The organism is Caulobacter sp. GW821-FHT09B08, assembly GCF_059418225.1.
In genome coordinates, this window is sequence record NZ_JBWKPL010000003.1 from 1 (window position 1) to 53593 (window position 53593).

Here is a 53593-nt window from a genome sequence, read left to right on the forward strand (position 1 = left end):
GTCGCCGCCCAGGGCCGCCACGCCGCCCGCGCCGCCGGCCGCGCCGCCGCCGCCGCCCACGCTCTGGGCCAGGATCCCGTACGACAGGTCGCCATGGGTGACGATCCGGCCGTGGTTGTCGGCGTGCACGTCGCCGCCGATACCCGCCGCGTTCGAACCGCCCGCGAAGGCGCCGATGCCGCCCGCCGAGCCGCCCGAACCTGACAGACCGCCGATGCTCTGGGCCAGAATGCCGTTGGAGCTTTCGCCGAAGGTCTCCAGCAGGCCCTCGTTGACCACGCCCACGTGGCCGCCGGGGCCGCTGCCGCTGCCGCTGCCGCCCGAGCCGACCAGGCCCGCGCCGTAGCCGCCGTCGCCGCCCGCGCCGCCGGCGCTCTGGGCGAACAGGGCCGAGGACTGGTTGCCCTGGGTGGTCACCGTGCCGGTGCTGGTCAGGTCGACGCTGCCGCCGGCGCCGCCGTGGTCGCCGGACCCGCCCTCGCCATAGGCGCCATAGCCGTCGCCGCCGTCGCCGCCCGCGCCGGCCTTGCTCAGCGCCTGCACGCCCACGGCGTTGTTGCCGGTGGTCGAGATGTCGCCGTGCAGGGTCAGGTCCAGCGTGCCGCCGTCGCCGCCCGCGCCGCCGTCGCCGCCGAAGCCGACGGGAATAAAGGGCGGGATCAGGAAGCCGTCGCCGCCGTTGCCGCCGTTGCCGCCGTTGGCGGTGACGTTCACCGCCGGCCCGCCGGCCTTGTCGTAGTTGCTACCGAGCGTGAGGGTCAGCGAGCCGCCGCCGTTGCCGTTGTCGCCGTCGCCGCCCTGGGCGGGATAGGTGCCGCCGCCGCTGCCGCCGGAGCCGTCCTTGGTGTGGTTCACATAGTCGCCGGCCGCCGCGGGCATGGCGCCCAGCACGGCCGCGCCGATAGCGCCGGCGGCCAGGACCTTGCCCAGGCCCTTCAGCAGCTTGCGTGCCGAGGTCTCCAGGCGCGCGGCCTGGGCGCGGCTGCGCGTGTCGATGATCGGGACGACGTTCAGAGCGGTCGGTTCGGGCTTGTGGGCCGCCAGCACGGCCAGGGCCGCCAGGGCGTCGTGCAGGCGCAGCAGCAGCTTGGGCGGCAGGGCGCCGGGCGTTCCGAACGAGGTCGCCAGCAGATGGGCCACGGCGTCCTGGGTGGCCAGCAGTTCGGGCGCGGACGGACCGAAGCGTTCGCTCAGGGCGGCGGCGACGCGCGGATCCCGCGCCTCGCGGCTCCAGCGGTCGGCCAGTTGCTCCAGCCCCTCGGCGAACCGCGCCAGGCGATCAACGCGCGAGGTCCCCGCACCAGCGGCCGCAGCCGTGTTCGCCAACTTGCCCATAATCGTCTTCCCCCTCGGCGTGCCGCGGCCTTCGGCCCGTCACGCGCCCACAGCTTAGCTGCTTCCTAGGCTGAATCGGACGCTTTTCGCGCTCTGGGAGAACAAAGTTATATGTCCCATCGCGAGACATCCGACGACGCCTGTCGCCAGCGTTGCAATTTTCGGGAGATCGGCGGGATTGGAGCGGGCGATGGGAATCGAACCCACGACATTCTGCTTGGGAAGCAGACGCTCTACCTCTGAGCTACGCCCGCGAACGAAGGCGCGGCCCGCGTTGCGTGGGTGACTTAGCCGGTCTTCCCGGCGCGCTCAAGCCGCCGCGTCGGCAAATGTCAGGGTTTGGCGCCGACCGGCAGGCTCATCAGGAACGGCAGGCTGGCCGAGGCGATGGTCGAGCGCTTGCCGCCCTCGTGGATCACGGTGACCCGGCCCAGGCCCGGCGAGACCACGACCCCGACCATCTGGTCCACCCACGCGTGCAGGATGGCCCGGGCATGGGTCAGGGAGTCGCCCTCGACCGCAGCCACGCCCGAGGCCTCGACCTCCTCCTCCAGTCCGATCACGCGGTCGACGGCCTCGTCTCGTTCCTGGCTCATGGGAGTCTCCTGAAGTCTTCCGGCCGTCCGGTCCGATCTACTAACGGCCGCGCGTCGATGGCGTCCACGGATGGGCGCGCCGTAGCGCCGACATCGCCAAGGCGATCCCTCAGGCGCCGGCGGCCTGCTCCAGGGCCGTCGCCAGCTCGGCCAGGTCCTGATCCGAGAAACCCTTGCCGGCCTGGGCGTCGTCGTCGATGCGGCCCGCCAGGGCGCCCAGCGCGCCGTAGCCGAACATGCCGGCCGCCCCGGCGATGCGGTGGATCACTCGCGCCAGGTCCGGCGCGTCGGGATCCGCGCGGACCACGGCCAGGTCCTCGGCGCAGCGCGCGACGAACTTGGCCCGCAGCGCGGCGAGAGGATCGCTCATGCGCCCGCCATGATCGAGCGGACGTCGCTGGCCAGGGTCATGGGGTCGAACGGCTTGGTGATCACCCCCACCGCGCCCCGGGCCAGGAACGCCTCGCGCTCCTGCGGCAGGGCGCGGGCGGTGATGAAGATCGCCGGCGTGGCCTCCAGCCCCGCGATCTGCCGGATGCGGTCCAGGGTGGTGGGACCGTCCATGTCGGGCATCATCACGTCCAGCAGTATGACCTCCGGTCGCCACGGATCGGCGGCCAGGGCGGCCAGTGCGGCGGCGCCCGACGCGTGCGCCCGCAGCTCGATGCCCGGATCCAGCTCGAAGGCGAACGAGGCGACCTCGCGGATGTCGGGCTCGTCGTCGACATACATCAGCTTCAGCGGCGTCATGCGTCCTTCTCCACCGTTCCCAGGCCCGCCAGCCGCTGCACGCGGTCGCTGAGCTCGTCCAGCGTGGTGCGGGACTTGGTCAGGATCGCGTCCACCGAGGTCACCACCTGCTCGTCGTCGATGCTCTGGGCCGAGAACACGATGACGGGCACCGGCGCGCGGCCGCGCGGCTTGAGGTCGGGCAGCAGGTCCAGCCCCGATCCGTCGCCCAGGGCCACGTCCAGGATCGCCAGCTGGGGCGAGATGTCCTTCAGCAGGCGGCGGGCGGCTTTCAGGCTGTCGGCGGCCACCACCTCGCAATGGGCCTCCAGGGTGTCGGCCACCAGCTGGCGCACGTCGGGATCGTCTTCGACGTGCAGCACCAGCAGCCGCGTGTCGTCGCCCCGCCGGGCATTGGCCAGGGCGGCGTTGAGGCGGGCCACGTCCACGGGCTTCTGCAGCCAGTCCAGCACGTCCAGGCTCTGGGGCGTCTCCCCGACGTCGCCGGACACGATCAGCACCGGCAGGGCCCGGGTCTCCGGACGGGCCCGCAGGCGCTTGAGCAGGTCCAGGCCGTTGCCGTCGGGCAGGCGCAGGTCCAGCAGCAAGGCGCCGTAGGCGGCAGGCCGCGCCAGGGCGGCCTCGGCGGCGGCCAGGGTGCCCACCACGTCGGCGGCCAGGCCCAGCTCGGCGACCATCTCGCTCAGCACGGTGGCGGCGTCCGCGTCGTCTTCGCAGATCAGCACGCGCCGCGCCGGCGAAGCCGACGCCGTCGCCGCGCCGCCGTCCATCAGCGGCAGGTCGACATGGAAGGTCGCCCCCTCGCCCGGCGGCGAGTCGAACCAGATCCGCCCGCCGTGCCGTTCGACGATCTCGCGGCAGATGGCCAGGCCCAGTCCCGTACCGCCCAGGCGGCGGGTGTCGGAGCCGTCGGCCTGGGCGAATTTGGAGAAGATCCGTTCACGGAAGGCCTCGGGAACACCTGTCCCGTGGTCTCGCACGCTGAACCGCACCCGAGCCCCTTCGCGCGCGACGCGCAGCTCCACAATCCCGCCCCTGGGCGAGAACTTGGCGGCGTTGGAGATCAGATTCGTCGCCACCTGGGCCAGCCGGTCGGCGTCGCCGCGCACCATGGCGGCGCCGGGCGCCGACAGGATAAGCTTCACCCCCAGTTCGCCGGCCAGGCCCTGCATCGCCTCCAGCGCCTTGCGGGTCACCTCGACCATGTCCAGCGGCTCGAGATTGAAGGTCATCTGGCCGGACTCGATCTTCTCGACGTCCAGGATGTCGTTGATCAGCCGCACCAGCCGCTGGCTGTTGGAATGGGCGATGCCCACCAGGCGGGAGGCCCGCTCGGGCAAGGCGCCCGCCGCCCCGCCGACCAGGAGGCCCAGCGAGCCGGCGATCGAGGTCAGGGGCGTGCGCAGCTCGTGGCTGACGGTGGAGACGAACTCCGACTTCATCTGCTCGACACGGCGACGCTCGGTCATGTCGCGGACCGCGGCCACCACATAGGCGCCGCTAGCCAGGTCGAAGCGGCCCAGCGACACCTCGGCCGGAAAGGTCGAGCCGTCCTTGCGGCGCGCGGTGAACTCGCGCGTCAGCCCCTGGCGCAGGTCGCGTCCGCCGCCCAGCCGGTCCAGGAACAGCTGGTTGTCCTCGGGAATGTCGAACAGCAGCGCCGCGTCGCGGCCAGTGGTCTCTCCCGCCGCATAGCCGAACATCGCCAAGCCAGCGCGATTGACGCTCTCCACCGTGCCCGACCGGTTGAAGGTCAGGAGGCCGTCCTGGGCGCTGTCGAAGATGGCCGTCATCCGCGCGGCGGTGACCTCGAACCGCTCCAGCAGCTTCTGGCGTCCACGCCCTTGCAGCAGGATCAGGACGAAGGCCCCGAACAGCAGCAGACCCAGGGTGAGGAACAAGGTCAGGGTCAGGCGCTCGGTGTGGCGCGTGCGCTCGGCGTCGGCGGCGATGCGCTCGGCCAGGGCCTGGCTCTCGGCCTTGACCATCTGGGCCATGTGGACACGGATCTCGTCCATCATCCGCTTGCCCCGGCCCTCGCCGACCATCGCCTGAGCGGCGGCGGCGCCCAAGGTGTCGCGCGTCTCGATGCTGGCGCGCATATAGGCCAGCTTGGCGTCGATCTTGACGTCCAGCTGATCGAGTTCGGCCTGCGCCTCCGCCGAGGTGGACGAAGCACTGGTGAGATCGCCCAGCCGCAGGGTTCGCAGGCGCCGCCGCTCCTTGTCCAACGACTGCAAGGCGTTGGCGTAAGGCTCCAGGAAGCGCGGCTGGCCGGTGATGATGTAGCCGCGCTGACCGGTCTCGGCGTCCTGCATCAGCGAGAACACGGTCTGCATCTGCAGCCGCTCCTCGTAGGAGTGGTTCACGGCCGCCCGCAGCTCGCGGCCGCGATTGAACTCGCGGCCGATTTCCAGGGCGACGGTCAGCAGCAGGGCCGGCACGATCACCAGGCCGACGATGGCCGGCAGGATCAGTCCCTTGGAGGCGCGCTTCGTGCCGGACGAAAGGGTCGGCATCAGGAAGCTCCTCCGGCCAGCAGTTCGGCGATCTTGGTCAGGGCCTGGTCGGGGGTGAAGGGCTTCATCAGATAGGCGTTGGCTCCCGCGTTCAGGGCCAGGACGATGCGGTCCAGCCGCCCGCCGCCGGTCAGCATGATTACCGGCGTGGTCAGGCAGGCCTCGAGCCCACGCAGGCGCCCGACCAGCTCCACCCCGTCCACGCCCGGCATGCGCACATCGACCATGAACACCGCAGGCCGCGCGCCGCGCGCGGCCTGGACCACGGAGTCGGCGTCTCCGAAACCCGCGACGCGATAGCCCTCGCGCGCCAGGGCGCCCTGTAGGAATTCCAGGATCAGGGGATCGTCGTCGACCACGTAGACGACGGGCGCCGAATGCAGTGCGACCATCGTGTCTCCCCTGGCCGGCAAGGCCGGATTCGCACTCTGATACTCGCAGCGGCCGACCGGTCCCGTCCAGACACCGATGGTCGCACCTTCGTGATCCTAATGTCGGGAGCCTAACGGACCTTTCAGCCTTTCGCGGCATGGTGCGTCCGATCCACCCGCCGCGCCTTGGAAGAGCTTCGACCGTGTCCGCCTCCATCCTCGTCATCGACGACGATCCGCTGGTCAGCCAGTTCGTCGACCTGGTGCTGACCCAGGCCGGCCACAGCGTGTCGCTGGCCGGCACGCCGGAGACGGGGTTCAACGCGCTGAAGCAGACCCGGTGGGACCTGGTCCTGCTCGACATCCAGATGCCGGGCATGAACGGCATCCAGCTGCTGAAGATGCTGCGCCAGTACCAGAAGCTGAAGGTGCCGGTGATGATGATGACCGCGCGCGGCGACGTGGAGACCGTGCGCTCGGCCAGCCACGCCGGCGCCAACGGCTACATCGTCAAGCCGTTCACCCCCGAGAGCCTGCTGTCGCGGATCGAGGCGGTGCTGGGCAAGCGCGAGCGCGTCGCGCCGCCGCCTCCGCCGCCGCGCCCGGCCGCTAAGGCGCCCCGGCCCGCGGTCTACGAGATCGACTAGGCGGATCGACGTTCAGCCTCGAATGGCTCGACGCCTCCTTTTTCAGCCGTCATTCCCGCCCTTGTGGCGGGAACCCCTGGTTCAGCTCGCAAGTGAAATGCCTTGGCGCGCTGGCGCGCCACCCTCCCGCACCTGCGGCGGACAGAGGGGTTCCCGCCACAAGGGCGGGAATGACGGCAAGAAGGGGGAGTGGTTGAATGTCGGCACGCGCTAAGCCGCCGCCTACTCCACCCGCTCGGCCTTGATCCCCAACTTCTTCAGTTGGACCTGCACGCTGTCGGGACCGACCAGGTGCCCGGCGCCGACCGCCACGAAGCTGACGCCCGAACCGGCCAGCTTGGTCTTCAACTGGCCCGCCCAGTCGCGATTGCGGTCGGTCAGCAGCAGCTTGTAGACCTCCGGATAGTCGCGCCGCATCTCGTCGATCATCTGGGTTTCCAGCGCGGCCTGGTCGCCCGCGGCCCAGGCGTCGACCAAGGCGCCGACCTTGGCCGGCCCGTCGGCGACCTCGTCCAGGGTGGAGTCCAGCAGTTGGGCCTCCTGGTCGGGCGTCATGTCGGCGAAGAAGCGCATCTGCTGTTCGAAGGTCTCGAAGGCGGCGATGGGCTTGCCCGCCGCCTTGGCCTGGGCGGTCAGCTTCTTCTCGACGCCGCTTTCCGGGTCGTAGCCGGCCTTGAACAGCGGGACCAACGACACGGTGATGGACGCCAGCCACGGCCGCATGGCGTCCATGCCGGTCGGCGGAAGGCCCATGGCCTGGGCGGCCGCCTGGAGCTTGGCGTAGGTCTCGGGTTTCAGCTTGGCCGAGATCGGCGTGTCGCGGTCCAGGCCGTACTTCAGCATCAGGCCCTGCATGACGGCCTTGTCGTCGGGTTCGATGATCTCGGTGACCAGGTCGTCGGCCTCGGTGAAGGCCTTTTCGATCCTGGGCGAGCTCCACGCCGTCGTCGGCTTCAGCACGTGGATCGTGCCGAACAGGTAGATCGTGGAGTCCTTGTCCTTGATCACCCACAGGGCGGGCTCGGCCAGGACGGGGCTCGCCCCCGCCGCCAGCAGGACGACGAGGGCAAGAGCGAAGCGGCGGACGGACGCGAGCAGAATCATCATGGCTTCACTGTTCCGCCCGCGGGCCCGTCCGACAAGCGGCCTCTACTTCAGGAAGCTCTCCACCTCGGCGGCGAAAGCGGCCGGCTGGTCCAGCATGATGAAGTGCAGCGAGCCGTCGATGCGCTTGACCTTGGCCGAGGCCATCGGGGCGTAGGCGCCGGTGTAGATCGCGTCGAAGGCCGACTGGGGCGCGCCGGTGGTCTCGTCCCACGGATACAGCATGACGGTGGGCGTCTTGATCGCCGCGATCTCGCCGCGCAGGTCGGTGATCAGGTCGTCATAGAGGGCGCGGCCGGTGACCGAGGGGTTGGAGGCGATGGCCGCCTCGGTGGCGGCCTTCAGGCCGGCGGGCGACTTGACCATGCTGGCCATGATGCGGGTCTCGCCGGCCGCCCACTGTTCGGGCGTCGACTTTTCGGCCATGTCGCGCATGGCGGCGGCCTGGGGCCGGACGCCCTCGACCGTGGCCTGGGGCGAGAACACAACCGCGTAGAACGGCAGGCTGTCGACCACCATCAGCCGGCCGACATCCTCGGGATGCTGGCGGGCCAGCATCAGGCCCATCAGCCCGCCCATGGAGTGACCGATCACCGCCGGCGACTTCAGCCTGGCCGACTTGATGTAGCCGTCGAGCGCGTCGACCGTGGGCTGGATCACCGGCCCCTCGGCGTTGGCGCCGACCGGGGTCCCGGCGAAGCCCGCCACCTGGATCACGTGCAGGCGGTAGCGGCCTCGCAGCTGCTTGACGGTGTCGTCCCAGACGGCGGCCGACGAGGCCAGGCCCGGGATCAGGATCACGTCGGGCCCCTGCCCGCTCACCGCGACGGTGAAGCGCGGGGCGGCGGCCGAGGGAACCGCGACGGGCTCGGCGGCGTGGGCGGGGCGCAGCACGGCGGCGGCGGTGACGGCGGTGACGACGCAGGCAAAGGCGGCGCGCGCCAGGAAGCGGCGGACGGTCATGGTGGTCTCCGGGTTTGAAGGTGGGTGGCGGACGAGCCCGAGAGGGCTCAGGCCTCGTCCTGAAAGATGCTTTCGATCGACAGGCCGAACAGGCGGGCGATCTTGAAGGCCAGCGGCAGGCTGGGGTCGTACTTGCCTGTCTCCAGGGCGTTGATGGTCTGGCGCGAGACGTCCAGGCGCTCGGCCAGGTCGGCCTGGCTCCAGTCCCGTTCGGCCCGCAGGACCTTGAGGCGATTTTTCACGGCGCCCTCCGGTCAGCGATAGCGGCGGGCGATCAGGGTCTGGGCGATCCCCATGAACACCGCGAAGATCGGCACCATCGCCCAGGTCGGCACGTGGGGGACCTTGTCGAAGGTCTCCAGGAAACCCCAGATCGTGGCGACGCTCAGCGTGCCGGCCGCGCCCCAGAGCAGGCTCTGGATCAGGGTGGTGCGGGCGAACTCGTCGGTCTCCTCGGCCAGGTAGAAGCCCATGGTGGCGATGGCGCCCAGCACGCCCAGCGACGGGGCCAGCGCGATGAGATAGCCCCAGGGGCCGTCGGCGTATCCCTGTCGGCCCAGCGACACCGCCGTCACCAGCAGCACGACATAGGCGCTCATCGAGACGCCGAACCGGAACAGGTAGCGGCGCATGGGCGGACGGATCGTCTCGCGTCGGAACAGCCGGTTGGACAGCAGGGCGAAGGCCAGCGACGCGGCCACCGTGCCCAGCCCCCCGACATAGGCCCAGACGCCGCCCTGAGTGCCGATCCAGACCGACAAGGCGATGGCCAGGATGAAGGCCGCGAACAGACCCAGCTTCTTGAGGCGCCCAGCCGGCGCGGTGTCGCTCGTCATGACAAGCCTCCTCGTCTTTGTGACAAGGATACTTGTCTTATTAAGACACGATCATGTCAAGCAAGCTTGTCAAATTATCAAGGAGAGAAGACAGCGGGCTCGGTCAGGCGGCCTTGCGGAAAGGTGCGGCCTCCAGGACGTCGGCCTGGTTCAGGTGCACGGCCTTGGCCGAGACCAGGCCCAGGGCGCGGGCCAGCCGACCTTCCCCACGCTCGCGCAGGATGGTCCAGCCGTAGCGCGAGAAGCGGTCGTCGTAGTCGGCCCAGCGGATGATCCGGCCGTGCTCGTCGCAACGCCAGACGGCCTTGTCGCAGCCGGGGATCGGCGCGGCCCGGTTCCAAATCTCGACCCGCTTGGCGTGGGTGGAATAGGTCCCGCCGAAGAGTGCGCTCATGGTCGAAAGGCTCCGCTTCGTCGGCGACTCGGTGAGTCGTTTCGCCGACCAAGGGAAACTAGCACTGGTGGAAGGACGTTTGCGGCCACACCACATCTAGTGCGACAGCGTGCCGCGCGACCGATTGGCCAGTCACAGCATGACCGAACGCCGGTCCTTGTCCAGAGCGATGACGAGGTCGGCCCGGGCGGGCAGTTCGGCGGCGATGTGGCGGGTCAGGCGCTCGTAGTGCTGGACAAAGTCGGCCACCTCGGCGTCGCTCATCGCGCCCTCGCGCCCCTCGGCGGCCAGGCGCGCGCGCAGCTTGGCCTCCTGCTCCAGCCGCCAGGCCAGGACGGTCTCGAAGTCGGGGGCGGTGAACAGGACCAGCAGGTCCAGCCGGGCGAACAGGGCGCGGTAGGGACCGGCCAGGGCGGCGTTGACGTAGGATCGCCAGGCGCCGTCGGGGTCGCGCTCCTTCTCAAGCGTGTTGATCGGCGTCGCCAGGGCCTCGGGCGGCTGTGGTCGCGCGCCCAGGCACCAGCCTTCCAGCAGCACCACGTCGACCGGCCCCTCGACCACCGGCCAGGTCTCGGACGAAGCCCGATCATCGGCGGCCTTGTCGAAACGCGGAAGCGCCGTCGCCCCCTCCCCGGCCAGGCCGTCCAACACCGACAGGCCCAGGGCCACGTCGTGCGTGCCGGGCACGCCGCGCGTGCGCAGCAGCGGATGAACGTCGCGGGCCAGGGCCTCGCGTTCGGCGCGGGTCAGGTAGAGGTCGTCCAGCGACAGGGTCGCCACCGTCAGCCCCTGGGCCTCCAGCAGCCGCGCCACCACGCGCACCGTCGTGGTCTTGCCCGAGCCCTGCGGCCCGCAGATCCCGACAACGAAGGCCGGTCCCATGGCCACCGCCGCGATCCGCGCGGCCAGCGGCGCATGCAGCCGCTCGATCTCGGCGGCGAAGCCGGCGGGAAGGTTTTCGGCGCGGAGAAAGTGGGAGAGCCAGTCTGGATCGATCATGCCTGCCCCCTTCCTTCTCCCCTTGCGGGAGAAGGTGTCAGCGAAGCTGACGGATGAGGGGTCGCACGGCGGCGATGCTGCGGACAAGCCCATCCTGACAGGTTTGAGAGACCCCTCATCCGGCGCTGCGCGCCACCTTCTCCCGCAAGGGGAGAAGGATCAGGTCACTATTGCACCCGCCGCACCTTGAACCCGCGCGCGGCCATCAGGGCCGGCAGGCCGTCCTCGCCCGCCATGTGCAGGGCGCCGACGGCGACCAGCTCGACGCCGGGCTTGTCCATCTCGGCGCTCAGAGCCTGCGCCCAGGCGGCGTTGCGGCGCTTGAGCAGGGTGTCGTACAGCGCCGGCCGGTCGCGCTTCATCACGTCCACCACCAGCGGGCCGAGCTTCTCCATGTCGCCATGCAGCCAGGCCGCCTCCAGCGCCACGCCGTTGCGGGGCGGCGACAGGGTCTCGGCGGCGACGTCGTCCAGGTACTGCACCTCGACCGCCTCGGGCAGGTCGGCGAACAGGCGGATCTGCTGCTCCAGGGTCTCGAAGGTGGCGATGGGCTTTTCGGCCGCGCGCGCCTGGCGGGTGACCGTGGCGTCGGCCCCGGCCGAGACGCTGGCGCCCTGCTGTGTCATGGGCAGCACCGACAGCATCATCGCCGCCGCCCAGGGCCGCAGGCGGTCCACGCGGTCCAGCGAGCCGCCGTCGCGCTCCAGCGCCGCCTTCAGCGTGGCCACGGTGCGCGGCGGCAGCTTCTCGGTCAGGGAGCGGTCGGGATCCACGCCATAGCGGTCAACCAGGGCCCGGACCTCGGCGGGATCGGCGTCGGCGCGGGTCTCGAACCAGACCTTGTCGGCCCGGGCATAGGCGCGATCGAAGGCCCGGGTGCGCCACTTGGCCTTGGGCTGCAGCACGTGCATCGTGCCGAAGAGGTAGATGGTGGTGTCCTTGTCGCGCACTTCCCACAGGGCCGGGGCGGCGTTCGCCACCGTGGCGCAGGCCAGCATGCAGACCGCCAGACCGACGGCCAACAGCCCGCGATACGCGCCCGAACTCGACACCACGTCCCCCGACGTCTGGACTCAACAGACGGTCAGGTTACGGACGCAGCGGTTAAGCCGGGAAGAGCGCGGTGTTGCGACCTAACGCCACGCCTTGAAGTGCTTGGACAGCTTCAGCCCCTGGCGCTGGTAGTGCGAGCCGCCCTCGCCATAGAGGCGGTCGGGCCGCGCGGTCAGGGGTTCGTAGACCAGGCGGGCCACGATCTGGCCGTCCTCCAGCAGGAATGGCGTCTCGTGACTGCGCACCTCCAGCACGCCCTTGGAGCCGACAGCCCCGGCCTCTTCCGTGCCGAAACCCGGATCGAAGAAGCCGGCGTAGTGCACCCGGAACTCGCCCACCGACGGATCGATCGGCGTCATCTCGGCGGCTTCCAGCACCGGGATCTCGACGTCGTCCTTGGAGGCCAGGATGTAGAACTCGCCCGGATCCAGCAGCAGCTCGCCGTGGCGGGTCTCCAGCGGCTCCCAGAAGTCGCGCGGATCGTGGCCGTCCTCGTGGTCCAGGTCGACGACGCCGGCGTGACGGCGGCCGCGGAAGCCGACGATGCCGCCCTCGCCCGGCGTAAGGTCCACGCCCACGCTTTTGATCGCCAGTTTGGCCGGATCGCCGCGCTTGAGGCGCAGCTGGTTCAGCCGCGTGCCGGCCCGCACCAGCACCGAGAAGGTCTGGGGCGCGATCTCGATATAGAGGGGGCCTTCATAGCCGCTCTCGATGTCGTCGAAGGCCTTGGAGTGGTCGCTGAGCAGACGCACGAACACGTCCACCCGACCGGTCGAGCTCTTGGGATTGCCGCGCGCGGCTACGTTGCCCGGCAGGCTGAGGCGCTCCTGGATTTCGGCGATGTAGACGCAGCCCTTCTCCAGCACCGCGCCCTTCGTCAGGTCCAGCTCGTGCATGGCCACGTCCTTGAGGCGGTCGGGCACGCGACGCGCCACGCCCGGCAGGAACGAGGCGCGCACCCGCCAGCACCGCGCGCCCAGGCGCAGGTCCAGGCTGGCCGGTTGCACCTGGTCGGTGTCGAACGGGGTCTGCGAGGTGATCGCTTCTTGCGCGATCAGGTCCTCGATCGATTGGCAGGGCAGAATCCCTGCGGCATGGGCGTCGGTCATCGGGGCGACACTCGCTAAAGCGCCGCGCCGAAGCAAGCCACGAACACAGAAAGCGGAACTAGTGGTGGGCTTTCTTGCCCGCCTGATGGCCGGACAGCAGATAGATCCCCGCCCCCACCCCGAACAGGGTCGTGGCTTCGGTCAGGGTGCTGATCGGATGAAACTCGACCGGCAGAAACGACAGCACGCGATCCGACAGGATCAGAAGCAGGATGTTCAGCGCCCCGAAGATGGCCAGGATGGCGGCGAACACACGAAACACTCCAGTCAGCGACATTGGCGGTCTCCCCAATCCCGGCCCCGTCTCCGACCGTCGGCGGGCCGAGCCGTACGCTTAAGGTTAACGGCGCCGTTTTGGTTCCCACGCGTTCGCGCGACGGCCGAACTTCGCGCAAGTCCGTGCAACGTCACGCGATTGTCGGCTTGACCGCCCCCCTCCGATACCCTTCATACCGGCCTTTTCGACAGTGGGCGTGAGGACAGGCCGTGGCCGAGGATCCGAAAGACTGGGACGTTGCGACGAAGCTGATCCGTGGCGGTCTGGCGCGCTCGCAACACATGGAGACGGCCGAAGCCCTCTACCTGACCCAGGGTTTCACCTATGACAGCGCCGAGGGCGCCGACCGCCGGTTCGGCGGCGAGGACCCGGGCTTCGTCTATTCGCGGTTCAACAACCCGACCGTGAAGATGTTCGAGGACCGCCTGGCCCTGCTCGAAGGCGCGGAAGTCTGCCGCGCCCAGGCCACTGGCATGGCCTCGATCCACATGGCCCTGATGGGCCTTGTCCGCGCCGGCGACCACGTGGTGGCCGGCCGCGCCCTGTTCGGCTCGTGCCGCTGGCTGGTGGCCGAGTGGCTGCCGCGCTTCGGCGTGGAGACCACCTTCGTCGACGCCACCGATCCCAAGGCCTGGGAAGCGGCGATCCGCCCCAACACCAAGGCCGTGCTGATCGAGACCCCGTCCAACCCGGTGCTGGAGATCACCGATATCCGCGCGGTGTCGGAAATGGCCCACGCCGTCGGCGCCAAGGTCATCGTCGACAACGTCTTCGCCACCCCGATCTTCCAGCAGCCGCTGAAGCTGGGCGCCGACATCGTGGTCTATTCGGCCACCAAGCACATCGACGGCCAGGGCCGGGTGCTAGGCGGGGCCATCCTGACCAGCGAAGCGATCAACGAGGAATGCTACCGCGACGCCCTGCGCCACACCGGCCCGTCGCTGTCGCCGTTCAACGCCTGGGTCCTGGTCAAGGGCCTGGAGACGCTGGACCTGCGCGTGCGCCGCCAGACCGACACCGCCGCGGCCCTCGCCGACGTGGTGGCTGAGCACAAGGCGGTCAAGCAGGTGCTCTACCCCTTCCGCGCCGACCACCCAGGCCACAACGTCGCCAAATCGCAGATGAGCGGCGGCGGCACCGTGCTGGCCCTGGACCTCGGCTCGCGTGAGGCCGCGTTCAAGTTCCTGAACGCCCTGGAGATCGTCGACATCTCCAACAATCTGGGTGACGCCAAGTCGATGGCCACCCACCCGCCGACCACCACCCACCGCTCGGTGCCCGAAGAGATGCGCCCGTCGCTGGGCGTGGTCGAGGGCGGCGTGCGCCTGTCGGTGGGGCTGGAAAGCCTGGCGGACCTGACCCGGGACGTGACGCGTGCGCTCGACCAGGCGTGAAACCTCCCCGCCGCTGAAGCGGATCCGCCGGCGTCGCGGCGCCGATGCGGGCATCTACGAGGCGCGCACGCGCGACATCGTCGTGCGCGTCTCCACCGTCTACCAGCCCGAGGACTCCGCGCCCGAGGAGGGCCTGTGGATGTGGGGCTATACGGTCGAGATCGAGAACCATGGCGTGGAGACCGTGCAACTGGTCTCGCGCTACTGGACCATCACCGACGGCCTGAACCGCGCCACCGAGGTCGAGGGCTCGGGCGTGGTGGGCGAGCAGCCGGAACTGCGGCCCCGCGAGGCGTTCCGCTACGTCTCCAACTGCCCCCTGCCCACGCCGACGGGCTCGATGGTCGGCCACTTCCAGATGATGACCGAGGCCGGCGAGACCTTCGAGGCGCTAATCCCGGAGTTCTCGCTGCACCTGCCGGGCGCGGCAAGAAGGGTGAACTGAAGCTCCATCCATCGCTTTGCTCGCAAGCGACCGCGCGGCGTTCAGCGTCTTGACCCGCTTAAATCTACATATATCGTAATAGGCGATGAACAAGCGCAATCGCCGCCCTTCTCCTCAGATGACGACGCTGCTCCAGGTCCTGGCGGCCAGCGCGCCACAGGTGCGTCATGGCTATGATCTGATGACCGAGACGGGCCTTCAGTCCGGCACGCTCTATCCCCTGCTGATGCGTATGGCCGATCAGGGCCTTGTCGAAGCCGAATGGCAGGCGCCGTCAAAGCCAGGACGTCCAGCGCGCCACGGTTACCGCCTTACGCCCGCGGGCGCGCGGTTGGCGGCGTCGCTGCTCGCCGCCGAGCCCGGCGCCAATGGAGCGTCTCCCGCATGGGCCTGACCGAGTCCCTAGCCCGGTGGCTCGTCAACTTCGCCACGCGCCGACTGCCCGACGGCTGCGCGGACTGGGGTCTGGCCATGCGCGTGGAGTATGAGGAAGCCTGTGAGGGCGGGCGAGGCCTGCCCTTCGCGTTCGGCTGCGCGGTGACGGTGGTGCGAGCGCATCTGGCCCAACCGACCGATGGGTTGGCCATTGGTCGAGCGGGGCTGGTGTCCATCACCCTGCTCCCGCTGGCGGTTTTCCATCTCGGCTGCGCCTACGGCGGCTTCCGCTTCGCGCTCGGCGGAGCCGACCATTTCCATGCCGCCCTGCTGGCCGGGAGCCAGGCGCAGCGGCAGATCGCCGTCGCCTACGCGCAGTCCGCGCCGCTTCTGGGCGGTCTGCTGATCTTGCTGGCCGGCGCCCATCTTGCGGCCGCTTGGCATCTGGTGGCGTTGCGGCCACGCCCAGCGCTTGGGGCCATGGGCGCCGGGCTGCTGACGTCGATCGCGCTCGCGGCCTCGATCCTGGAGATCATGCCCGACTGGAAGGGCGTGTGCGTGCAGTTCGCCGGCTTCGGCGTCGAGGTGGTTCTGCTGGCCTTGTTCATGGTCTCGGCCGCCCTACGGCGAACCCCGATGAAAGGAGCCTTTCGATGATGATGCTTCTGGCGACGGCGCTGCTGGCCGCAACGACACCATCGCCCGATGGCGCGCGCCTGAGCGCGGGCGAGCAATGTTTCACGATCACGCGCGGCGGATCACCGATGGGCCTGACCTGGCAAGCCATCCGTCCCACTCGCACGAGCGGAAGAGCCACATGGGACATCGTCATTCACCAGCGCATGAGCGACGGCCGTTTCGACATGCGCGACCATTTCGTGGTCGATCGCAAGACGCTGCGTCCTGTCAGCCTGGAAAGTGTAAGGGGCGTCGATCCCAGTGGCCCGGGCTGGCGCCGTGTCACGCTCCGATACGCCACCGACCGCGTGACCGGCACGAAGGAGACCAAGGACGGCGCGGTGACGATCGACACGCCCCTCGACCACGCGGTTTGGGACGGCAATCTCTGGGGCTTTACCTTCGCCGCCATGCCCCTGCGCGACGGCGCCCGTCTGTCGCTGCCCTTCTGGCAATACGACAAGGGCTTCGGCGCGTTCACCGTGAACGTGGTTGGCCGCGAGCAGACCGACACCCCCAGCGGCCCCGTTGACGCTTGGGTTCTGGACGCCGGCGACGATCCCGCCGCCCTGGTCCGCTACGTGGTCGCGGTCGAACGTCCGAACGAGATCGCCTATTCGGCCGGACCGTTCGGGCAGAGGCTGGGCGGCGACTGCGCCGCGCTGGCGGGTAACGGCGCCTCGACCGCCCGCTCCCCTGGATCGCCATAGGCTTGACCGACGAACGCCCTGAACGCTCAGGGCGCGCTCGACCTCTCTTTCCCAAATCCGAGCCCGCCGCGCGCGGTTCTCGCACCGGAGATCAACATGGCCGTGACCGGAATCGGTGGCTTCTTCTTTCGCTCTCGCGACCCCGAGGCGCTTCGCGCCTGGTATGTTCAACACCTGGGCGTAGGATCGACCCCCTATGGCGCGTGGGACACCCAGGCCGGACCCAGCGTCTTTTCACCCTTCCCGGCCGACAGCGACTATTTCGCGACGGACCGTCCATGGATGCTCAATCTGCGCGTCGATGATCTCGACCCGCTCTGCGAGCGACTCCACGCGGCGAAGATCGAGGTTCGCACCGATCCGGCTTGGGACATGCCGGGTATCGGGCGCTTCGTTCGCATCGCCGACCCGGAAGGCAATCCCATCGAACTTTGGCAGCCCGAGCCATAGACCTAAGCAGCGAACGCGACAGTCGTGCGCGAGCAGCGCACGACGTCGCCCTCACCCCGCCGCCGGCGGCGGCAGCGCATAGACCCGCGAGCAGTATTCGCAGGTGACGTGGATCTTGCCGTCGGGCTCGACCATGTCGGCCACTTCCTCGGCCGAGAACGAGTCCAGCACCGTGGCGATGCGGTCTTCCGAGCAGCGGCAGAAGGCGCGCAGGGGCTTTTCCTCGGTCAGCCGCACGCCGTCCTCGTTGAACAGGCGCCACAGCAGGGTGGTGGTCGGCAGGCTGGGATCGAGCAGTTCGTCCTCGCCGGTGGTCTCGAAGAACGCCTGGGCGTGGCGCCAGGCCTCCTGGGTCTCGCCCCGGCTCTCGTCGCCCGCGATCGACTGGATCAGTATGCCGCCCGCGCGCCACTTGGCGCCCTCGCCCGCGTCGGCCTGGCCGACGGCCAGCCGCACGCGCGTGGGCGTCTGTTCGGACTGGGCGAAGTACTGCTCGGCGCACAGGGCCAGGGTCTCGCCCTCGATGGGGGTGATGCCCTGATAGCGGTCCATGTCGGCCCCTTGGTCGACGGTCATCACGAAGGTGCCGCCGCCCAACAGGGTCTTGGCGCCCGGACGCGCGAAGCCTTCCGAAATGGCCGCGACCTCCTCGGGATCGAAGCGGCAATAGCCGCGCAGGCCGCCGGTGGTGTCGTAATCGACCACGACATAGCGCACCGCGCCGTCGCCCTGGGCCTGGATGATCAGGCGCCCTTCGAACTTCAGGCTGGAGCCGACCAGGGCCGCCAGGGCGCAGGCCTCGCCCAGCAGGTTGGCGACGGGCTCGGGATAGTCGTGGCGGGTCAGCACTTCGTCGACCGCGGCGCCCAGGCGCACGATGCGGCCGCGCACGGGCAGGCCTTCGATCTGGAAGGCGGAAACGAGGTCGTCGGGCGCGCCCTCGACGACGGTGTTGGCGGTGATGTCGGTCATGGGGCGGTTAAATAGTCGCTCGTGGCGAAAATGCGAGCCCCCGCGCCACGGAGCCGCGTTCGGGCGGCTTTCATCAAACGGCGATTGACCCGGCGCACAGCCCAAGGCTGTATTGAGCCGTAGCCTTGGAGCGCTCATGCTTACCCGACGCCGTCTCGCCGCCAGCGCCCTGGCCCTGCCCTTTCTCCAGGCCCTGACCGGCGTCGCCCGCGCGGCGACCGCGCCGATCGTGGCTCCGATCCGGGTTTCCGGAAACCGCGTGCTCATCGACGGGATGGTGAACGGCAAGGGTCCGTTCCAGTTCGCGATCGACACCGGCGCCGTCGTCAGCGGCATGCGCAACGAGGTCATCGCCCCGCTGAACCTGCCCAAGCTTCGGGACGTGCGGCTGAACGGCAAGACCTTCCCGCTCTACGCCGTCCAGGACCTGCAGCTGGGCGGGGCGGTGCGGCAGAGCGCGGCCCTGTTCGGCCTGGAGGGCGAGCGGCTGGGCGCCGACGGCCTGCTGGCCTCGGGCATGGTCACCGCCTTCGACAGCGAGCTGGACTTCGACGTCGGCGAATGGCGCGTCTTCCCCGGCGGCCCGCCCGACCGCGCCGGCTTCACGCGGCTGGACTCGCAGATCCGCGACGAGCAGGGCAGCAACGGCACGCCCCGCATCTATGCCGACGTCGAACTGGCCGGCGAGACCCGCGAGGTGGTGTTCGACACCGGCGCGCCCTGGGCGATGAACCTGGACTATCCCACCGGCCGCAAGCTGGGCCTGTGGAGCGACAAGACGCCCTACGCGCCGATCCGCGTCAGCGGGATCCAGGGCATGCTGCCGGGCGTCTGCCGCCTGGTCCGCCTGCCCCGGCTGAAGATCGGTCCGGCGACCTACGAGGCGCCGCTGGTCGTGATCCGCCCGCCGGACACGCCCGGCAACAAGGACATCGTCGGCCTGGCGGTGCTGCGGACCCTGAACCTGTCGTTCGACAAGGCCAGCAAGGCCGTGTGGGTCAAGCGCAACGGCCTGGAGGTCCCGCAGCAGCCCTACAGCCTGGCCGGCTTCTGGCTGGAGGCCGACAAGGGCAAGGTCGAGGTGGTCGATGTCGGCGTCGGCGGCCCGGCGGCGACGGCCGGGATCCGTAAGGGCGACGTGATCGAGGGCGCAGCCACGATCCGCGACGCGCTGAAGCTGGTGGCCGGCCCTGCCGGAACCTCGGCCACCTTGCCCCTGCGGCGCGGCGGCGAGACCCTGAGCGCCAGCCTGACCCTGACGGCCTATCTCTAGCTAGTCGGCGATCGGCTTTTCGATCTCGTAGACCACGTCTTCCAGCTTGGCGCGGAACAGGGTCTGGGCGTCCTGGACGCCCTGATTGTAGTAGTACGGCCCCATCTGCTCGGAGATGAACTCCAGCAGGAAGCCGGCCTCCAGGAGGCTGGCCTCGCAGTCCAGCTCCTTGCTCAGATAGCGCGACAGCTTGTAGGCCAGGGCCTCGCGGACGGGCTTGTCGAATTCGATCCTGGCCATGCCGGTCCCTCTAGCCGATGGCCCCGAAGCACCAGGCCAGCACCGACTTCTGGGCGTGGATGCGGTTCTCCGCCTCGTCCCAGGCCAGCGAGCGCGGACCGTCCAGGACGCTGTCGGTGACCTCCTCGCCCCGGTGGGCCGGCAGGCAGTGCAGGAAGACGCCGTCGGGGGCCGACAGGTCCATCAGGGCGTCGTCGACCTGATAGGGCTCCAGAGCCGCCAGACGCTCGTCGTGATCGGTGTCGCCCATCGACACCCAGGTGTCGGCCACCACCACGTCGGCGCCGCGCACGGCTTCGCGCGGGTCGTCGGTCATGACGATCTGGCCCTGCAGCTCCTGGGCGCGGGCCAGGTCCACCAGGTCGGGGTGATAGACCGCCGGACAGGCGATGTTCAGCTTGAAGCCCAGCAGCGGCGCGGCGTGGATGAAGCTGGAGCAGACGTTGTTGCCGTCGCCCACCCAGGCGATGGTCTTGCCGCCGATGTCGCCGCGATGTTCCTCGATGGTCAGGAGGTCGGCCATGATCTGGCAGGGGTGGCTCTTGTCGGTCAGGCCGTTGATCACCGGCACGGTCGAGACCTGGGCGAAGCGCTCGACGTCGGCGTGGTTGTTGGCGCGGATCATCACCGCGTCCACCATGCGCGACAGCACCTTGGCGGTGTCCTCGATGGTCTCGCCGCGGCCCAGCTGCATGTCGTTGGAGGTCGAGATGATGCCGCTGCCGCCCAGCTGGCGGATCGCCGCGTCGAACGAGAAGCGGGTGCGGGTCGAGTTCTTCTGGAAGATCATCGCCAGTACGCGGTCGGCGGCGGGCGCGTCGGCGTCCACGCGGCCCTTGGGCCAGCCGGCGCGGGCGGCCTTGCGGGCCTTGGCGTCTTCCAGCATCAGGCGCAGCGTGGCGCCGTCCAGCTTCCACAGGTCGATGAAGTGCCTGGGTTCGGTCATTGCAAATCCCCCTGCCCGCCCGCCCCGGCGCGCGCCGGAACGAGCGGTTTCATTAGGTGGCCTAAGGCCTTAGCCGGCCTTTTGCGCCCGAGCGGCCTCGCAGGCCTTCTCGAGCTTGGCGATGGCTTCCGAAGCTTCCTCGATGGTGAGGTTCAGCGGCGGCAGCAGGCGCACGCAGTTGTCGCCGCCGCCGGCCACCAGCAGCTTCTCGTCGCGGGCCAGGACCATGAACTCGCGATTGTTCGGGATCAGCTTGATCCCGATCAGGAAGCCCTTGCCGCGGATGTCGACGATGACGTCCGGGAAGCGATCCTTCAGGCCGTTCAGCTGCTGGACGAAGTAGCCGGCCACCTGCTTGACGTTGTCCAGGATCTCGTCGGTGTTGATCGTGTCGAACGCCGCCTTGCCCACGGCCATGGCCAGCGGGTTGCCGCCGAAGGTCGAGCCGTGGACGCCCACGGTCATGCCCTTGGCCGCCTCGTTAGTGGCCAGGCACGCGCCGACCGGGAAGCCGCCGCCCAGGGCTTTCGCCACGCACATGATGTCGGGCGCGGCGTCGCTGGCCCACTCGTAGGCGAACAGCTTGCCGGTCCGGCCCATGCCGCACTGGACCTCGTCATAGATCAGCAGCACGCCGGCCTCGCGGGTCAGGCGGCGCAGTTCGTTCAGGTCTTCCACGCTCATGGCGCGGGCCCCGCCCTCGCCCTGCACGGGCTCGATGATCACGGCGGCCGTGGTCGGCTTGGCGACGGCTTCCTTGATGGCGTCGAAGTCACCGAAGGTCAGCTGGGTGTAGCCCGGCAGGCGCGGACCGAAGCCCTCGACATAGCTCGGGTTGCCCGCCGCATTGACCGCCGCGTACGAGCGGCCGTGGAACGAGCCGTCGAAGCCGAAGATCTCGACGCGTTCCGGCTGGCCGTTGGCGGTGTGGAACTTGCGGGCGGTCTTCAGGGCGCACTCGATCGCCTCGGTGCCCGAATTGGTGAAGAACACCACGTCGGCGAAGCTGTTGGCGCACAGCGTGTCGGCCAGCTCCTCCTGCTCGGGGATCCGGTAGATGTTGGAGACGTGCCAGAGCTTCTCGCCCTGGGTCTTCAACGCCTCGACCAGCACGGGATGGGCGTGGCCCAGGCCGTCGGTGGCGATGCCCGCCACGCAGTCCAGGTACTCTTCGCCGGTGGTCGAGAACAGGCGCGCGCCTCGGCCTCGCTCGAACGCCAGCGGGGCGCGGTTGTAGACGCCCATGATGTGGTGTTGCTGCGAGGGATTTGACGACGTCGCGGTGCTCAAGACCGACCTCCCAAAAAGGAAAGAAGCCCCCGTGCTGAAAGCGCGGGGACCGGAAGGCTGAGCGTTGTCGGCGCGTAACCCCGTCGTGTCAACAAATCGCCCGTGAATTTTGAGTGTCGGAGGCCACCTCGGCTAACAACTTTTGGGATTCGGACTCCACCGAAGGCATTGACCAACCAAGAACATTATGGGAACAATAATTCCACCTTGACCAATTCCGATCCGTCACACGGAGGAGTGGAAGCCAATGGAAAAAGAAACAGGCCGCTTTGAGTATCGAAGCGGGGATGGAGAGACATATCTCGTCATTGAGATTCAGGAGTTTAGATCCTATCAGCCTCTTGAAGGATCAGCTCAATGGATAAAGGGCCTGAAGCGTTTGGAGCTTGAAGATGGCTCGCCCGTGAACTTTCTCGATGCTGCGCGATGTGAGATCGTAGAATCTGGTGAAATTATTCACCGAATTTAGTTCGATTATAACTGGGGCGAGAAGAAAATTGTTCATGAGGCAAGCATGAAGCTCTTCGCCCCCGCCCTGCTGGCCCTGACGTTGCTGGCTGGATGCGCCACCGCGCCGCCCGCGCCCACCGGCCCGTCCAGCGCCGCCGTCACCGGCCAGGTGGTCTGGCGCGAGCGGATCATGCTGCCGCCCCAGACCAAGGTGATCGTGCGCCTGCAGGACGTCAGCCTGGCCGACGCCTCCGCCCGCGTGATCGCCGAGGCCGTGATCCCGGCCCAGACCCCGCCGGTCGCCTTCTCGCTGGGCTACGACCCCGCCACGATCCCGGCCTCGGCCCGCGTTGCGGTCTCGGCGCGGGTCGAGGTGGACGGCCGGCTGCGGTTCATCAACGACGAGCATATCGCGGTGATCAACGGCGGCCCGACGAAGGACGTGACGGTGCTGGTCAAGGGCGTCGCGCAGTAGCGGCGCCCACGGCTGGGGACACACGCATGCGTGTGTCCCCGACCAGCGATCCTAGCTCTTCAGCCGGTACCCGGTCCGGAATAGCGCCCAGCACCACAGGAACAGCCCCACCGACAGGCCGGCCGTAACCGCCACGCCGATGGCCACCGAGCCGTCGGCGTGGCCGATGAAGCCGTAGCGGAAGCCGTCGATCAGGTAGAAGAACGGGTTGAAGTGGCTGGCCGAGCGGAACGGCTCGGGCAGTTTGTCGACCAGGTAGAAGGTGCCCGACAGGAAGGTCATGGGCATGATCACGAAGTTGGTCACCGCCGCCAGCTGGTCGAACTTCTCCGACCACAGGCCCGCCAGCACGCCGGCCAGGCCCAGGATGATCGAGGCGCCGACCGCGAAATAGACGATGGCCCACAGGTGGGCGAACGACAGGCCCGCGCCCGGCAGCACGCCGATCACCAGGGCGGTCACCGCCCCGACCACGATGCCGCGCGTCGCAGCGCCCAGGCCGAACGCCGCCACCTGCTCCAGCGGCGACAGCGGCGGGGTCAGGAAGTCCGGCGTCAGCCCCATCATCTTGGCCTGGATCAGCGAGGACGAGGCGTTGGCGAAGGCGTTGTTGAGGATGGCCATCATGATCAGGCCCGGAGCCACGAAATGGCCGAAGGTCACCCCGCCCACCGCCGGGCGGCTGGCGCCCACGGCGACCACGAACACCAGCATGTAGAGCAGGGTCGTCACCACCGGGGCGGCCACGGTCTGGGTGCCCACCTTCCAGAAGCGGCGGATCTCGCGCTGATAGAGGGTGAAGAACCCGCTCCAGTTCCAGCCGTGATAGTCGCGCGGCTGCGGGGGGATGACGGTTCCCGTCACGTCTTTCATGGGCCTGGAATCCTGGAGTTCCTGCTCGAACTGCCTGCGCATGTGCGCCCGAGGCGGTTCCAGCGCAAGCGGCGCTCCGACAGAATCAATATCTTGTTTCTGTGGACAGACCGAATGGCGCCTATTGTGTGTTTTAACGTATTCTTTACACTATCTGGTAGGCGAGCGGCCGGCGGGGCCGAGCGCACACCAGATGTAGAGGCCGAGGCGAGTCGGGGAAACCCGTTTCGGACTCTTTTTTAGGCGGAGATGGGCAATGAGCTGGACTGACGAACGGGTCACCACCTTGAAGAAGCTCTGGCTGGATGGGCTTTCCGCCAGTCAGATCGCCAAACAGCTGGGCGGCGTCACGCGCAACGCCGTCATCGGCAAGGTTCACCGGCTGGGCCTGTCGGGCCGCGCCGCGCCTTCGCAGCCCGCGCGTCCGGCCTTCAAGGCCCCGCGTCCGGCGCGTCCGGCCGCCACCACCATGCCCTCGGCGCCGCGCCGGGTGATCGCCGCCGAGCCGGCGGCCCTCCCGGCCGTGGCCCAGCAGCCGTCGGTCCCGGCGTTCCGCGCCGAGGAGCCGGGCTCGGCCACCGTGCTGACCCTGGGCGCCCACATGTGCAAGTGGCCGATCGGCGATCCGTCGACCGACGGCTTCACCTTCTGCGGCCGCCGCTCGTCGGAAGGCGCGCCCTACTGCGTCGAACACGCCCGGGTGGCCTATCAGCCCCAGCAGACCAAGAAGAAGGCCGGCGCCACCGAACTGGCCCGCTCGCTGCGCCGCTACATCTAAGCGCGCCGAAACGTCGGAAAACCTGAAGATCCCGGGCGGTCGAAAGATCGCCCGGGATTTTTGCGTCTGGGGATGACGTTCCACGGCCGGGGACATGCACTTGTGCGTGTCCCCAAAGGCTTCTGCTGGGCATGACGATCCGACGCCGTGGGTGAAGGTGGGGACACGCACGAGTGCATGTCCCCGGCTCAGGGCGGACTATGCCGCTGAAATCGCTCGGCTAAATCTTTATTCCCCGCACCCACTCAGACCGGCCGTATCCTGTAATCACCTCGCCGCAGGGAAAGGGCGCATGGCCAGCGACCGATGCGGCGGCGGGGGGCGATCGAGCGGGAAGCTCTGTCGACGTCTTCTTCGGAGGACTACCTTGCGTCTCTGGTGCCGGTCGGGCCTCGAAAATAAACGACGTGACGCGAAGGGTCGATTGAGCAGCAGGCGAGCGGACGACGCTCGCGGTCCGGGTTGGGTTCGTTGATCCAATCCGCCCGTCGCAGGCGCCGAGGCGCGGCTCCAACAGGGCCTAGCGCCGAGGGCTTGCGGATAACGGTCGCGCGGAGCGCTCTGGCTTCGTCGAAACGGTTACTTACTCAAACACTCCGGACGTCGTCCGGCGCTCCGCGTCCCTTTCCATCCGCTCACAGCCGCAGGCGTGGGATCACACCCCCTTGCCCCCACCTGACCGCTTCGCGGTCTGTCCGCCCCCGTAGGGGGCGGAGGACGAAAGCGCGCGTCCTCTTCCCCCTCCGGGGGAAGGAGCGCCGAAGGCGCGAAGGGGGCAAGTGTTCGCCGCACGGAGTCACCCATTTCAGCCCACCCCCAATCCGTCCTATCTAGAACCCCATGACCGACGTCGCCGCCCCCGATTCCAACGCCCAGGCCTATTCGGTCTCCGAGCTGGCCTTCGCCCTGAAGCGCACGCTGGAAGACCGCTACAGCTTCGTCCGGCTGCGGGGCGAACTCAGCAAGGTCACCCACCACTCCAACGGCCACGTCTATCTGACCATCAAGGACGACAAGGCCGCCATCGACGGCGTGGTCTGGAAGGGCAATGTCCGCCAGCTGCAGATCCGGCCCGAGCACGGCCTGGAAGTCATCGTCACCGGCAAGATCACCACCTATCCGGCCGGCTCGCGCTACCAGATCGTCATCGAGACCATGGAGGCCGCCGGGGTCGGCGCCCTGCTCGCGCAACTCGAACGCCTGAAGGCCAAACTTCACGCCGAGGGCCTGTTCGCCCCCGACCGCAAGCGGCCCCTGCCCTCCATGCCGGCCGTGGTCGGAGTGATCACCAGCCCGACCGGGGCGGTGATCCGCGACATCCTGCACCGCATCCGCGACCGCTGGCCGTGCCAGGTGCTGGTCTGGCCCTGCGTGGTCCAGGGCGACGCCGCCGCCGGCCAGGTCAGCGCGGCGATCCGGGGCTTCAACGCCATCCAGCCGGGCGGACCCGTGCCGCGTCCGGACATCATCATCGTCGCCCGGGGCGGCGGCTCGGTCGAGGACCTGTGGGCCTTCAACGACGAGGGCCTGGCCCGCACCGTGGCCGAGGGGACAATCCCGCTGATCTCGGCCGTCGGCCACGAGACCGACACCACCCTGATCGACTTCGTCTCCGACCGCCGCGCGCCCACTCCAACCGCCGCCGCCGAGATGGCGACGCCCGTCCTGGCCGAGCTGAAGGCCCTGGTCAGCGACTACGACCGCCGCCTCAACACCTGCGGCGGCCGGGTCATCGAGGACCGCCGCACGCGCCTCGTCGGCGCCGCGCGCGGCCTGCCCCGCCCCGCCGACCTGCTGGCCCTGGCCCAGCAGCGGCTGGACCTGGCGGTGCGCGGCCTGCCCCGCCTGGACGACCTGACCGCCCCGGCCGAGCGCCGGTTCAAGGAGGTCGCGGCGCGCCTGGACCTGGCGCTCCAGCGCAACACGGACATCCATGCCCGCGACCTGCTGAAGGTCACCGCCCGCCTGTCGCCCGAGACGCTGAACCGCCAGCGCGCCGACTGTGGCCGCCGGGTCGAGGACCTCTCCCGCCGCATGGACCTGGCCGCCCGCCGCGTCCCCGAGCGGGTGGCCCAGCACGCCCGCCTGCCGGCCCTGCAGGAGCGCCTGAACGCCGTGGCCCGCCGCCGGCTGGAACGCGAGGGCGAGCGGCTCGCCAGCCTCGACAAGCTGCGGCTGTCACTGGACCCCCAGCGCCCGCTGGAGATGGGCTTCGCCTTGGTGCGCAAGGCCGACGGGACCATCGCCCGCTCGGCCGGCGAGCTTTCCAGCGGCGAGCGCGTGAACCTGAAGTTCAAGGCCGGCGACCGCGACGCGGTGATCGACGGGGAGGGCTCGACGCCCCCGCCTTCGCCGCCTCCGGCCGCCGCGCCGCGCCCGGCGCCCAAGCCCAAGGCTCCACCGCCGTCCTCGGATCAGGGCAGCCTGTTTTGATCCCGCCCCCGAGCCCCTATCTGTTCGCCCCAGCCCATTTGGCGTAAAAGACACCCATGAACGCGTTCGATCCCAATCTCGGCAAATCCGGCGGCCCGGCCACCCTGCATTACGGCGACGGCGAGTTCGCCATCATGAGCCCCGGCCAGTACGTGCTGTGCGCCGTCACCGGGACCAAGGTGGCGCTGGAGGCCCTGCGCTACTGGAGTCCCGAGCTGCAGGAAGCCTATGCCGGTCCGGCCGAAGCCCTGAAGCGCTGGCAGGAGAGCCGGGGCTGAACCGGCGCGCCGCGCTCGCCGCTCTGATTGCCGGCGGCGCCGGAGCCTTCGCCGCATCTCGATCGTACGCCGCCGCCCCGGGCCTGAGCCTGTCGGGCCGGTTCGTGCAGGGCGGCATGGTCGTGGGCCACACCGCGCCTCGGGCCACGGTTCTGCTGAACGGCCTTCCCGCCACCCAGGCCTCGGCCGCCGGCTGGTTCGTGATCGGCTTCGACCGCGACGCCCCGCCTCCGGCCCTGATCACGGTCGAGACCGCCGACGGCTCGGCCAGCCACCAGGCGACCATCGCGCCGGGAACCTTCGACATCCAGCGCATCGACGGCCTGGCCCAGGACCAGGTCGCGCCCAGCGATCCGGCCCTGCTGGCCCGTATCGCCGCCGAGGGAAGCCGCAAGGCCGCGGGTTTCGCCAGCCGGGTGGACGGCGACTTCTTCCGCACCGGCTTCGTCTGGCCCGTCCAGGCCACGCGGCGCTCGTCCAGCTTCGGCGGCCAGCGCATCCTGAACGGCGAGCCCAAGCGGCCGCATTACGGCGTCGACCTGGCCGCCCCCGTCGGCACGCCCGTGGTGGCCCCGGCCGCAGGCGTGGTCAGCTTCGCCGAGACCGGCCTGCACTTCGAAGGCGGGCTGATCCTGATCGACCACGGCCAGGGCCTGATCACCGCCTACCTCCACCTGTCGCGCGTCGACGTGGCCGCCGGCCAGTCGGTGACCCAGGGCCAGTTGATCGGCGCCGTCGGCAAGGAGGGCCGCGCCACCGGCCCGCACCTGTGCTGGCGCATGAAGTGGCGCGACCAGAATCTGGACCCGTCCCTCATGGTGGGACTACCGGCGCCCCGCGCCTGAGGCCCGCCGGAAAATTCTCGCCTAGGGCGAGTTTTGTGGCGCGAAAGGGCCTTGCGGGGATCGACAGTCCGTTAACTGTGAAGTATCCCCAGCCCTCCCGTTTTCGTGATGGAGGTCCGTCCGCGTGTCAGCGGCGCTCGAGCAACTGCGCTTCCTGCTGGTGGACGACAACCATCACATGCGAGCGATCGTTTCGACGATCCTCAAGGGCGTGGGCGCGCGGCACGTCTACGAGGCCATGGACGGCGCCGAAGCCCTGCAGGCCCTGCGCGACCACGCCATCGACATCGCCATCGTCGACTTCAAGATGTCGCCGCTGGACGGGGTGCAGTTCACCCAGCTGGTGCGCCAGTCGCCCGACAGCACCGACCCGTTCCTGCCGATCATCATGCTGACCGGCTTCGCCGAACGTCACCGCGTGTTCGAGGCCCGCGACGCCGGGGTCACCGAGATCGTGGTCAAGCCGGTCACCGCCCGCTCGCTGCTGGACCGCATCAACACGGTGATCTTCAAGCCCCGCCCGTTCATCCGCACCGAGGACTATTTCGGCCCCTGCCGCCGGCGACGCGACGACCCGTCCTATACGGGCCCCAAACGGCGCGGCAACGAGCGCACCCTGGAGCTCTAGCGCTCCTCTTGGGCCGCCAGCGCCGCATAGACCTCGTTGGGCCAGCGGCGGTGCACCCAGAACCACTCCTCGGGGCGCTCACGGATGCGCTCTTCCATGAAGGCGTTGACCAGCTTCACGCCCGCCTCGATGTCGGCCGTGCGGTCGCCGGTGCGGGGCAGGACGATCGGATCGTGGACCACCGCCCGGAAGCGCGCCCCCTTGGTCCGCTGCACCGACATCGGCTGCAGCACCGTGCCGAAACGGATCGCCAGGCGCGAGGGCCCCGGCGCGGTGCGCACCGGATGGCCGAAGAACAGGCCTTCGACGCCGCTGTTGAACTTCTGGTCGTTCATCAGGGCCACAGACTTGCCCTGCTTCATGCCTTCCAGCAGTTCCCGCGCGCCGTCGCCACCCTTCGGCGCGAACAGCCGCACGCCATAGCGGAACCGGCTGGCCTTGATGCGCTCGTCCACATACGGATTGTTGGCCGCGCGATAGGTCATCTCGCAGACCACGCCGGAATCGACGATGGCCGCGGGCATCACCTCCCAGTTCGACAGGTGCCCCGACACGAAGACCACCGGCGTCTTCTCCGCGGCGATCTGGAACAGGCGCTCCTGGTTGACCACCTCGACCCGGCCGGTGGACGGCAGGATTTTGTCCATCAAAGGGAATTCGGCGAAGGTGCGGCCCAGGCCGTCCCACTGGGCCTGGAGCATGGCCTCGCGCCAAGCCTCGTCCTTCTCGGGGAAAGCCAGCTTGAGATTGCGGGTCGCCACCTTGTGGGCCCCGCTGAGCGGCCCGAACGTGCGGCCCAGCCAGCCGCCGAACGCCGAGGCGGCGTCCACGCCCAGCAGGCGCACCACGCCGATGAAGAGGTCGAACCCCAGCGCTTCCGCGCGCCACAACAAGTCTTGGGCCCAGGGCCGACGCTTATCCGACATGAAGTCCTATTAGCCTGCTTCGCGAATGAGTGGGACTCGGCGCGTGTATCGACTCGATCTGTTTCGCCCGGCACGCGACTTGCGGATGTCAACCCAGACCGTTCCGTTTCGGGACGGAAGACATGAAATCGGGGCGTCATTATGGGCAACGACATCGACGTTTACCTGGGCAAGCGACTGCGGCGTCGGCGCCGCCTGCTCGGCCTGACTCAACAGCAACTGGCGGGCACGGTCGGCGTGCGCTTCCAGCAGATCCAAAAGTACGAGTGCGGCGCCAATCGCATCTCGGCCGCTCGCCTCTGGCAGCTGTCCGAGGCGCTGGAGGTTCCGGTTGGCTACTTCTACGACGGCCTGTCGGACCGTGCGCTGAAGGAGACCAATGTCGAGGCCGAAGGCGGCGAGATGTTCGCCCGCAAGGAGACCCTGGACCTGGTCCGCGCCTACTACCTGCTGGGCGAGCGTCCGCGCCGTCGCCTGCTGGACCTGGCCAAGTCGCTGAACGGCGGCGAGCCGATCGAGGCGTAAACGGTTTCGCGAACGGTGGCGTCGAGTCGCGGGTCGGGCTAAAGCCTCGCCCATGACCCTCGCCGCCGACCGCCTCGCCCAGCTCGACGCCTTCGTCATCGACCTGAACCGCGCCTCGGCGGCGGCGATCCTGCCGCTGTTCCGGGCCGATCACGGGCTGGAAGACAAGAGCGCGGGCAAGAACCTGCCGCGTGACACCCACGCGGGCTTCGATCCGGTGACGGAAGCCGATCGCGGGGCCGAGGCGGCGATCCGCAAGCTGATCGCCGAGCGCTATCCCGAGCACGGGGTGATCGGCGAGGAATACGGCGAGGACCGCCCGGACGCCGAGTTCGTCTGGGTGCTGGATCCCATCGACGGCACGCGCGCCTTCATTTCCGGCCTGCCCCTGTGGACCACCCTGATCGGCCTGCGCCATCAGGGCCGCCCCGTGCTGGGCTCGATCGGACAGCCCTATGTGGGCGAGATCTTCGTCGGCTCGGCCGCCGGCTCGCGGCTGCTCTCGCGCGGCTCGGAACGCGCCATCCAGGTGCGCGAATGCCCGCGCCTGACCGACGCCGTCATCGCCACCACCGATCCGGACGCCTGTTTCGACGGGGCCGAGCGCGGTGCCTGGCTGCAGGTGCGCGCCGCCGCCAAGCTGGCCCGCCTGGGCTGCGACGCCTATGCCTACGCCATGGTCGCCATGGGCAAGATGGACATGGTTATCGAGGCTGGCCTGAAGTCCTGGGACATCGAGGCGGCCATTCCGCTAGTCGAAGGCGCCGGCGGGATCGTCACCAATTGGCGTGGCGACACCATCGGCAAGGACGGCGGCCAGATGGTCATCTCCGGCGACCGCCGCTGCCTGGACGAAGCGCTGGTGGCCCTGCGCCGCTCGGCGAAATAGTCAGCTCTTCGTCAGCAAGGGTCGTAGGGCCGTCGGGAACAGGACCTCGCCTGTCTCGAAACGCGCCAGCTCGACCCATTCGACCCAGACCGGCGTATCGTTGTCCCGGACCTGAAAGCGGCGCTCGGCGCGCACGGCGTCGTCTGAAACCCGGATCGGGAAGGCGAAGATGATCTCGTGGCCCACATGGCCGGCGTGATCGTAGAGGTTCTCGAAGATCGTCGGCGGACCGTCGATCTGGATCTCGACGCCCAGTTCCTCCTGGAATTCGCGCCTCAGGGCGACCTCGGCGGCCTCGCCGAACTCGATCCCGCCGCCCAGGGGCCGCCAGCCCTTCACCGAGCCGTCGTCATTGGGCACCTCGGCTACCAGAAGGCGGTCGCCGTCGCGCAGCAGGCCGATGGCCACGGCGCGGATCGCCTGCCTCGGCCGCCAGGCGTTCATCGCGGCGCCACCCTGTCGACCGTCGCGTCGAACTCGCGCCAGAACACCGCCCGGCGCTCGTCGGTTTCGATCAGGATCTCGTGGAAGGCATCGGCGATCTCGACGTAGCGGCCGTTCGGCATCCGCGCCGCGATCGACTTCTCGTCGGCCACCAGCACGCGGCTGTCGTCGCCCGCGCCGACGATGGTCACCGGGATGGTCACCGCCTCCACCCCCTTGGTCCGGCGCAGGAAGGCGCAGGCCGAGAACGCGAAATCGGCCCAGCCCCAGGTGATGCCCCCCAGGGTGATGTCGGGATTGGCCTTCACCTGCGCCTGGAAGCGGGCATAGCGCGCTTCGTCGTGAGTCAGGGCGTCGTCGGGGAATTTCTGGGTGAACGGGTCGCCCTTGTCGCCCAGCACATAGTCGCCCGCCAGACCCCAGCGGGCCATGATCCAGGCCAGGGCGCGGGCGGCGCGCGCCGGCTTGCCGCCGGTGTTCAGGCCCAGCATCGGGGCCGAGAGCACGGCGGCGGAGAAACGGGTCTCGCCCGTGGCCAGGACCAGGGCGGTCAGGCAGCCGCCCATCGAGTGTCCCACGGCGATCCAGGGCTTGGGCAGTCGCGTTTCGAACGCCGCCAGCAGGGCCTGGTAGTCGCCCAGGAAATCCTTGAAGCCCGCCGCGTGGCCCTTCAGCCGGTCGGGCAGCGCCCGGTGCGAGAGCCCCTGCCCCCGCCAGTCGTGGACCAGCACGACGAAGCCACGGTCCAGCAGGTCCTGCACGACCTCGAAATACTTCTCGATCGGTTCGCTGCGGCCGGGGCTGACCACGACCGAACCTCGCGGCTTGCCCTTGAAAGATGGGCCTTCGGGCGCAAAGAAAGCGGCGCGGAGGGTCGCCCCATCCGCGCCGCTGAACCATTCGGCCTTTCCATGATCGGGGACGGGCGCCTCGGGAATCGAGACCAGCGGCGCCGCATCCCCCATGGATCAGCGCATCTTCGAGAAGAGGGCCGCCATCTTCGACTGCAGGGCCATCGCCGTGCCCATGTCCGACAGCTTCAGCTTGCCGGTCATCACCGCCATGGTCGGGTCCAGCGAGCCGGCGCCGATGGCCAGCAGGTCGTCCAGCGACAGGGTCATGGTCAGGTCGGCCGGCTTGTCTTCGTTGGTCACCGAACCGCCGTCGATGTGGATGACGCCAGTTTCCTTCAGGTCGAACTTCAGGCTCTTGCCCAGGCCGCTGTCGTCGCCGACGGCGCCTTTGATACGATCGGTGATTTCCTGCAACGTGGCCATTACGCGTCTCCCTCTTTTGCGCGTGGATTCTGGGGCGGCACACTGGCCGCTGGATCGCGGCGAGTAAACACCGTTCAGACTGGGCGGCGGCTTATTTCTTCTTGTCGTAATAATCCACCGAAACGGGAACCTTGGCCAGCCTGACACGGGACGCGCCCTTGAAGTCGTCCGGCCGGAACACGACGGTTCCCGCGTTGACGGACAAGGGCTTGGAGCTTCCGTTGGGGAACAAGGCCACGCCGGACTCGGCCTTGAGGAAGGCCAGGCCGGTCATCTGCGGGGCCATCAGCGCCATGGCGCCGGCCGCCTTGCGGATGGCGCTGTTGGACTCCTCCACCGTGGCGACCAGTTCGCGGGCGTCGTACTCGGCCGCGGGCTTGAGCACCGGCTCCAGTTGCATGGCCGCGCCGAACTTGGCGTCGGCGGGAACGTCGAGGTTCACCTGGGCCTTGGCCTGAAGCTGGGCCAGCGTCGGCAGGCGCTCGAACCGCCCCTTATCGTCCATCGGCAGTGGCGTGCGCGCGCCGCCGGCCTCGACGAGCGTGGCCTTGACGCCGATCGCCGGCTTGCCGTCATGGCGCAGGCCGTAGGTGACCTTGATCCGTGCACGTTCGGCGGGCGGGACCTTCAGCATCGACTCCAGGAACGGAAACACCTTGGTCGCCGGAACGGTCTTGCCGGCGTCGGCGTAGGCGAGCGGCGCGAGGGTCAGGACCATCAGCCCCACAAGGGCGGCGCGTCGTTTCACGCGATGGCTCACTTGGGCTTCACGAACTTCAGGGTCATGCGGTCGCTCTCGCCGATGGCGTCGTACTTGGCGTGGTCGAAGCCCGCCTCGGCCGGCTCGCCGCGCGGGGCGGACAGGCGGGTGGGCGGCAAGGTCCAGACGCCGAACGGGTGGTCCTTGGTGTCCTTGGGATTGGCGTTGATCTCGCTGGCCTCGGCCAGGACGAACCCCGCCTCCTTGGCCATCTCGATCACATAGGCCTGCTGCACGTAGCCGTCGGCGGCCAGCACGTCCTGCACCCGGCCCGGCTCGCCGCGATGTTCCTCGATCCCCAGCACCCCGCCAGGCTTCAGGGCGACGAGGGCGTCGCGGAACGCCTTTTCGACCAGGCCCGCGGCCATCCAGTTGTGCAGGTTGCGCAGGAACAGCACCAGGTCCGCCGACCCGGCCGGAGCGACCGGACCACTGGTGGGGCCGAAGGCGGTGATCGTGACGTCGCCGTAGAGCTTCTTCTTGTCGGTCAGCTTGCGGACATAGGCCTCGACCGTCTCCTTGGCGCTGGGCTCGTCGGGCAAATCGGTCTGCAGGGTGGCGGCGTAGAGCTTGCCGCCTGTCGCAGCCAGGTAGGGCGCCAAAATGTCGGTGTACCAGCCCACGCCCGGCCAGAACTCGACGACGGTCTGGCCGGGCTTCAGGCCCCAGAACTCCAGGCTTTGGATCGGATGGCGCCAGGCGTCGCGGGCCTTGTCGGCGGGCGAGCGCCAGTCGCCTTCGGTCGCGGCCTTCAAGCTCATCGGCTCGGCCTTGGACTTCGGCTTGGCCTCCTTGGGCGCGTCGTCCTTGCGGCCGCAACCGACCAGGCCGGCGGAAACGCTTATGGCGCCGGCGTGCGCCAGCAGCCTCCGCCGCGACCATGGAAGTCCTGGACTCATACTCTCCCCCGACATCGCTTCAGACTTGGATCATGCACCCGACCTGGGCGAAACTGCGCCTTGGCGGGAGTTTTCAGCCGGGCTTGCGGAAGCGCAGCGTCATGCGGTCGCTTTCGCCGATGGCGTCGTACTTGGTGTGATCGAAATTCGGGTCGGCGGGCTGGCCGCTGGGCGCGCTCTGGCGAACCGGCGGCAGGGTCCAGACACCGAACGGGTGATCCTTGGTGTCCTTGGGATTGGCGTTGATCTCGGACTTGGCGTCCAGTTTGAAGCCCGCCTTCTCGGCCAGGGCCACCACCGTGGCCGTCGACAGATAGCCGTCCGCGCCCTTGTCGCTCTCGGCCTTCGGATCGGCGCGATGGTCCTCGACCGCCAGGACGCCGCCCGGCTTCAGCACGTCGAAGAAGTCCTTGAAGATCTTGTCGGCCACGCCCGGCTGGCCGGTCCAGTTGTGGACGTTGCGGGCGGTCAGGACCAGGTCGGCGGAACCCGGCGCGCCCAGCGGCGCGGCGACCGGCCCGAAATTGACGAACTGGACGTTGCCGTACTTGGCCGGGTCCATGAAGCGCATCTCGAAATTGGCGCGGGCCTTGCGGGCGCCCTCCGAGATCTTGGGATTGGCCAGGTCGGCGACGCCGACGATGTAGGTCCCGCCGGTCGCCTTGGCGTAGGGCGCCAGGATCTCGGTCCAGTAGCCGCCGCCCGGCGACACCTCGATCACCGTCTGCTTGGGCTTCAGCCCCCAGAAGATCAGGCTGTCATAGGGGTGGCGCGCGCCGTCGCGGGCCACGCTGGCCGGCGTGCGGTCGGGCGAGGCGATGGCCGCCTGCAAGGCCGCGTCGGCGGCCATGACGGGCGTCGCGCCCAGACAAAGCGCGGCGGCTGCGGCGAACACCAGGACTTGGCGGCGGGAGGTCATCGTCGGGCTCTCCAGGATTGGCCAGGGTTCGGCGCGCCGACCTTAGCGGTGGGCGAACGGCGATCAAGCGATTCACCGCCCTCCCCCTGGTTCAACCTCTTGAAGTCGAAAATCGGCTCACCACCTTGGTCTCGAAGGCGCTGGAAACCCGGGCCTTCCGGATCGCCGGCGACGCCTGAACAGGGTCGCCAAAGGTCTGAACAGATTGAACAACCTTGCTTTGAAAGAAGGATGTCACCATGCGTACGATCGACCTGTCGCCCCTGTATCGCTCGCTCGTCGGTTTCGACCGCCTGGCCGCCCAACTGGACGCCGCCGCGAAGAACGAAGCCGCCTCGGGCTATCCCCCCTACAACATCGAGCGCACCGCCGAGAACGCGTACCGCATCGAGATCGCCGTCGCCGGCTTCAAGCCGGAAGAGCTCGGCATCGAGGTGAAGGAAAACCTCCTCACCGTCACCGGTCGCAAGCCGGCCAACGACGAGGCCAAGCGCTACCTCCATCGCGGCCTGGCCGAACGCAACTTCGAGCGCCGCTTCCAGCTGGCCGACTATGTGATCGTCACCGACGCCTCGCTGTCGGACGGCCTGCTGTCGATCGCCCTGAAGCGCGAGCTGCCCGAAGCCCTCAAGCCGCGCACCATCGAGATCAAGTCGGCCTCGGCCCTGATCGAAGGCGACAAGATCGACGGCGAAAAAGCGGCTTAATCGTCCCTTCGCGCGTTATCAGGTTTCCCCTCTAGACTTTCAGGGCGGCGCGGCGACGCGTCGCCCTTTTTTACGTCCCTAGCCTGGGACGAGCTCCAGGCCCTGCACCTGGCTCAGGTCGCAGTCGCGCAGACTGGTCCGGGTCAGACGCGCCCCGGTGAAGTCCGCGCCGCGCAGGTCGGCGCCGTCCAGCATCGCCTCGCTCAGGTCGGCCGCCTGCAGAAGCGCGTAACGCAGACGCGCCGCCCGCAAGGTGGCCAGGGTCTTGCGCTCCGGCCCCAGCGGCAGGGGCGACAGGAAAGCCTGACGCAGATCGGCCTTGGTCAGATTGGCCCCCGACAGCTTGGCGCCGCGCAGATCGGCCCCGCGCAGATTGGCGGTCCGCAGGTCGGCGTTGGTCAGATTGGCGCCCTGCAGCTGGGCGCCGGACAGGTCCAGCCCGACCATGCAGGCGCCCGAGGCGCTCATCGCCGTCAGCCGCAGGCCCTTCAGGCGATCGGCCAGCGGACGCAGGTCCTCGCCGTCCAGATGGGCGGGCGCGCCCTCCTTGCCGCCGGTCTTGCACCAGGCCTGGTTGGCCAGGCAGCGCTGGTGGATCTCGTCGGCCCGGGCCACCGCGCGCTCTGTCGAGGCGGCCAGGCACCCTTGCATCGCCGCGCCGCTGGTGCGGGCGGCCGAGGTGTCGACGCCGGCCATCACCGCGCCGGTGAAGTTGGCGCCTTCCAGATTGGCGCCCTTGACGTCGGCCCCTTCCAGGATGGCGCCGCTGAGATTGGCTTCCTTGAGATTGGCCCCCGACAGCTTGGCGCCGCGCAGCGAGCAGTCGCTGAAGTCGGCCTTGAAGGCCGAGACGCCCGAGAACTGCGAGCCGTCCAGGGTGGCGCCCGAGAAGTTGGCCTCGTCGACCTCGCCGTTGCGGGTCTCGTGGCCCATGGTCTCCAGACCCTTGCGAGGGTGAGGAATGGCCACCTGGCCTTCGCGGAAATCGGCCTGGGTCAGGTCGGCCTGGGACAGGTTCGCGCCCCGCAGGCAGGCGCCGCGCAGGTCGGCGCGGACCAGGATCGCCTGGCGCAGGTCGGCCGTGCGCAGGTCGGCGCCGAACAGATTGGCCCGCTCCAACCGGGTGCGGACCATGCGACAGCCGTCCAGGATCGAGGCGGAGAAATCGGCGTCGGCCAGATTGCGGAAGGACAGGTCCAGGCCGGAAAGGTTCACGAAACGCAGCGAGGCGCGCTTGCCGCCCTGCTTGCCGGTCACGAACTTCTCGTGGGCGGTCACGATCATGTCGAGCTCGGCCTGGCTCAGCTTTCGCCGTCCCGCAATGCTCTGCACCGCCGACATGATCCTACGCCTTGCCCCGACTACCCCGATGGACCAAACCTAGACCCGATCCCCGAGCGAAGCGTTAAAACCGCGCCGTTTTGCCGCAACTATTTGACGTAAGTATCGGAAATTTCGCCGTTAGCGATACCAGAGACCTAGATCACGTCGTCCAGGCCGCGCGCCCCCATCCGGATCGCGCCGGTCAGGTTGACGTCCTTCAGCGTGGCGTTGGTGAAGTTGGCGCGCGAGAGGTCCGCGCCGCTCAGGCAGGCCTGGCGCAGGTCGGCCCGGGCCAGGTCGGCGTTGGTCAGGAGCGCGCCGGTCAGGTCGCTGGGCAGCAGGCGGTCGCGTCCGATCAGCAGCGGACCCAGCTGGGCCTCGCGCAGATCCGACCCCGCCAGCTTGGCGCCCTTGAGCCGCGCCCCGCGCAGGTCGGCGCGGCGCAGGTTGCAGGATCGCAGGTCGGCGCCTTCCAGCTGCGCGCCCTGCATCTGCACGCTTTCCATGTCCAGGCCGTAGAAGACCGCGCCCTTGGCCGACAGGGCCGTCAGGTTGAAGCCGCGGACAGACTTCAGATTGCGCAGGTCGGCCTTGTCGAACACCGACGGCTTGCCCTCGGCGCCGCCGGTCTCGCACCATTTGGCATGGTCGGCGATCATCTGCTCGTAGGGCATGTCGGCGACGTCCTTGCCCGACGCCTTGTCGGTCAGGGCCCCTTCCATGTTCGTGTCGTTGATGTTCCACGACATGGTCTTGGCGCCGACGAGGACGGCGTTGCGCAGGTCGGCCCCGACCAGATTGGCCCCCGAAAGGTCGGCCCCGGCCAGGTTCGCGCCGTTGAAATTGGCCTGCTTGAGGTTTGCGCGCACCAGCTTGGCGTCCTTGAGGATCGCGTCGCTGAAGTCGGCCTTGGTGGCGATGATGCCCGACAGGCGCGAGCGTTCCAGGTTGGCCCCGGCCAGGATCGCGCCGTGGGCGATGGCCTCGCGCTGGACCGGCTCGATGATGCGGTAGCCTTCCTTGCGGTCGGCGGCGGCGATCTGGCCTTCGCGCAGGTCGGCCTCGAACAGGTCCGCGCCGGTCAGGTTGGCGCCGCGCAGGCTGGAGCCGCGCAGGTCGGCCCGGCGCATGGAGGCGTCGGTCAGGTCCGAGCCCTGCATGTCGGCGCCGTACAGATTGGCGTTGTCGAGCTTGGCGCGGCGCAGGTCACAGCCGACCATCAGGGCGCCGGTGAAATCGGCGTCGCAGAGGTTCCGTCCGGAGACCGACAGGCCCGACAGGTCACAGAAGGCGAAAACGGCCCGCGCGCCGCCCATCCGAGCCGACCACAGACGGTCGTGCTTGGCGCAGATCACGTCCACGTCGTGTTGCGTCAGGCGTTTGTGCTCTTGGCCTGCCGCGGGAGGGGCGCTCATGGCTGCTCGGTATCGACTCCCCGAAGGGCTAGATCGTTACAATGCGCCAGGCGGCATTAACGCTGCGTTTCCAAGCAGTTCGGGACGCTCGAGCATCTGTCGCACGAGCGTCCCACCAGTCGCGTCAGCCCGCCGACGGCAGCGGCTGGGCCCGGCTTTCGTCCAAATAGCGCGCGCCGGTCGGCTTCAGGCCGGCGTCCAGGTCGATGACCAGCGGGTTGCCCGTGGGGATCTCGACATGGACGATGTCGGCGTCCGGCACGTTGAACAGGTGCTTGACGATGGCCCGCAGCGAGTTGCCGTGGGCGGCCACCAGGATGGTCTCGCCGGCCTTCAGCTTGGGAGCGATCGTCGATTCCCAGTAGGGCAGCACGCGCACCAGGGTGGTCTTCAGGCTTTCGGTGGCGGGCAGGTCCTTGCCGGCGTAGCGGCGGTCCTTGCTGAAGTCGTACTCGCCGCCCGGGGCCAGTTCCGGCGGCGGAATGTCGTACGAGCGACGCCAGATCGTGACCTGCTCCTCGCCGTGCTTCTCGGCGGTCTCGGCCTTGTTCAGGCCGGTCAGGCCGCCGTAGTGGCGCTCGTTCAGGCGCCAGTCCTTGGTCACCGGCACGAAGCTCTGGCCGGCCGCGTCCAGGGCCAGGTTGTTGGTGCGGATGGCGCGGGTCTGGACCGAGGTGAAGGCCTCGTCGATCTGGATGCCGGCGGCCTTGATCAGCTCGCCGCCCTTGCGGGCCTGGGCCTCGCCCTCGGCGGTCAGGTCCACGTCCACCCAGCCGGTGAAGCGGTTTTCGAGATTCCACTGGCTCTGGCCGTGGCGCAGCAGGACGAGAACGGGCATCGGACCTCCAGGATGTGACGCAGGGCGGGCTAAGCCCCAGGCGACGCGGCGTCAAGCGCTCCGCCCCGCTCTCGCCGCTCTCTCGTCCTTCTGGCGCCCTTCTCTCGCGAAAGGGGCGTGCTATAGGCAGGCCATGCCCGATCGCATCTTCATGCCTCTTCTGGCGCTCATCGGCCTGGCGATGATCGCGTTTTCGCTGGTCTGGCCCCAAGGCTACGGCGACCGCTCGCCCGGCCCGTGGGGCACCGTGCCGCTGCAGCAGACGCCCGAGATGCGCGCCAAGATGCAGCGCGAGAAGGACGCCGCCATCATGCACGAGCGTCAGGCCCGCCAACAGGCCGGCGTGGCGACCGCCCCATGAGCCGCTTCGACGCCGTCGCCGTCGGCCAGCGCGTGCTGAACGCCGAGGCCGAAGCCCTGGCCCAGCTGTCGGCCGGCCTGGACGATTCGTTCGTCCGCGCGGTCGAGACCCTGTTCGACGCCAAGGGCCGGGTGGTCTGCACCGGCATCGGCAAGTCCGGCCACGTGGCGCGCAAGATCGCCGCCACCCTGGCCTCGACCGGCTCGCCGGCCATGTTCGTCCACGCCGCCGAGGCCAGCCACGGGGACCTAGGCATGATCGGCCAGGGCGACGTGGTCTTGGCGCTGTCGAAGTCCGGCGAGGCGCGCGAGCTGTCCGACAGCCTGGCCTACGCCAAGCGCTTCTCGATCCCGCTGATCGCCATCACCGCCGTGGCCGACAGCCAGCTGGGCCGGGCGGCCGACATCCTGCTGCTGCTGCCCGATGCGCCCGAGGCCACCGCCGAGGTCAACGCCCCCACCACCTCCACGACCCTGCAGATGGCCCTGGGCGACGCACTGGCCGTGGCCCTGCTGGAGCGGCGCGGCTTCACCGCCAGCGACTTCCGGATCTTCCACCCGGGCGGCAAGCTGGGCGCCATGCTGCGCACGGTCGGCGACCTGATGCACGGTCAGGACGAACTGCCCCTGACCCGCGAGGCCGCCGCCATGTCGGAAGCCCTGCTGGTGATGAGCGAGAAGCGCTTCGGCGCCGTGGGCGTGGTCGCGCCCGACGGCACGCTCAGCGGCCTGATCACCGACGGCGACCTGCGTCGCCACATGGACGGGCTGATGGGCCACACGGCCGGCGAGGTCATGACCCGCGCGCCCCTGACCATCGCCCCCGGCGCCCTGGCGGCCGAGGCCCTGAAGCTGATGAACGACCGCCGTATCACGGTGCTGTTCGTGGTCGACCAGGGCCGACCGGTCGGGGTTCTGCATGTGCATGACCTGCTGCGCGCCGGAGTGATCTGACACGGCTTCGCCGCCTCACGCGGATCGCCGCTGAAGGTGTGGGAAGGATGCGAAGCGCCCGGGCCTCGCCCGGATGATTTGCAGTTTTGAATACCGTTTCGACGACGCTAGAGCGCTTCGCGCGACCGTTATCCAAAAGCCCGCGACGCTGAGCCCTGTTAGGGCCTCGCCGCCTTGAAGCCTCCGACGGGCGGAACCGGGGCGACATCCCCGATCCCGGACCGCGAGCGCATCACCGCCCGCCTGCCGCAAAGTCGGTCCCCATCCAACGCCGTTTATTTTCGAGGCCCGGCCGGCACCAGATGGACAGGGTTGTCCTCCGAAGAGAACCACCAACAGAGCCTCCCGCTCGATCGCCCCCGAAAGCCGCAACGGTCGCCGTACGTGCGCCCTTCCCGTGCTTTCAGGTGAGTATAGGATACGGGAGGTCTGAGACCCTGCTGGGAATAAAGATTTAGCCCAGCGATTTCAGCGGATTGGCGCGCATCAAGCCGGGGACATGCACTTGTGCGTGTCCCCAAACTCATCCGCTGGGCATGCCGATCCGACGCTGCGGACGTCGTTGGGGACACGCACAAGTGCATGTCCCCGGCCGTGGCTGCCCACCACCTCCCCCGTCTCATGGGTGAGGAGATGCACCCAGCTCCGTTTTCGGCTTAGCTCGGCGCGTCACCCATCCCGAGTCCCCCCATGCACCGCCTGCTGACCGCCCTCGCCCTGATCCTGGCGCCCGCCGCCGCTTACGCCGCCCAGCCGATCCTGCTGAAGCCCGCGCGGGTGTGGACAGCCGAGGACGCCGGGCCGCCCCACGAGGGGTGGGCCGTTCTGGTCAGGGACGGCCGGATCGCCGCCGTCGGCCCCGTCGCCGGCCTGGACGCCACGGGCGCGGAGGTGATCGACCTGCCCGGCGCCACGGTGATCCCCGGCCTGATGGACCTGCACAGCCACCTGCTGCTGCATCCCTACAACGAGGCCTCGTGGGACGATCAGGTGCTGAAGGAGGCGCCCGACTACCGCGTGGTGCGCGCCACCGTGCACGCCAAGGCCACCCTGGACGCCGGCTTCACCACCCTGCGCGACCTGGGCACCGAGGGCGCGGGCGTGGCCGACGTGTCGCTGAAGCGGGCGATCAAGGACGGGGTGATCCCCGGCCCGCGCCTGTTCGTGGCCACCCGCGCCATCGTCGCCACCGGCGCCTACGGCCCGGCCCGCCGCAACTACAATCCCGACGCCGACCTGCCCCAGGGCGCCCAGGAGGCCAGCGGTGTCGACGAGGTCGTCCGCGCGGTGCGCGAACAGGCCGGCGCCGGGGCCGACTGGATCAAGATCTATGCGGACTACCGCGTCGGCCCCGACGGCTCGACCCAGGCCACCTTCAGCCTGGAAGAGCTGAAGGCCATGGTCGAGACCGCCCATTCCACCGGCCGCCCGGTCGCCGTCCACGCCTCCAGCGACGAGGGCATGCGCCGCGCGATCCTGGCCGGGGTCGACACCATCGAGCACGGCTACGGCGGATCCGAAGCCACCTTCAGGCTGATGGCCGAAAAGGGCGTGGCCTTCTTCCCCACCCTGACGGCCAGCGAGGCGACCTCGACCTATTTCGGCGGCTACGTCGCCGGCAAGACCCCGGCCACCCCGGCCATGCAGGCGGCCGAGCGGGCCTTCCGCCTGGCGCTCCAGACCGGCGTGACCATCGGCGCGGGCAGCGACGTCGGCGTCTTCCGCCACGGCGACAACGCCCGCGAGCTGGTCTGGATGGTCAAGGATGGCATGACCCCGGTCCAGGCCCTGCTGGCGGCCACGGCGGTGGACGCCAAGGTGCTGCGCCGCCAGGACGACCTGGGGCGGCTGAAGCCCGGGTTCCTGGCCGACATCGTCGCGGTGGCCGGTGATCCGACCAAGGACATCGAGGCGACCAAGGCCGTGACGCTGGTGATGAAGGACGGCGTGGTGGTGCGGCGGCCCTAGCCCGCCAGGGCCTCGCGCACCCTGGCGACCAGCTGTCGGGCGGTGAAGGGCTTCATCACATAACCGGCCGCGCCCAGCTGCATGGCCTGGACGATGCGGTCCAGCCGGCCCTCGCCGGTGATCATCAGCACCGGCAGATCGGCGCCGTTGGGGGTTTCCTTGATCGCCTTCAGCGCGTCCAGGCCGCTCTGGCCGGGCATGCGCACGTCCAGCAGCAGCAGGTTGGGCCGATCACGCGACAAGGCCGGCAGCATCTGGTCGACCGAGCCGAAGGTGCGCGCCCGCAATCCGTCGGCCGCCAGGCTGATCTCGATCAGCTCCAGCGTGACGGGGTCATCGTCGACGACGAAGATCAGGGGCGCAACCGACATGCCCGAAGGTTAACGCGGCGATTCCCCTGGGGAAAGCAAGCTCCCGCTTGAGTTTAGCGAGTGCCGAAGGTGCGATCTCCGGCATCTCCCAGTCCGGGCACGATGTAGCCGTGGTCGTTCAGCTCGCCGTCGACGGCCGCCGTCCAGATCTGCACGTCCGGATGGGCCGCTCGAAGGGTGTCGACGCCCTGGCGCGAGGCCACCAGGCAGACGAAGCGCAGGTCGCTGACGCCCGAGCGCTTGAGCAGGTCGATGGCCGCCACCGCCGTGTGACCGGTGGCCAGCATCGGGTCGACCACGATCACCAGGCGGTCGGCGATGTCCTCGGGGGTCTTGTAGTAGTACTCGACCGCTTCCAGCGTTTCGGGATCGCGGAACAGTCCGATGTGCGCCACCCGGGCCGAGGGTACGAGGTCCAGCATGCCCTCGGCCATGCCCAGGCCGGCCCGCAGGATGGGGGCGAAGACCAGCTTCTTGCCGGCGATCACCTCGGCGTCGGTGGGGGCCACCGGCGTCTCGATCCGCACGGTGTGGGTCGGCAGAGCTCGGGTGACCTCGTAGCAGAGCAAGGTGGCCGTCTCGCGCATCAGGGCGCGGAACGTCTTGGTCGAGGTGTCCCTGTCGCGCATCTTGGTCAGCTTGTGGCGGACCAGGGGGTGGTCGACGATCGTGACGCCTTGCATGGCGGAACTCCTTCTCTCGGCGGACCAAGTGCCGCCTCAAGGCCGCGCCGCCAAGCGGAAATCGTCAGTCGCGCACGCCGTAGGCGGCCAGGAACATCTCCACCGCCGGCAGCACCTCGCCGTCGATCTCCTCGGGCGTGGGCTCGCCCATGGCGTTGCACAGCCGCGCCTTCATCATCCAGTTCTGGATCAGGCCGATGAACTGGTGGCCGGCGTGCACCGGGTCGGCGATCTTCAGCTGGCCGTCGTCGACGGCCTTCTGCAGGATGCCGCCCAAGAGCTCGGCGCCGCGCCGCGGCCCGGTCTCGTGGAACGCCTCGCCCAGGGCCGGCGTACGCTGGGCCTCGGCGACGATCACGCGGAAATTGGCCATGCTGTAGTCGCTCAGCACGGTCGACAGGAAGACGCGCCCCACGCGGATGAGGGTCGCGCGGATGTCGCCCGCCTCGGCGGCCAGCTCGAACATGGAATCCCGCTGCCAGGCGCAGTGGCGGACCACATAGGCGGCGAACAGATCCTCCTTGTTCTTGAAGTAGTTGTAGAGCGTGCCCTTCGACCCGCCGACCCGGGCGGCGATCGTCGACATCGACGCATTGGCGTAGCCCTCCTCCAGGAAGACGTCGCGGGCGACGTCGAGGATGGCTTCGCGGCGGGCGTCTCGGTCGAGACGTGGTTTCACGTCCTGCATCGTGTCTTTCCTTCGGGCGCCCCTTGATCCCGTCGGGCCGTGGGCTATATCAGCGCCACTATATGACCGTACAGTACGGTCAATTCAAGGCCAGCGCCCATGATCTCGACCGCCCTGGACAAGACGTTTATCGCTTCGCCTGTCATACGATCACACAGCGCACAGCAAATCGGCGCCACCGTTTCGATCCTGCTGGCCGCCCTGCTGACCAGCGCCTGCGCGACCATGCCGGACGCGGCCCCCGCCCGCGTGGCCAAGGCGCCGGAGGCCTACGCCACAGCCCAGTCCCTGCCCGCTTCCAACGCCGCCTGGCCCGCCGATGCGTGGTGGGAGGCCTATGGCGACGCCCAGCTGGACGGCCTGGTCGACGAGGCCCTGGCCGGCTCGCCCACCCTGGCTCAAGCCGAAGCGCGCCTGCGCCGCGCCCAGGCCCTGGCCCGCCAGGCCAAGGCCGCCCAGCTGCCCTCCGTGACCGCCAACGGCGGCGTCGAGCGCGCCAAGCAGAGCTACAACAACGGCATTCCCGCCGACTTCGTCCCCCAGGGCTATAACGACTACGGCCGGCTGAGCCTGGACTTCGCCTGGGAGCTGGACTTCTGGGGCAAGAACCGCGCGGCCGTCGCCGCCGCCACCTCCGAGACCCGCGCCGCCCAGGCCGACGCCGCCCAGGCCCGGCTGATGCTGGCCACCTCGGTCGCCGCGTCCTACGCCGATCTGGCCCGCCTCTATGCCGAGCGCGACGTGGCCGAGCGGTCGGTGGCCCTGCGCACCGAGACCTTGAACCTGGTCAGCGACCGGGTGACCAACGGCCTGGATACGCGCGGCGAGCTGCGCCAGGCCGAGGCGGGGCCGCCCAACGCCCGCGCCGAGCTGGCCGCCATCGACGAGCAGATCGCCCAGACCCGCAACGGCCTGGCCGCCCTGCTGGGCGCCGGTCCCGACCGGGGCCTTTCCATCGCCCGTCCCACCGCCTCGGCCCTCAAGCCGCTGGGCCTGCCCGCCAACCTCGCCGCCGACCTGATCGGCCGTCGTCCCGACGTCGTCGCCGCCAGATGGCGGGCCGAGGCCGCCAGCAAGCGGATCGGCCAGGCCAAGGCGGCCTTCTATCCGAACGTCAACCTGGCCGCCGCCATCGGCGTGCAGTCGCTGCACCTGGACAAGCTGTTCGACAGCGGCTCGGACGTCGGCAGCGTGGGCCCCGCCGTCAGCCTGCCGATCTTCGAGGGCGGCCGGCTGAAGGCCAATCTCCGCGCCGCCGAGGCCGACCGCGACGCGGCCGTGGCCGCCTATGACTCCGCCGTGACCCAGGCCCTGCGCGACGTGGCCGACGTGGCCGCCAGCGAGCGGGCGCTCGACACCCGCCTCACCGAGTCCCGCGCCGCCCTGGCCGCCAGCGAGGACGGCTTCCGCATCGCCACCCTGCGCTACAAGGGCGGCCTGTCGACCTATCAGAACGTGCTGGTCGCCGAGCTGGCGGTGCTGACCCAGCGCCGGATCGTCGCCGATCTGGAAAGCCGCGCCCTGACCCTGGACGTCGCCCTGGTGCGCGCCCTGGGCGGCGGCTTCGCCCCCGCCTGACGCTCTTCGAACCGATTTCCGCCGTTTCCCGTTTTCGCGCCTTCAGGACGATCCCAATGGCCGACACCGCCGCCTCCCCTTCCAAGCCGAACAACCGCCGCCAGCTGCTGACCGGCCTCGCCGCCGTCGTGGTGGTGGGGATCGTGCTCTGGGTCCTCTACGCCGTCTTCATCGGCGCGAACCACGTCGAGACCGACAACGCCTATGTCGGGGCCGAGGTCGCCCAGGTGACGCCGCTGATCAGCGGTCCGGTCGCCAAGGTGCTGGTCTCCGAGACCCAGGTCGTCGCCGCCGGCCAGCCGCTGGTGGTGATCGACGACGCCGACGCCAGGATCGCCGTCCTGGCCGCCCAGGCCGCCCTCGGCCAGGCCCAGCGCAAGGTGCAGGGCTACTTCGCCAGCGACACCGCCCTGGCCGGCCAGGTCGCCGCCCGCGACGCCGACATCGCCCGCGCCAACGCCGGGGTGACCGGCGCCCAGGCCAGCCTGGAGCAGGCTCGCGTGGAGCTGTCCCGCCGCAAGGCCCTGGCCGACTCCGGCGCCGTCTCGGGCGAGGAACTGACAACCGCCCAGAGCCAGTTCACCAACGCCCAGTCGGCCCTGACCGAGGCCCGCGCCGCCCTGGCCCAGGCCAAGGCCACCCGCGCCGCCGCCGAGGGCAGCCGCGAGGTAAACACCGCCCTGATCTCGGGCCTGCCCGCCAACAAGAACCCCGAGGTCGCCGCCGCCGAGGCGCGCCTTGCCTCCGCCCAACTGGCCCTGGACCGCACCGTGCTGCGCGCGCCCCTGGCCGGCGTCGTCTCCAAGAAGGCCGTGCAGGTGGGCCAGCAGGTCCAGATCGGCGCGCCGCTGATGGCCATCGTCCCGACGACCAACGCCTATGTCGACGCCAACTTCAAGGAAGTGCAGCTGGACAAGGTGGCCATCGGCCAGCCGGTGGTGCTGACCTCCGACCTCTACGGCGGCGGCGTGAAGTTCCACGGCCGGGTCACCGGCCTGTCGGGCGGCACCGGCGCGGCCTTCTCGCTGATCCCGGCCCAGAACGCATCGGGCAACTGGATCAAGGTGGTCCAGCGCCTGCCCGTCCGCATCGCCCTGGATCCGGCCGAGCTGAAGCAGCACCCCCTGCGCGTGGGCCTGTCGATGAAGGCCACGATCGACACTTCCAAATAGTCCGCTAGTCCGCGTCTCTTAGTCCCCCAAGGAAGCGCCGCATGGCCGACCAGGACTCCTCCCCCGCACCCGCCGGCGCCGCGCCGGCGGGCCCCGCGCCCCTGACGGGCGTCACCCTCGGCGTCACCGCCGTGGCCCTGGCCCTGGGCACCTTCATGCAGGTGCTGGACGGCACCATCGCCAACGTCTCGATCCCGACCATCGCCGGCAATCTGGGCGTCAGCTCCAGCCAGGGCACCTGGGTGATCACCTCGTTCGCCGTGGCCAACGGCGTCTCGGTGCCCCTGACCGGCTGGCTGATGGGCCGCTACGGGGTGGTGAAGACCTTCGTGGTCTCGGTGATCCTGTTCACCATCGCCTCGTTCCTCTGCGGGATCTCGTGGAGCCTGTCGTCGCTGATCGCCTTCCGCCTGCTGCAGGGCCTGGTCTCGGGTCCGATGATCCCAGGCTCGCAGGCCCTGCTGATCATGATCTTCCCGCCCCAGAAACGGGGCACGGCCCTGGCGATCTGGTCGATGACCACCCTGGTGGCGCCGATCTGCGGGCCGATCTTGGGCGGCTACATTTCCGACAACATCTCCTGGCCGTGGATCTTCCTGATCAACGTGCCCGTCGGCCTGCTGTGCGCCTTCCTGTGCTGGCGCGGCATGAGCAGCCGCGAGACCCCCACCCGCAAGGTTCCCATAGACACCACCGGCTTCATGCTGCTGCTGGTCTGGGTGGGCGCCCTGCAGGTGATGCTGGACACCGGCAAGGAAGCCGACTGGTTCAACTCGCCGGCCATCGTGGTCGAGACCCTGGTGGCCATCGTCGGCTTCATCGCCTGGGTCATCTGGGAGACCCACGAAAAGCACCCGATCGTCGACCTGTCGCTGTTCAAGTCGCGCAACTTCGCCTTGGGCACCCTGGCCTTCTGCCTGGGCTACGCGGTGTTCTTCGGCAGCAACCTGCTCCAGCCGCTGTGGCTGCAGACCCGCATGGGCTACATCGCCACCTGGGCGGGGCTGGTGGCCGCGCCCAGCGGCGTGGTCGCGGTGATCCTGACGCCGTTCATGGCCCGGCTGATGCAGAAGGTCGACGCGCGCTGGACCGCCACCCTGTCGATGGCCGCCTTCGCCCTGTCGTTCTTCATGCGCTCGGAGTTCACGCCGGACGTCGACTTCCGGGCCCTGGTCTGGCCGATGCTGGTGCAGGGCGTGGCCATGAGCACCTTCTTCCTGTCGATGGTGACCATCTCGCTGAACGGCGTGGCGCCGCACCAGCTGCCCAGCGCCTCGGGCCTGTCGAACTTCTCGCGGATCACCGCCGGCAGCTTCGCCGCCTCGCTGGCCACCACCATCTGGGACCGTAGTGAGTCGCTGCACCAGACGCGCCTGGCCGAGACCATGGCCTCGGACGATCCCACCTGGATCCAGGCCATCGAGCACATGCAGGCGGTCGGCATGAGCCACGCCCAGGCCGTGGGGGCGGCGACGGCCCAGGTGGTCAACCAGGCCTATTTGCTGGCCACGCTGGACTTCTTCCGCGCCTCGGCCTGGCTGACCGTGCTGCTGATCCCCTGCATCTGGCTGACCAACAAGGCCATGAGCGGCGGCGGCGCCCCGCCGCCCGCCGACTGACCGCTACCCTTCCCTCTCGACGCGACCTAGGATAGCGCTGTCGAGAGGGCCCCGAGACACGATGACCACGCCGACCGCCAATCCTCTGCGCCTCTACCAGCAGGTCGCCGCGTCGATCAGCGAGGCCATCGCGGACGGCCGTCATCAGCCCGGCTCGCGCCTGGCGTCCGAGCGCGACCTGGCCGAGGAATTCGGCGTCAGCCGCCCCACCGTTCGCCGCGCCGTGATCGCGCTTGAGATGCGCGGCCTGCTGGAAGCCCGCCAGGGCTCGGGTGTCTATGTGCGCTCCGGCGGCCAGCCGCCGCCTCCGCCGCGCGACCTCGACATCGGGGCCTTCGATCAGGCCGAGGCCCGCCGCCTGTTCGAGGGCGAGAGCGCGGCCCTGGCCGCCACCCTGATCACCGACGACGAGCTGGCCTATCTCGAGACCCTGGTCGTCGAGATGAACAGCGAGAAGGCCACCAAGGAGCAGTCCGAACTGGCCGACCGCCAGTTCCACATCTCCATCGCCCAGGCCACCCGCAACAGCGCCATCGTCCGCGTGGTCGAGAACACCTGGGACCTGCGCTACAAGTCGCGCCTGTGCATGCAGATGCTGGAAAAGGCCCGGCACGTGCGCAAGCGTCCGCTGAACGACGAGCACCAGGACATCATCGAGGCCCTGCGCACCCGCGACCCCAAGGCCGCCCGCGCCGCCATGCAGACCCACCTGGGCGGACTGATCGAGAACCTGCTGTTGACGGCCGAACTGGAGGCCATGGAGCAGACGCGCGAGCGGCTGGCCTCCAAGCGCGAAGAGATCGCGCTGCGGGCGGCGAGCGCGGCGAAGTAGCGCCCACCGTCGGGGACATGCCCTTGCGGCGTGTCCCCATCAGCATCCACCGAGCCAAGACTTGGGGACACGCCGCAAGGGCATGTCCCCGGCCGCGTTGGACTTAGCCCGGCTGCCGCTCTGGTGTCGGCGCGGCAGGGACATTGACCACCGGCGGAGCGGCGGGCGCTGCTGGGGCCGCCGGCGGCGGAGCGTTCGGATCAGCCGGAGCGACCGGAGCCACGCCTTCCACCGGAACCGCGTTCGGATCCAGCGGCAGCCCATCCGGTCCCACCAGCGTCGCGTCCTCGGCCGCCGACACCGCGTCGTCGCCCACCACTTCTTCCGCCGCCTTGGGGGCGTTGCGGTTGACGGCGTAGGTGGCCACGCTCTTCCAGATCTTGGCCGGCAAGCCGCCGCCGACCACGCCGTTCATGGCGCTGTTGTCGTCGTTGCCCACCCACACGCCGATCACGATGTCGCCGACATAGCCGACGTAGAGGGCGTCGCGGTAGTTCTGGCTGGTGCCGGTCTTGCCGAAGGCGCCGGGGATGGCGGCCTCGATGCCGGTGCCGCGCTGGGTGGCCGAGCGCAGCAGGTCGCGCATGCTGAAGAGTTCGGCCTTGGTCAGCGGATGGACGTTGGCCGGCTTCTTCCAGTCGGCCAGGCCGTGCGGGATGATCGGGGCCTCGCCCGCGTCGATGGCCGCATAGGCCGCCGTCAGCCGCACCAGGCTCATCGGGCCGGTGCCGAGGGCCAGGGTCAGGTCGTCGGGGATCGGGTCGGTGATGCCCAGGTCACGCGCGGTGCGCACCACCGCGTCGCGGCCGATGTCGTGGGCCAGGCGCACGGCCGCCACGTTGGACGAGGCGGCGAAGGCGGTGATCAGCGGCACCTCGCGCCCGGCGTACTTGCTTTCGTGGTTCTTGGGCGTCCAGCCGCTGACCTGCACCGGGGCGTCGAGGATCGGGCTGGTGGCGGTCATGCCCTGGCGGATGGCCGCCAGGTAGACGAACAGCTTGAAGGCCGAGCCGGGCGGGCGGTCGGCGTCGGCGCGGTTGAACTGGCTGACCTTGTAGTCGCGGCCGCCCACCATCGCCAGGATGCTGCCGTCCTTGCGCATGGCCACGATGGCGCCCTGGGTGACGTTCAGCACCTTGCCGTCGCGGGCGATGGCCTGGTTCAGGATCTTCTCGGCCTGTGCCTGGAGATCGCTGTCCAGGGTGGTGCGAACGATCGTCTCGCCATAGGTGTTCTCGAACACCTCCTTGGCCTGGGGGAAGACCCAGTCGGCGAAGTACGAGCCGGTGGGCAGCTTCTTGCGGCCGGTCTCGACGCGCACCTGGTTCACGGCCAGCTTGGCCTGACGCTCGGTGATGACGCCGGTGTCGACCATGGCGCCCAGCACCACCTTCATCCGGGTCTTGGCGCCGGCGAAGTTCTCGGTGGGGGCCCAGCGCGACGGCGCCTTGACCAGGCCCGCCAGCATGGCCGCCTCGCCCACCGTCAGCTGATCGGGCGACTTGTCGAAATAGTGCCGCGAGGCCGCGCCCAGGCCGAAGGCGCCGTCGCCGAAATAGACCGACGACAGGTAGCGCGACAGGATCTCGTCCTTGGACAGCCGGGCGTCCAGATAGAGGGCGATCAGCACCTCCTGGATCTTGCGCCGGAAGGTGCGCTTGTTGGACAGGAAGGCGTTCTTGGCCAGTTGCTGGGTGATGGTCGAGCCGCCCTCCGACACCCCGCCGGCCTTGGCGTTGGCGCCCACGGCCCGCAGGATCGCCTTGGGGTCCACGCCCATGTGCTTGTAGAAGCGCCGGTCCTCGATGGCGATGAAGGCCCCCGGCACATAGGCCGGCAGCTTGGAGACGTCGACCGGGGCCTCCTTGTAGGAACCGCGCCGGGCGATCGGCTTGCCGTCGGCGGCGACGATCACCAGGGTCGGATTGGCCAGGGGCTCCAAGGCGCGGCCCAGGGGCAGCGACCAGAGCAGCGACGCGATCACGGCGATCACCACCAGCACGGTGGCGGCCGCCCCGCCGATCAGCCACGGCCGGCGCTTCCAGATCGGCGGCTTGGCGGACGGCGGAACGGGCGGCGGAGGCTCGGCGGCCTCGACGACGGGCGGCTCGACGACCTCGGGCTCGACCGGCTCGACGACGGCCGGAGCCTCCTCGACCAGCTCGACCGCCACAGGTTCGGCGGCCTCCACGGCGGGCGTCTCGACGGCTTCGGCCTCGACCGGCTTCGGCTTGGCGCGGGACCGTTTCGGCTTCGGCTTGAGCTCAGCGCCCTCGACGACCGCCGCGGCGGCGTCGGTCGCGGCCTTGGCGCGGGGCTTGCGGACGCGCTTGGGCTTGGCCGTCTCGTCCGGGGTCCCGGCGGGCAGCGTCGGGTCGGTGGGCTCGAGATCGTCGGCGGCGTCGGACATTCGGATCGCACTCGTTCGGCGGAAGTTCGCCAGCAAGAGCGCGGCAATAGCACAAGCGATCCGTAGGGCGGCACGCGCCCCAGTCGTGTCGCGCAAAAAATTTGGCCGGACCTGGGGGAGGTCCGGCCATTCAGTGGGGGAACGATCTCGGGAGGCGGTCTAGAAGTTCACGTCCAGGCGCGCGCCGAAGTAGCGGAAGGCGTCGCGACCGGGGAACCAGGTCTTGCCCTGGGCGGTCGGGATGGCCGGGTTGCTGTAGCCGGACGTGCCGTTGCCCAGGCCCTGGGCGTAGCGTTTGTCGAATAGATTGGTGGCGAAGGCGGTCAGCTTGTACTTGCCGTCCCGGTCGGCGATGCCGAGGTTCAGGTCGGTGACGCTGTAGGCCTTCTGGATCGTGCGCGGGTCCTGGCTGAGCGAGAAGTTGATGTCGTCCTGCCAGCGGATGTTGGCGCCGATGAAGCCCTTGAACGGCACGCTGTCGGGCAGGTCGATGTCGTACTGACCGCCCAGGCTGAACTTGTACTTGGGCACATTGTTCAGGCGCTTGCCCGCCAGGTTCTGCACCCGGCCGTTGGTGGTGGGGGTGCGGTAGCACTCGCCCGGCGCGCCCACATAGCCGACGGGCTGCAGCGGCAGAGCCGCCGTGGCCGGCTGGCTGTTGTTGCAGGGGCCGTTCGGGAAATCGACGACCGTGGCGTCGGTATAGGCGAAGGCGCCGTTCAGGCGGAAGTTCGCGGTGATCCGCGCCACCGCGTCCAGCTCCAGCCCCTGGGTGCGCAGCTGGCCCACGCTGTTGAGGAAGGTCAGGAAGGTGCCGTCGGGCAGGAACGAGGTCACCGAGGTCTGGAAGCCCTTGTAGTCGGCCCGGAACAGGGTGGCGTTGAAGTAGACGCGGCGGTCGAAGAGGCTGCTCTTGAAGCCCAGCTCGTAGTTCTTGGCCGTTTCGGGCGGCACCGGCATCTGGGCGGCGATCCGGCTGTCGAAGGTGCTGACCAGGTCGTAGGCCTGACCCTTGTAGCCGGTCGAATAGGTGGCGAAGGTCATGATGTCCGGCGTCCACTTGTACTGGACCCCGATCTTGCCGGTGACGGCGTCGTCACGGTCGGACTTGCCGAAGTACTGGTGGGTGGTGGCCGCGCCGGGGGCGGTGCTGGCGAAGATGGTCTTGTCGAAGTCGTAGCTGATCTTCTGGCGGTTCCAGCGGGCGCCGCCGGTCAGGCTCAGCTTGTCGGTCAGGTCGTAGGTGGCGTTGGCGTAGGCCGAATAGTTCTCGTTGGTGCTTTCGGCCAGATAGCGGGCCAGCTGCAGCACCGGACCGCGATCCAGGAACCGGTCCAGGTCGTTCTTGGCGTACCACAGGCCGGCCACGTAGCGCAGCTTGCCCTGGCCCGGCGAGGTCAGGCGGAACTCCTGCGTCCAGGACGAGGCGTGGAAGTAGCCGTTGATCACCGCGCCGCTGTTGATCCCCGAGGGGCTGGCCACCGGGAAGCCCAGCAGGAACGGCACGTCGGTGCCGTCGATGTCCTGGAAGTCGCGCATCTTCCAGCGGT

Annotated in this window: 59 protein-coding genes, 1 tRNA gene and 1 pseudogene (1 of these 61 cut by a window edge); 25 read left to right on the forward strand and 36 right to left on the reverse strand. The window is 69.2% G+C overall.

What is annotated here, in order from left to right; translation table 11 throughout:
* From AC07OA_RS10505 to AC07OA_RS10535, 7 genes and pseudogenes are all read right to left on the reverse strand, one after another.
* A pseudogene (locus AC07OA_RS10505) lies at positions 1-1335 on the reverse strand (hypothetical protein); the annotation flags it as partial.
* A 179-nt stretch (positions 1336-1514) separates the two neighbouring features.
* Positions 1515-1589: transfer RNA gene (locus AC07OA_RS10510), tRNA-Gly, on the reverse strand.
* 78 nt (positions 1590-1667) lie between these two features.
* Positions 1668-1931, reverse strand: coding sequence for a hypothetical protein (locus AC07OA_RS10515; protein ID WP_494663753.1), 264 nt, complete (start codon positions 1929-1931; stop codon positions 1668-1670).
* 109 nt (positions 1932-2040) lie between these two features.
* Positions 2041-2301 carry an Hpt domain-containing protein gene (locus AC07OA_RS10520; protein ID WP_494663754.1) on the reverse strand — a complete coding sequence of 87 codons (261 nt, stop codon included), beginning with the start codon at positions 2299-2301 and terminating at the stop codon, positions 2041-2043.
* Positions 2298-2681 (reverse strand): response regulator, encoded by a 384-nt coding sequence (locus tag AC07OA_RS10525; RefSeq protein ID WP_494663755.1) that lies wholly within the window; start codon positions 2679-2681, stop codon positions 2298-2300. Before AC07OA_RS10525 ends, AC07OA_RS10520 begins: the two co-directional genes overlap by 4 nt.
* Positions 2678-5200 (reverse strand): ATP-binding protein, encoded by a 2523-nt coding sequence (locus tag AC07OA_RS10530; protein ID WP_494663756.1) that lies wholly within the window; start codon positions 5198-5200, stop codon positions 2678-2680. The genes AC07OA_RS10525 and AC07OA_RS10530 overlap by 4 nt, the downstream gene beginning before the upstream one ends.
* A complete protein-coding gene (locus tag AC07OA_RS10535) occupies positions 5200-5592 on the reverse strand; it encodes a response regulator transcription factor (protein ID WP_494663757.1) in 393 nt (130 codons plus the stop codon). The genes AC07OA_RS10530 and AC07OA_RS10535 overlap by 1 nt, the downstream gene beginning before the upstream one ends.
* A gap of 182 nt (positions 5593-5774) precedes the next feature.
* Here AC07OA_RS10535 and AC07OA_RS10540 point away from each other — a divergent pair, with 182 nt between their 5' ends.
* Positions 5775-6218 (forward strand): response regulator transcription factor, encoded by a 444-nt coding sequence (locus tag AC07OA_RS10540; RefSeq protein ID WP_494663758.1) that lies wholly within the window; start codon positions 5775-5777, stop codon positions 6216-6218.
* A gap of 222 nt (positions 6219-6440) precedes the next feature.
* On the opposite strand, the gene AC07OA_RS10545 is transcribed toward AC07OA_RS10540, so the two are convergent.
* From AC07OA_RS10545 to AC07OA_RS10585, 9 genes are all read right to left on the reverse strand, one after another.
* Complete coding sequence (locus tag AC07OA_RS10545) at positions 6441-7325, reverse strand: TraB/GumN family protein (RefSeq protein WP_494663759.1); 885 nt, start codon at positions 7323-7325, stop codon at positions 6441-6443.
* Between the two features lie 42 nt (positions 7326-7367).
* Positions 7368-8285: an alpha/beta fold hydrolase gene (locus AC07OA_RS10550; RefSeq protein ID WP_494663760.1), complete on the reverse strand. Its 918-nt coding sequence runs from the start codon at positions 8283-8285 to the stop codon at positions 7368-7370.
* A gap of 47 nt (positions 8286-8332) precedes the next feature.
* Positions 8333-8527, reverse strand: coding sequence for a helix-turn-helix transcriptional regulator (locus tag AC07OA_RS10555; RefSeq protein ID WP_494663761.1), 195 nt, complete (start codon positions 8525-8527; stop codon positions 8333-8335).
* 12 nt (positions 8528-8539) lie between these two features.
* Positions 8540-9121: a hypothetical protein gene (locus AC07OA_RS10560; protein WP_494663762.1), complete on the reverse strand. Its 582-nt coding sequence runs from the start codon at positions 9119-9121 to the stop codon at positions 8540-8542.
* A gap of 103 nt (positions 9122-9224) precedes the next feature.
* Positions 9225-9515, reverse strand: coding sequence for a hypothetical protein (locus tag AC07OA_RS10565; protein WP_494663763.1), 291 nt, complete (start codon positions 9513-9515; stop codon positions 9225-9227).
* A gap of 132 nt (positions 9516-9647) precedes the next feature.
* The gene (locus AC07OA_RS10570; RefSeq protein WP_494663764.1) at positions 9648-10514 is read right to left on the reverse strand and encodes a kinase; all 867 of its coding nucleotides are present in this window, start codon (positions 10512-10514) and stop codon (positions 9648-9650) included.
* 167 nt (positions 10515-10681) lie between these two features.
* Positions 10682-11566, reverse strand: coding sequence for a TraB/GumN family protein (locus tag AC07OA_RS10575; protein ID WP_494663765.1), 885 nt, complete (start codon positions 11564-11566; stop codon positions 10682-10684).
* Positions 11567-11647: 81 nt separating this feature from the next.
* Positions 11648-12676: a 2'-deoxycytidine 5'-triphosphate deaminase gene (locus tag AC07OA_RS10580; RefSeq protein ID WP_494663766.1), complete on the reverse strand. Its 1029-nt coding sequence runs from the start codon at positions 12674-12676 to the stop codon at positions 11648-11650.
* 58 nt (positions 12677-12734) lie between these two features.
* Positions 12735-12953, reverse strand: a complete 219-nt coding sequence (locus tag AC07OA_RS10585; protein WP_494663767.1) for a hypothetical protein — start codon at positions 12951-12953, stop codon at positions 12735-12737.
* A 209-nt stretch (positions 12954-13162) separates the two neighbouring features.
* On the opposite strand from AC07OA_RS10585, the gene metZ reads away from it, so the two are divergent.
* From metZ to AC07OA_RS10615, 6 genes are all read left to right on the forward strand, one after another.
* Complete coding sequence (gene metZ / locus AC07OA_RS10590; protein ID WP_494663768.1) at positions 13163-14347, forward strand: O-succinylhomoserine sulfhydrylase; 1185 nt, start codon at positions 13163-13165, stop codon at positions 14345-14347.
* On the forward strand, positions 14328-14792 hold the full coding sequence (apaG, locus tag AC07OA_RS10595) for a Co2+/Mg2+ efflux facilitator ApaG/CorD (RefSeq protein ID WP_494663769.1): 465 nt from the start codon (positions 14328-14330) through the stop codon (positions 14790-14792). The genes metZ and apaG overlap by 20 nt, the downstream gene beginning before the upstream one ends.
* A gap of 85 nt (positions 14793-14877) precedes the next feature.
* Positions 14878-15186, forward strand: a complete 309-nt coding sequence (locus tag AC07OA_RS10600; protein ID WP_494663770.1) for a PadR family transcriptional regulator — start codon at positions 14878-14880, stop codon at positions 15184-15186.
* The gene (locus AC07OA_RS10605) at positions 15177-15824 is read left to right on the forward strand and encodes a hypothetical protein (RefSeq protein ID WP_494663771.1); all 648 of its coding nucleotides are present in this window, start codon (positions 15177-15179) and stop codon (positions 15822-15824) included. Before AC07OA_RS10600 ends, AC07OA_RS10605 begins: the two co-directional genes overlap by 10 nt.
* A complete protein-coding gene (locus AC07OA_RS10610) occupies positions 15821-16555 on the forward strand; it encodes a DUF3108 domain-containing protein (protein WP_494663772.1) in 735 nt (244 codons plus the stop codon). Before AC07OA_RS10605 ends, AC07OA_RS10610 begins: the two co-directional genes overlap by 4 nt.
* A gap of 96 nt (positions 16556-16651) precedes the next feature.
* The gene (locus AC07OA_RS10615; RefSeq protein WP_494663773.1) at positions 16652-17005 is read left to right on the forward strand and encodes a VOC family protein; all 354 of its coding nucleotides are present in this window, start codon (positions 16652-16654) and stop codon (positions 17003-17005) included.
* Positions 17006-17056: 51 nt separating this feature from the next.
* Here the strand turns inward: AC07OA_RS10615 and AC07OA_RS10620 are convergent, their stop codons facing one another.
* A complete protein-coding gene (locus AC07OA_RS10620; RefSeq protein ID WP_494663774.1) occupies positions 17057-17977 on the reverse strand; it encodes an Hsp33 family molecular chaperone in 921 nt (306 codons plus the stop codon).
* 136 nt (positions 17978-18113) lie between these two features.
* Between AC07OA_RS10620 and AC07OA_RS10625 the strand changes: the two genes are divergently transcribed.
* Positions 18114-19250, forward strand: a complete 1137-nt coding sequence (locus AC07OA_RS10625) for a pepsin/retropepsin-like aspartic protease family protein (RefSeq protein WP_494663775.1) — start codon at positions 18114-18116, stop codon at positions 19248-19250.
* On the opposite strand, the gene AC07OA_RS10630 is transcribed toward AC07OA_RS10625, so the two are convergent.
* From AC07OA_RS10630 to AC07OA_RS10640, 3 genes are all read right to left on the reverse strand, one after another.
* The gene (locus AC07OA_RS10630; RefSeq protein WP_494663776.1) at positions 19251-19490 is read right to left on the reverse strand and encodes a DUF2164 domain-containing protein; all 240 of its coding nucleotides are present in this window, start codon (positions 19488-19490) and stop codon (positions 19251-19253) included.
* 10 nt (positions 19491-19500) lie between these two features.
* Positions 19501-20436, reverse strand: coding sequence for an ornithine carbamoyltransferase (argF, locus tag AC07OA_RS10635; RefSeq protein ID WP_494663777.1), 936 nt, complete (start codon positions 20434-20436; stop codon positions 19501-19503).
* Between the two features lie 69 nt (positions 20437-20505).
* A complete protein-coding gene (locus AC07OA_RS10640; RefSeq protein WP_494663778.1) occupies positions 20506-21726 on the reverse strand; it encodes an aspartate aminotransferase family protein in 1221 nt (406 codons plus the stop codon).
* 247 nt (positions 21727-21973) lie between these two features.
* On the opposite strand from AC07OA_RS10640, the gene AC07OA_RS10645 reads away from it, so the two are divergent.
* Both AC07OA_RS10645 and AC07OA_RS10650 read left to right on the forward strand, forming a co-directional pair.
* The gene (locus tag AC07OA_RS10645; RefSeq protein WP_494663779.1) at positions 21974-22195 is read left to right on the forward strand and encodes a hypothetical protein; all 222 of its coding nucleotides are present in this window, start codon (positions 21974-21976) and stop codon (positions 22193-22195) included.
* Between the two features lie 45 nt (positions 22196-22240).
* Positions 22241-22651 (forward strand): YbaY family lipoprotein, encoded by a 411-nt coding sequence (locus tag AC07OA_RS10650; protein WP_494663780.1) that lies wholly within the window; start codon positions 22241-22243, stop codon positions 22649-22651.
* 51 nt (positions 22652-22702) lie between these two features.
* On the opposite strand, the gene AC07OA_RS10655 is transcribed toward AC07OA_RS10650, so the two are convergent.
* Positions 22703-23524 (reverse strand): ABC transporter permease, encoded by an 822-nt coding sequence (locus AC07OA_RS10655; protein ID WP_494663781.1) that lies wholly within the window; start codon positions 23522-23524, stop codon positions 22703-22705.
* Between the two features lie 256 nt (positions 23525-23780).
* Between AC07OA_RS10655 and gcrA the strand changes: the two genes are divergently transcribed.
* The 5 genes from gcrA to AC07OA_RS10680 all read left to right on the forward strand — a co-directional run bounded on the left by gcrA (position 23781) and on the right by AC07OA_RS10680 (position 28486).
* Entirely contained in the window at positions 23781-24302 is a 522-nt protein-coding gene (gene gcrA / locus AC07OA_RS10660) for a cell cycle sigma 70 cofactor GcrA (protein ID WP_494663782.1), read from the forward strand.
* 840 nt (positions 24303-25142) lie between these two features.
* Positions 25143-26735 carry an exodeoxyribonuclease VII large subunit gene (gene xseA, locus AC07OA_RS10665; protein ID WP_494663783.1) on the forward strand — a complete coding sequence of 531 codons (1593 nt, stop codon included), beginning with the start codon at positions 25143-25145 and terminating at the stop codon, positions 26733-26735.
* A 56-nt stretch (positions 26736-26791) separates the two neighbouring features.
* Positions 26792-27013, forward strand: coding sequence for a DUF2093 domain-containing protein (locus tag AC07OA_RS10670; protein ID WP_494663784.1), 222 nt, complete (start codon positions 26792-26794; stop codon positions 27011-27013).
* A 116-nt stretch (positions 27014-27129) separates the two neighbouring features.
* On the forward strand, positions 27130-27858 hold the full coding sequence (locus tag AC07OA_RS10675) for a M23 family metallopeptidase (protein ID WP_494663785.1): 729 nt from the start codon (positions 27130-27132) through the stop codon (positions 27856-27858).
* A 124-nt stretch (positions 27859-27982) separates the two neighbouring features.
* On the forward strand, positions 27983-28486 hold the full coding sequence (locus tag AC07OA_RS10680; protein WP_494663786.1) for a response regulator: 504 nt from the start codon (positions 27983-27985) through the stop codon (positions 28484-28486).
* Here the strand turns inward: AC07OA_RS10680 and AC07OA_RS10685 are convergent.
* Positions 28483-29412, reverse strand: a complete 930-nt coding sequence (locus tag AC07OA_RS10685; RefSeq protein WP_494663787.1) for a lysophospholipid acyltransferase family protein — start codon at positions 29410-29412, stop codon at positions 28483-28485. The genes AC07OA_RS10680 and AC07OA_RS10685 overlap by 4 nt on opposite strands.
* Positions 29413-29553: 141 nt before the next feature.
* On the opposite strand from AC07OA_RS10685, the gene AC07OA_RS10690 reads away from it, so the two are divergent.
* Both AC07OA_RS10690 and hisN read left to right on the forward strand, forming a co-directional pair.
* Positions 29554-29937 (forward strand): helix-turn-helix domain-containing protein, encoded by a 384-nt coding sequence (locus tag AC07OA_RS10690; protein WP_494663788.1) that lies wholly within the window; start codon positions 29554-29556, stop codon positions 29935-29937.
* Positions 29938-29989: 52 nt separating this feature from the next.
* Complete coding sequence (gene hisN, locus AC07OA_RS10695) at positions 29990-30826, forward strand: histidinol-phosphatase (RefSeq protein WP_494663789.1); 837 nt, start codon at positions 29990-29992, stop codon at positions 30824-30826.
* Here hisN and AC07OA_RS10700 read toward each other — a convergent pair whose 3' ends face one another.
* The 6 genes from AC07OA_RS10700 to AC07OA_RS10725 all read right to left on the reverse strand — a co-directional run bounded on the left by AC07OA_RS10700 (position 30827) and on the right by AC07OA_RS10725 (position 35125).
* Complete coding sequence (locus tag AC07OA_RS10700) at positions 30827-31270, reverse strand: NUDIX hydrolase (RefSeq protein WP_494663790.1); 444 nt, start codon at positions 31268-31270, stop codon at positions 30827-30829.
* Complete coding sequence (locus AC07OA_RS10705) at positions 31267-32235, reverse strand: alpha/beta fold hydrolase (RefSeq protein ID WP_494663791.1); 969 nt, start codon at positions 32233-32235, stop codon at positions 31267-31269. The genes AC07OA_RS10700 and AC07OA_RS10705 overlap by 4 nt, the downstream gene beginning before the upstream one ends.
* 3 nt (positions 32236-32238) lie before the next feature.
* Complete coding sequence (locus AC07OA_RS10710; RefSeq protein ID WP_494663792.1) at positions 32239-32547, reverse strand: SCP2 sterol-binding domain-containing protein; 309 nt, start codon at positions 32545-32547, stop codon at positions 32239-32241.
* 91 nt (positions 32548-32638) lie between these two features.
* Entirely contained in the window at positions 32639-33295 is a 657-nt protein-coding gene (locus AC07OA_RS10715; RefSeq protein WP_494663793.1) for a DUF2987 domain-containing protein, read from the reverse strand.
* 8 nt (positions 33296-33303) lie between these two features.
* Positions 33304-34206: a class I SAM-dependent methyltransferase gene (locus AC07OA_RS10720; protein ID WP_494663794.1), complete on the reverse strand. Its 903-nt coding sequence runs from the start codon at positions 34204-34206 to the stop codon at positions 33304-33306.
* A 73-nt stretch (positions 34207-34279) separates the two neighbouring features.
* Positions 34280-35125, reverse strand: a complete 846-nt coding sequence (locus AC07OA_RS10725) for a class I SAM-dependent methyltransferase (protein WP_494663795.1) — start codon at positions 35123-35125, stop codon at positions 34280-34282.
* Positions 35126-35364: 239 nt separating this feature from the next.
* Here AC07OA_RS10725 and AC07OA_RS10730 point away from each other — a divergent pair, with 239 nt between their 5' ends.
* The gene (locus tag AC07OA_RS10730; RefSeq protein ID WP_494663796.1) at positions 35365-35832 is read left to right on the forward strand and encodes an Hsp20 family protein; all 468 of its coding nucleotides are present in this window, start codon (positions 35365-35367) and stop codon (positions 35830-35832) included.
* Positions 35833-35910: 78 nt separating this feature from the next.
* On the opposite strand, the gene AC07OA_RS10735 is transcribed toward AC07OA_RS10730, so the two are convergent.
* From AC07OA_RS10735 to gpmA, 3 genes are all read right to left on the reverse strand, one after another.
* Positions 35911-37173 (reverse strand): pentapeptide repeat-containing protein, encoded by a 1263-nt coding sequence (locus AC07OA_RS10735; protein WP_494663797.1) that lies wholly within the window; start codon positions 37171-37173, stop codon positions 35911-35913.
* Between the two features lie 137 nt (positions 37174-37310).
* On the reverse strand, positions 37311-38570 hold the full coding sequence (locus AC07OA_RS10740; protein WP_494663798.1) for a pentapeptide repeat-containing protein: 1260 nt from the start codon (positions 38568-38570) through the stop codon (positions 37311-37313).
* 124 nt (positions 38571-38694) lie between these two features.
* Entirely contained in the window at positions 38695-39408 is a 714-nt protein-coding gene (gene gpmA / locus AC07OA_RS10745; protein ID WP_494663799.1) for a 2,3-diphosphoglycerate-dependent phosphoglycerate mutase, read from the reverse strand.
* 133 nt (positions 39409-39541) lie between these two features.
* Between gpmA and AC07OA_RS10750 the strand changes: the two genes are divergently transcribed.
* The 3 genes from AC07OA_RS10750 to AC07OA_RS10760 all read left to right on the forward strand — a co-directional run bounded on the left by AC07OA_RS10750 (position 39542) and on the right by AC07OA_RS10760 (position 42690).
* Positions 39542-39769, forward strand: coding sequence for a hypothetical protein (locus AC07OA_RS10750; protein WP_494663800.1), 228 nt, complete (start codon positions 39542-39544; stop codon positions 39767-39769).
* Positions 39766-40722 carry a KpsF/GutQ family sugar-phosphate isomerase gene (locus AC07OA_RS10755; protein ID WP_494663801.1) on the forward strand — a complete coding sequence of 319 codons (957 nt, stop codon included), beginning with the start codon at positions 39766-39768 and terminating at the stop codon, positions 40720-40722. The genes AC07OA_RS10750 and AC07OA_RS10755 overlap by 4 nt, the downstream gene beginning before the upstream one ends.
* Before the next feature lie 690 nt (positions 40723-41412).
* Positions 41413-42690: a metal-dependent hydrolase family protein gene (locus tag AC07OA_RS10760; RefSeq protein ID WP_494663802.1), complete on the forward strand. Its 1278-nt coding sequence runs from the start codon at positions 41413-41415 to the stop codon at positions 42688-42690.
* Here the strand turns inward: AC07OA_RS10760 and AC07OA_RS10765 are convergent.
* The 3 genes from AC07OA_RS10765 to AC07OA_RS10775 form a co-directional block, all read right to left on the reverse strand.
* Positions 42687-43061 (reverse strand): response regulator, encoded by a 375-nt coding sequence (locus AC07OA_RS10765; protein WP_494663803.1) that lies wholly within the window; start codon positions 43059-43061, stop codon positions 42687-42689. The genes AC07OA_RS10760 and AC07OA_RS10765 overlap by 4 nt on opposite strands.
* A gap of 53 nt (positions 43062-43114) precedes the next feature.
* Complete coding sequence (gene upp / locus AC07OA_RS10770) at positions 43115-43744, reverse strand: uracil phosphoribosyltransferase (protein WP_494663804.1); 630 nt, start codon at positions 43742-43744, stop codon at positions 43115-43117.
* Between the two features lie 64 nt (positions 43745-43808).
* Positions 43809-44432: a TetR/AcrR family transcriptional regulator C-terminal domain-containing protein gene (locus tag AC07OA_RS10775; protein ID WP_494663805.1), complete on the reverse strand. Its 624-nt coding sequence runs from the start codon at positions 44430-44432 to the stop codon at positions 43809-43811.
* A gap of 99 nt (positions 44433-44531) precedes the next feature.
* On the opposite strand from AC07OA_RS10775, the gene AC07OA_RS10780 reads away from it, so the two are divergent.
* From AC07OA_RS10780 to AC07OA_RS10795, 4 genes are all read left to right on the forward strand, one after another.
* Entirely contained in the window at positions 44532-46010 is a 1479-nt protein-coding gene (locus tag AC07OA_RS10780) for an efflux transporter outer membrane subunit (protein ID WP_494663806.1), read from the forward strand.
* 56 nt (positions 46011-46066) lie between these two features.
* Positions 46067-47182, forward strand: coding sequence for an HlyD family secretion protein (locus AC07OA_RS10785; RefSeq protein WP_494663807.1), 1116 nt, complete (start codon positions 46067-46069; stop codon positions 47180-47182).
* A 41-nt stretch (positions 47183-47223) separates the two neighbouring features.
* Complete coding sequence (locus tag AC07OA_RS10790; protein WP_494663808.1) at positions 47224-48801, forward strand: DHA2 family efflux MFS transporter permease subunit; 1578 nt, start codon at positions 47224-47226, stop codon at positions 48799-48801.
* Positions 48802-48862: 61 nt separating this feature from the next.
* Positions 48863-49633, forward strand: coding sequence for a FadR/GntR family transcriptional regulator (locus tag AC07OA_RS10795; RefSeq protein WP_494663809.1), 771 nt, complete (start codon positions 48863-48865; stop codon positions 49631-49633).
* 103 nt (positions 49634-49736) lie between these two features.
* On the opposite strand, the gene AC07OA_RS10800 is transcribed toward AC07OA_RS10795, so the two are convergent.
* Both AC07OA_RS10800 and AC07OA_RS10805 read right to left on the reverse strand, forming a co-directional pair.
* Positions 49737-52043 (reverse strand): transglycosylase domain-containing protein, encoded by a 2307-nt coding sequence (locus tag AC07OA_RS10800; RefSeq protein ID WP_494663810.1) that lies wholly within the window; start codon positions 52041-52043, stop codon positions 49737-49739.
* 159 nt (positions 52044-52202) lie between these two features.
* A protein-coding gene (locus AC07OA_RS10805; protein ID WP_494663811.1) for a TonB-dependent receptor crosses the window boundary here: on the reverse strand, positions 52203-53593 show its 3' portion. It continues 1012 nt past the right edge of the window; 1391 of the gene's 2403 nt are visible here — the last part of the coding sequence; its start codon lies beyond the right edge, outside the window; the stop codon is at positions 52203-52205.

Excerpts from the sequence above, each read along its gene's own strand:
- AC07OA_RS10800 (WP_494663810.1), bottom strand. The coding sequence starts at position 52,043 with ATGTCCGACGCCGCCGACGATCTCGAGCCCACCGACCCGACGCTGCCC.
- AC07OA_RS10735 (WP_494663797.1), bottom strand. The coding sequence starts at position 37,173 with ATGTCGGCGGTGCAGAGCATTGCGGGACGGCGAAAGCTGAGCCAGGCC.
- argF (WP_494663777.1), bottom strand. The coding sequence starts at position 20,436 with ATGACCGAACCCAGGCACTTCATCGACCTGTGGAAGCTGGACGGCGCC.
- AC07OA_RS10765 (WP_494663803.1), bottom strand. The coding sequence starts at position 43,061 with ATGTCGGTTGCGCCCCTGATCTTCGTCGTCGACGATGACCCCGTCACG.
- AC07OA_RS10685 (WP_494663787.1), bottom strand. The coding sequence starts at position 29,412 with ATGTCGGATAAGCGTCGGCCCTGGGCCCAAGACTTGTTGTGGCGCGCG.
- AC07OA_RS10580 (WP_494663766.1), bottom strand. The coding sequence starts at position 12,676 with ATGACCGACGCCCATGCCGCAGGGATTCTGCCCTGCCAATCGATCGAG.
- AC07OA_RS10755 (WP_494663801.1), top strand. The coding sequence starts at position 39,766 with ATGAGCCGCTTCGACGCCGTCGCCGTCGGCCAGCGCGTGCTGAACGCC.
- AC07OA_RS10535 (WP_494663757.1), bottom strand. The coding sequence starts at position 5,592 with ATGGTCGCACTGCATTCGGCGCCCGTCGTCTACGTGGTCGACGACGAT.
- AC07OA_RS10675 (WP_494663785.1), top strand. The coding sequence starts at position 27,130 with ATGGTCGTGGGCCACACCGCGCCTCGGGCCACGGTTCTGCTGAACGGC.
- AC07OA_RS10585 (WP_494663767.1), bottom strand. The coding sequence starts at position 12,953 with ATGTCGCTGACTGGAGTGTTTCGTGTGTTCGCCGCCATCCTGGCCATC.
- AC07OA_RS10710 (WP_494663792.1), bottom strand. The coding sequence starts at position 32,547 with ATGGCCACGTTGCAGGAAATCACCGATCGTATCAAAGGCGCCGTCGGC.
- AC07OA_RS10600 (WP_494663770.1), top strand. The coding sequence starts at position 14,878 with ATGAACAAGCGCAATCGCCGCCCTTCTCCTCAGATGACGACGCTGCTC.
- AC07OA_RS10620 (WP_494663774.1), bottom strand. The coding sequence starts at position 17,977 with ATGACCGACATCACCGCCAACACCGTCGTCGAGGGCGCGCCCGACGAC.
- AC07OA_RS10780 (WP_494663806.1), top strand. The coding sequence starts at position 44,532 with ATGATCTCGACCGCCCTGGACAAGACGTTTATCGCTTCGCCTGTCATA.
- AC07OA_RS10520 (WP_494663754.1), bottom strand. The coding sequence starts at position 2,301 with ATGAGCGATCCTCTCGCCGCGCTGCGGGCCAAGTTCGTCGCGCGCTGC.
- AC07OA_RS10530 (WP_494663756.1), bottom strand. The coding sequence starts at position 5,200 with ATGCCGACCCTTTCGTCCGGCACGAAGCGCGCCTCCAAGGGACTGATC.
- AC07OA_RS10795 (WP_494663809.1), top strand. The coding sequence starts at position 48,863 with ATGACCACGCCGACCGCCAATCCTCTGCGCCTCTACCAGCAGGTCGCC.
- AC07OA_RS10690 (WP_494663788.1), top strand. The coding sequence starts at position 29,554 with ATGGGCAACGACATCGACGTTTACCTGGGCAAGCGACTGCGGCGTCGG.
- AC07OA_RS10670 (WP_494663784.1), top strand. The coding sequence starts at position 26,792 with ATGAACGCGTTCGATCCCAATCTCGGCAAATCCGGCGGCCCGGCCACC.
- AC07OA_RS10730 (WP_494663796.1), top strand. The coding sequence starts at position 35,365 with ATGCGTACGATCGACCTGTCGCCCCTGTATCGCTCGCTCGTCGGTTTC.
- AC07OA_RS10705 (WP_494663791.1), bottom strand. The coding sequence starts at position 32,235 with ATGGGGGATGCGGCGCCGCTGGTCTCGATTCCCGAGGCGCCCGTCCCC.
- AC07OA_RS10525 (WP_494663755.1), bottom strand. The coding sequence starts at position 2,681 with ATGACGCCGCTGAAGCTGATGTATGTCGACGACGAGCCCGACATCCGC.
- hisN (WP_494663789.1), top strand. The coding sequence starts at position 29,990 with ATGACCCTCGCCGCCGACCGCCTCGCCCAGCTCGACGCCTTCGTCATC.
- AC07OA_RS10750 (WP_494663800.1), top strand. The coding sequence starts at position 39,542 with ATGCCCGATCGCATCTTCATGCCTCTTCTGGCGCTCATCGGCCTGGCG.
- AC07OA_RS10625 (WP_494663775.1), top strand. The coding sequence starts at position 18,114 with ATGCTTACCCGACGCCGTCTCGCCGCCAGCGCCCTGGCCCTGCCCTTT.
- AC07OA_RS10740 (WP_494663798.1), bottom strand. The coding sequence starts at position 38,570 with ATGAGCGCCCCTCCCGCGGCAGGCCAAGAGCACAAACGCCTGACGCAA.
- AC07OA_RS10560 (WP_494663762.1), bottom strand. The coding sequence starts at position 9,121 with ATGACGAGCGACACCGCGCCGGCTGGGCGCCTCAAGAAGCTGGGTCTG.
- AC07OA_RS10610 (WP_494663772.1), top strand. The coding sequence starts at position 15,821 with ATGATGATGCTTCTGGCGACGGCGCTGCTGGCCGCAACGACACCATCG.
- AC07OA_RS10720 (WP_494663794.1), bottom strand. The coding sequence starts at position 34,206 with ATGAGTCCAGGACTTCCATGGTCGCGGCGGAGGCTGCTGGCGCACGCC.
- AC07OA_RS10785 (WP_494663807.1), top strand. The coding sequence starts at position 46,067 with ATGGCCGACACCGCCGCCTCCCCTTCCAAGCCGAACAACCGCCGCCAG.
- AC07OA_RS10605 (WP_494663771.1), top strand. The coding sequence starts at position 15,177 with ATGGGCCTGACCGAGTCCCTAGCCCGGTGGCTCGTCAACTTCGCCACG.
- AC07OA_RS10645 (WP_494663779.1), top strand. The coding sequence starts at position 21,974 with ATGGAAAAAGAAACAGGCCGCTTTGAGTATCGAAGCGGGGATGGAGAG.
- AC07OA_RS10615 (WP_494663773.1), top strand. The coding sequence starts at position 16,652 with ATGGCCGTGACCGGAATCGGTGGCTTCTTCTTTCGCTCTCGCGACCCC.
- AC07OA_RS10790 (WP_494663808.1), top strand. The coding sequence starts at position 47,224 with ATGGCCGACCAGGACTCCTCCCCCGCACCCGCCGGCGCCGCGCCGGCG.
- gpmA (WP_494663799.1), bottom strand. The coding sequence starts at position 39,408 with ATGCCCGTTCTCGTCCTGCTGCGCCACGGCCAGAGCCAGTGGAATCTC.
- AC07OA_RS10725 (WP_494663795.1), bottom strand. The coding sequence starts at position 35,125 with ATGACCTCCCGCCGCCAAGTCCTGGTGTTCGCCGCAGCCGCCGCGCTT.
- AC07OA_RS10565 (WP_494663763.1), bottom strand. The coding sequence starts at position 9,515 with ATGAGCGCACTCTTCGGCGGGACCTATTCCACCCACGCCAAGCGGGTC.
- AC07OA_RS10760 (WP_494663802.1), top strand. The coding sequence starts at position 41,413 with ATGCACCGCCTGCTGACCGCCCTCGCCCTGATCCTGGCGCCCGCCGCC.
- AC07OA_RS10650 (WP_494663780.1), top strand. The coding sequence starts at position 22,241 with ATGAAGCTCTTCGCCCCCGCCCTGCTGGCCCTGACGTTGCTGGCTGGA.
- upp (WP_494663804.1), bottom strand. The coding sequence starts at position 43,744 with ATGCAAGGCGTCACGATCGTCGACCACCCCCTGGTCCGCCACAAGCTG.
- AC07OA_RS10515 (WP_494663753.1), bottom strand. The coding sequence starts at position 1,931 with ATGAGCCAGGAACGAGACGAGGCCGTCGACCGCGTGATCGGACTGGAG.
- AC07OA_RS10655 (WP_494663781.1), bottom strand. The coding sequence starts at position 23,524 with ATGAAAGACGTGACGGGAACCGTCATCCCCCCGCAGCCGCGCGACTAT.
- AC07OA_RS10700 (WP_494663790.1), bottom strand. The coding sequence starts at position 31,270 with ATGAACGCCTGGCGGCCGAGGCAGGCGATCCGCGCCGTGGCCATCGGC.
- AC07OA_RS10775 (WP_494663805.1), bottom strand. The coding sequence starts at position 44,432 with ATGCAGGACGTGAAACCACGTCTCGACCGAGACGCCCGCCGCGAAGCC.
- gcrA (WP_494663782.1), top strand. The coding sequence starts at position 23,781 with ATGAGCTGGACTGACGAACGGGTCACCACCTTGAAGAAGCTCTGGCTG.
- AC07OA_RS10630 (WP_494663776.1), bottom strand. The coding sequence starts at position 19,490 with ATGGCCAGGATCGAATTCGACAAGCCCGTCCGCGAGGCCCTGGCCTAC.
- AC07OA_RS10570 (WP_494663764.1), bottom strand. The coding sequence starts at position 10,514 with ATGATCGATCCAGACTGGCTCTCCCACTTTCTCCGCGCCGAAAACCTT.
- AC07OA_RS10545 (WP_494663759.1), bottom strand. The coding sequence starts at position 7,325 with ATGATGATTCTGCTCGCGTCCGTCCGCCGCTTCGCTCTTGCCCTCGTC.
- AC07OA_RS10550 (WP_494663760.1), bottom strand. The coding sequence starts at position 8,285 with ATGACCGTCCGCCGCTTCCTGGCGCGCGCCGCCTTTGCCTGCGTCGTC.
- xseA (WP_494663783.1), top strand. The coding sequence starts at position 25,143 with ATGACCGACGTCGCCGCCCCCGATTCCAACGCCCAGGCCTATTCGGTC.